Raw genomic sequence first — 54,913 nt, 5'->3', positions numbered from 1 at the left:
GCGACCCCGGAACGCCGTACCCGATGACGGTGTAGCGCCGGTTGAACGGCTGGTAGCGGATCAGGGAGCCGAGCGGGTAACGCCGCCGCATCTCCATGTAGGCCAGCTGGCCGGCGATGTGGTGCAGCTGGTCGGCGAGCTTCGCGACGGCCCCGGACGACAGGCGTTCGCCGTCGGGGCCCACCACCGTGTCGTCGTGCACCTCGTAAGCGACCACAAGGCCTCCTTCAGCGGACGCCGCGGGGCACCGGGTACCCGCCGGGCAGCTGTTCGCGTAGGCACCGCTGCACGAGCAGCTTCGGGTCGAGCTGCTCGACCATGTCCGCGGTGACTCGGGTGAGGAGCAACGCCTTCTCCCGCTGAGGGTCGGGCTGCTCCGTGCGGTGCACGGCCACCAGCCGCCCGGTGGCCTCCCGGGTGATCAGCCAGTCCGGGTAACGCGACCGAAGCGTCTGCAGGTCGTCAGCCATCCGACGCCTCCTGCTCCCGCAGCCGCTCCTGGGCGTCGAGCAGCCGACCGAGCTCGTCGACCGTGTCCGCGGTCAGGGTCGAGCGCAGGCCTCGCGTCTGCTGCCGGGGGGTCAGGAACTCGGAGCGCTGCGCCATCCATGGGCCGTGCGTGCCGTCCTGCCCCCGGGATCTCCAGATCATCCAGTCGGGGTGGCTGGCTTCGAGATCCTCTGCTCCGGTCGGCCATGGTCCCAGCAGGTCCAGGCGCTGGAGTTCGCGCTCGCTCGGCTCCGTCATGTCTCACCTCACGGCGGGTCGATTCGGTGACTCGGTGAGATGGACGTTACGAAACGTCGTCGAACACTCCCAGTGACGAAGAGCCCCCGTTCTGGACGAGGGCTCTCCGTTCGGGTACGGAACGTACCCACGCCGCTGGTCAGCGGTTATGGGGTGACAGCGAGGAAGTCGGCGAGATCGCGTTGCTGTTCGGAGGGCATACGCTTGGCGGCGGCCAGCAGGTCCTCGGTGATCTCGCGTGCGGTCTGCTGGTAGCGCAGCCAGACGGGCGCCTGCACGCGCAGGCGGGTGAGGATCTCGGTGGCGCGGTCGGTGTCGCCGAGCTGCAGGTGGGCGTGGGCGCGGTCCAGCAGGTGGCGGTGCCAGTCCGACGGCATGGTGCGGCCCACCCCGACGGGCAGCTGCTCGGTCAGGGCCAGCGCCTGGTCGGGCGCCCCCATCACGAGTTCATGCTCGGGGCCCTTCAACGCCACGGTGAGCGGCCCCCAGGCACGCCAGCCGACGGTGTGCTCATGCTCGCGGCCCAGCGGCGCGGCTGCGGCTACAGCGACCCGATGGTATTCGCGTGCCTCGGCCGGGCGGTTGTTGCGTGCTGCGGCGGCTGCGGCACGCAGCATCAGCCATCCCCACGCCGAGAGCTGGTCCGGCGTGGCCTTGGAGATCTGCGGCTCCACTCGGTCAGCCGCGGCGACGCACAGGTCCTCGACCTCCCGGAACCGCCCTTGGCGCATGAGAGCCCACGCCTGGCTGCTGATCGCAGCCGCGGCCAAGGACTTGTCCTCGATGGCGAGCGCGTCGGCGAGGCTGTCGCGCAGCGCCATCAGCGCCAGGTCGTGCTCGCGGATCTGGATGAGGTAGCGGCCGATCGCGCCGAGCGCGTCGGAGCGCAGCCGCCGTGCCTCGGCCTGCTGGTCGCCGTCGAGGGCGGCGACGTGCTGGTGGGCGGACCGCACCACGGCGGGCGCGAGCTCGGCCACCGTGTCGTAGCGGTCACCGTGGTAGGCCAGCGCGACGGTGCGGACGGCATCGCGCAGCATGCCCAGGTCCGGCTCGGCATCGCCGTTGAACTTGAACAGGGGCTGTCCGTCGATGCCCGTGGGCGGGTTGATGGCCGAGCGGATCTCGGCCAGGGCGGCGTCGTTGTGGGCTGCGGGCACCGGCTCTGGGGACCGCGGGGCCGCGAACGTGAGCGTGACCACGCCGAGTGCGCGAGCGATGGCGTGGTAGGTGGACATGCGCGCTGCCGCCGCTCTCGATCTTCTTGATGACGTCGCGTGACAGGCCGGCCTTGGCCGCCAGGTCCTCCTGGGTGAGACCGCGACGGCGGCGCAGGTCTCGGATCTGGGCGCCTATGGTGCTATCGTCCTTCATGAGTAATCCCCGTCCTGCTGGTCATACCGTCGACGCCAGCATAGGACGGGGATTTCTGCGTGTCAGGAGTGTGAGGAGACGTTACTCAGCGGTGACGTCGTCCAGCCCGCCACCGGTGTCCTCGGTGGGGGCGTCCCAGCACATCATCGTCCCGTCGGGGTTGAGGTAGGCCAGGTGGCCGCCCGGCTCGCCGATGTCGGACTGTTCGACGCCGCGGGTCGGTTCCTCGCCGGGCAGCAGGACCACGGTGCTGTCGAACGACGGCAATACCCCGATCCACGGCGCGCTCGTGGCGTTGCCGTCGATGCCGGTGATGGTCTGCCGCGTGGCGGCCTGGACGGCGATGTCGGGGCGCAGCAGGCCGCGGGCAAGTCAGCGCGCAGCCCGTGGTGGATGCTGCCGACGACGCTCTTGGCCACGCGCCCGGCGTAGACGCTCAGCACGATGAGGGTGTCCACCGCGGCGGCGATGGCGTGGGAGCGCCAGCCGGTCTCACCGCCCTGGGTCCGTTGTCGTGTTCGGGCACGAGGTGTCCGGCGACTGGCGGACACCGGTCACGGAAATCGTCGGCAGCCGGTGAGGAAACCAGTGAGGAAAAGCGGGCTGGCGGTCAGATCGGCTGTCAGGAGTCGCCTGGGAGCGGGACCGGCTGCATACCAGGTGGCGGCGGGTAGGCCGGGCGGGACTCGAACCCGCGACCCAGGGATTATGAGTCCCCTGCTCTGACCAGCTGAGCTACCGGCCCGCGCGAAAAACCGGGCCCGGAAGGGTGGGCTCCGCACACCAGACCGGTCACGGACCGGCCAGGACGTCCGCGATTCTAGCAGGGGGGCCGTCGGGCCGAAGGCGCGGAAATCCCGCCCCGCCACCGCGACCGGGCTCCCCGGGGAGGCGGAAGATCCCACTTCAGCACCCCTGTGCCCGCCGGGACGCCACCGTGGGCGATGTCAAAGGCATTCGACATCGTGTCCGGTATTTTTTACATTCCCGGCGTCGGCTCCGTACTCGTCCGGGAGGGAACATGGCACGGGAGGACCAACGCGCGCGGCCCGCGGCCGCGCCCGGTGCGGCAGTGCGGACCGCCGCCCGCCGCCGGGGGCTGCGGCCGTGGTGAGACCGGTCCGCATCACCAACCGCATCCGCGCCCTGCGCTTCGCGCACGGGGAGATGACCCAGGCGGAACTGGCGAGGCGTGTGGGGGTGACCCGCCAGACCGTCATCGCCGTCGAGCAGGGCCGCCACTCCCCCTCCCTGGAGGTGGCCTTCCGGATCGCCCGGGTGTTCGGGGTGCCGGTCGACGCCGTGTTCTCCTGCGCCGAGGAGGCGGAAGCCACCCCGTGAGGACCGCCGCCCCCGCGTCCGGCGCGGCCCCTCTTCGCGTCGGACGGAGCGATCGGGTGCGGAAAGCGGGCAGTATGGAGGGGTGAGCCTCATCGATCATCTCCCCAAGGGCACCGCCGACCCCGACACCCTGTTCGACGCCTTCGCGCTGTGGGCCGAGGAACGGGGGCTCACCCTCTACCCCCACCAGGAGGAAGCCCTCATCGAGGTGGTGTCGGGGTCCAACGTCATCCTCAACACCCCCACCGGCTCCGGCAAGAGCCTGGTGGCCACCGGCGCGATCTTCGCCGCACTGGCCCGCGACGAGTGCAGCTTCTACACCGCGCCGATCAAGGCCCTGGTGTCGGAGAAGTTCTTCGACCTGTGCGAGGTCTTCGGGACCGAGAACGTCGGCATGATGACCGGCGACGCCAGCGTCAACGCCGACGCGCCCATCGTGTGCTGCACCGCCGAGGTGCTGGCCAACATCGCGCTGCGCGACGGCGCCGACGCCGACATCGGCACCGTCATCATGGACGAGTTCCACTTCTACGCCGACCCCGACCGGGGCTGGGCCTGGCAGGTGCCGCTGCTGGAACTGCCGCAGGCGCAGTTCCTGCTCATGTCGGCCACGCTCGGCGACGTCACCCGCTTCGAGGAGGACCTGACCCGCCGCACCGGCCGCGCCACCAGCGTGGTCTCCTCGGCCGAGCGCCCGGTCCCGCTGTTCTACTCCTACCGGACCACCCCGCTGCACGAGACGCTGGAGGAACTGCTGGAGGCCCGCGAGGCCCCCATCTACATCGTGCACTTCACGCAGGCCGCCGCGGTGGAGCGCGCCCAGTCGCTGATGAGCATCAACATGTGCTCCAAGGCGGAGAAGGAGGCCATCGCCGCGGAGATCGGCAACTTCCGCTTCACCACCCGGTTCGGCCGCAACCTGTCCCGCTACGTGCGGCACGGCATCGGCGTGCACCACGCGGGCATGCTGCCCAAGTACCGGCGGCTGGTGGAGCGGCTGGCGCAGCGGGGCCTGCTCAAGGTCATCTGCGGCACCGACACCCTGGGGGTGGGCGTCAACGTGCCCATCCGCACCGTGCTGTTCACCGCGCTGTCCAAGTACGACGGCTCCCGGGTGCGCCGCCTCAGCGCCCGCGAGTTCCACCAGATCGCGGGCCGCGCGGGACGGGCCGGGTTCGACACGGTCGGCAACGTGGTGGCGCAGGCCCCCGAGCACGTGGTGGAGAACGAGAAGGCGCTGGCCAAGGCGGGCGACGACCCGAAGAAGCGGCGCAAGGTGGTGCGCAAGAAGCCGCCGGAGGGGTTCGTCGGCTGGGACGAGGCGGTCTTCGAGAAGCTGATCAACGCCCAGCCCGAGCCGCTGACCTCCCGGTTCAAGGTGAGCAACGCGATGCTGCTGAGCGTCATCGCCCGCCCCGGGGACTGCTTCGCGGCCATGCGGCACCTGCTCACCGACAACCACGACGACCGCAAAACCCAGCGCCGCCACATCCGCGAGGCCATCGCGATCTACCGGTCCCTGCTGGACGGCGGGATCGTGGAGAAGCTGGAGGAGCCCGACGCCGAGGGCCGCACCGCGCGGCTCACCGTCGACCTGCAGCCGGACTTCGCGCTCAACCAGCCGCTGTCCACGTTCGCGCTGGCCGCCTTCGAGCTGCTGGACCCCGCCTCGCCCAGCTACGCGCTGGACGTGGTGAGCGTGGTCGAGGCCACCCTCGACGACCCCCGGCAGATCCTCGCCGCCCAGCTCAACAAGGCGCGCGGCGAGGCGGTGCAGCAGATGAAGGCCGACGGGATCGAGTACGAGGAGCGGATGGCGCGGCTGGAGGAGATCACCTACCCCAAGCCGCTGGAGGAGCTGCTGGAGCACGCCTACGAGACCTACCGGCGCGGCCACCCCTGGGTGGGGGACCACCCGCTGCAGCTCAAGTCGGTGGTGCGCGACATGTACGAGCGCGCGATGACCTTCACCGACTACATCGGCCACTACGAGCTGGCCCGCTCCGAGGGGCTGGTGCTGCGCTACCTGGCCAGCGCCTACAAGGCGCTGACCCAGACGGTTCCCGAGGACGCCAAGACCGAGGAGCTGCGCGACCTGATCGAGTGGCTGGGCGAGCTGGTGCGCCAGGTCGACTCCAGCCTGCTGGACGAGTGGGAGCAGCTCACCAACCCGGCCGAGGAGCTGCCCGAGGACGCTCCCGTGGAGACCAAGCCCAAGCCGGTCACCGCCAACCAGCGCGCCTTCCGGGTGCTGGTGCGCAACGAGCTGTTCCGCCGGGTGGAGCTGGCCGCGCTGCGCCGCTACCGGGAGCTGGGCGAGCTGGACGGCGAGGACGGCTGGGACGCCGAGGCGTGGGAGGAGGCCATGTCCGCCTACCACGCCGAGCACGAGACGCTGGGCACCGGCCCCGACGCGCGCGGCCCGCACCTGCTGCTCATCGAGGAGCGGGAGGACTCCTGGGAGGTCCGGCAGGTCTTCGACGACCCGGAGGGCAACCACGACTGGGGGATCAGCGCCCGGGTGGACCTGGCCGCCTCCGACGCGGAGGGCCGTGCGGTCGTGCACGTGACGGCGGTGGACCGCAAGGACTCCTTCTGACCCTCCGCCGCCCGGCCGCCGCCGTCGGCCGTCACGCCCCCGGCGCCCCGAAGCGGCCGGGGGCGTGCTCACCGCCGGTCGAGCAGGTGGGCGTTGACCCGGCGCACCAGCGGGGCCAGTTCGGGGACCTCCACGACCTCGCGCCCGGCCGCCCGCAGCAGTTCGGCGCCCTCGCAGTCCACGAACAGGTCGGGCTCCCGCCAGGCGAACACCACCCGGGGGATCGGGGTGTCCAGGATGAGGGCCGTGCACGAGCGGGACCGGGAGGCGCGGGTGCTGCACGGCTCCAGCGAACTGTAGAGGGTGGCCGTGGCCAGGCGCGGGTCGTCGGCGGCCAGGGCCCGCAGCGCCGCCTCCTCGGCGTGGTCGTGCGGGTCGTCGCGGCGGGAGTAGCCGTCGGCGAGGACCGTGCCGTCGGCGGCGGCGACGAGCGCGCCGACGGAGAACGCGGTGCGCGACGGCGGGCAGGAGCGGGACAGCTCCACGGTCCGGCGCAGCAGGCGCAGGTCCTGGTCGGTCGGCCGGGTCACCGCTCCTCCCCCGCCGCGTAGTGCAGCACCGCCGTGCCGCCCGCGTTCCGGACCGAGACCAGCCGCAGGGGCCGTTCGGGGCGGTGCGGGAACACCCCCGGGTGGACGAAGCGGGGCGCCTGCTCGTCGCCGACGAAGAACGGCGCGACCGCCAGGCGCAGCTCGTCGACGAGGTCGTGGGTGAGGAACGCGGTGTGCACCGCCGTCCCGCCCTCCACCAGGAGCCGGCGCACCCCGCGGCGGGCCAGGTCGGCCAGGACCCCGGCGAGCCGCACCGGCTGCCCCGCCGCGACCGCCTCCACGCCGTCGAGGCCGGCGAGGCGCCGCCGGGCGGCGGGCAGCGCGTCGTCGGCGACGTACACCAGGCATCCGGCGTCGCCGGTGGTGAAGATCCGTGCCGCGGGGTCGAGGTCGCCGCTGCTGCTCAGCACCACCTTGCGCAGGTGGGCGGTGCGGCCCTCGGCGAGCCGGCGCCGCTGCCGCTCGGGGGAGCGCACCAGCAGCCGCGGGTTGTCGGCGCGCACGGTCCCCGCGCCCACCAGGATCGCGTCGCAGGACGCGCGCAGTTCGTCGACCTCGTCGAAGTCGGCCTCGCTGGACAGCCGCAGCCGTTCGGGGGAGGCGTCGTCGATGCGGCCGTCCAGCGACACGGCGCAGCTGAGGATGACACGGGGGCGTTCGGCGGTCATGCCGCCCAGGCTAGCGGGCGCGCCCGGCCCTCCCGGCGCTGCGGCGCGTCGCGGCCGGTTCCGGTCCGCGCGGTTCCCCGACGGGTCCCCCGGAGGAGCCGCACTCGCCTCACCTCGCAAACTGACTGGACGGTATGTTACTGACCGTCCCCAGTCGACGGCGAGTCAGGAGTGACCCCATGACCGACGTGTACATCCTCGACGCGGTCCGCACCCCCTTCGGCCGCTACGGCGGCGCCCTGTCCGGCATCCGCCCCGACGACCTGGCCGCGCACGTGCTGCGCGCGCTCGCCGAACGCTCCCCCGGCCTGGACCCCGCCACCGTGGACGACGTCTACTTCGGCGACGCCAACGGCGCCGGCGAGGACAACCGCAACGTGGCCCGCATGGCGGCACTGCTCGCGGGCTGGCCCACCTCGGTCCCGGGGGCGACCCTCAACCGGCTGTGCGGTTCCGGCATGGAGGCCGCGATCGCCGCCAACCGCGCGATCGCGGTGGGCGACGCCTCCCTGGCGGTGGCGGGAGGCGTGGAGTCGATGAGCCGGGCGCCGTGGGTGCTGCCCAAGCCCGCCCGGGCCTTCCCGTCGGGGCACGAGACCCTGCACTCCACCACCCTGGGCTGGCGCATGGTCAACCCGGCCATGCCCGAGCGGTGGACCGTCTCCCTGGGGGAGAGCACCGAGCAGGTCGCCGCCCGGTACGGCGTCGACCGCGCCCAGCAGGACGCCTTCGCGCTGCGCAGCCACGAACGCGCCGCCCGCGCGTGGGCCGAGGGGACCTTCGCCGCCGAGATCACCCAGGTGCCCGGCGCGGAGCTGGACCGGGACGAGAGCATCCGGGAGACCTCGGCGGAGAAGCTGGCCTCCCTCAAACCCGCGTTCCGCCCCGACGGCACCATCACCGCGGGCAACGCCTCCCCCCTCAACGACGGCGCGGCCGCCCTGCTCATCGGGGACGCCGCCGCGGCCGAACGGGTCGGCCGCGAACCGCTGGCCCGCATCGTCAGCCGCGGGGTGGCCGCCGTGGACCCGGACGTCTTCGGCATCGGCCCCGTCGAGGCCGCCGAGACCGCCCTGCGCCGCGCCGGAATCGGCTGGGGCGACCTGTCCGTGGTGGAGCTCAACGAGGCGTTCGCCGCCCAGTCGCTGGCCTGCCTGAAGCTGTGGCCGGACCTGGACCCCGAGATCGTCAACCCCAACGGCGGCGCCATCGCCATCGGCCACCCCCTGGGCGCCTCCGGTGCCCGCATCCTCGGCACGCTCGCGCACGAGCTGCGCCGCCGCGGCGGCGGCTGGGGGCTGGCCGCCATCTGCATCGGCGTGGGCCAGGGGCTGGCCGTGGTGCTGCACGCCTGACCCCGGGCGAAGGCGCGCGGGCGCCCGGAGCGCCGTCCGGCCGCCCCGGCGCCTCCGCGCGGCCCGCCGGGTGCCGCGCGGGAGGACGCGGCGGCCGGATCAGCCGTCCCGCTCCGCCAGGAACTCCACGAGCGCGGCCGTGAGCTGGGCGGGCGCGTCCTGCTGCACCAGGTGCCCGGCGCCGCGCAGTATCCGCAGCCGCGCCCCGGGGATGAGGGCGGCCAGCTCGCGGCCCCGCTCCGGCGGAATCCAGGCGTCCTGCTCCCCCCCAGCAGACCAGGACCGGCAGGTCGAGTTCCGGGTAGCGCGGCCGCACCTGTTCGGTGTGGCGCTGGTCGGCCTGGGCGATCTGCCGGTAGAACGCGGCCTGCCCGCGTTCCCCGAGCCACGGCGCGACCAGCGCGTCCAGCACCGGCGGGGGCAGCGCACCGCGGGCGGCCGAGGACACGTAGGCGCGCACCAGGGCCTCGTGCAGGGGCGCGGGCAGCGCCTCGAACACCGGCGTGTGCTCCCCCACCAGGCGGAAGAACGGGGAGCCCCACGGGGCGAGCGCCACCGCGTCCACCAGGGCCAGCCTCCGGTAGGCGGCGCCGCGCAGCAGGTGCGTCCGCAGCGCCACCGCGCCGCCGACGTCGTGCGCCACCACCGCGGGCGCGGGCAGGTCCCACAGGTCCAGCAGGTCGGCGAAGACGTCCGTCTGCGCGGCCAGCGAGACGTCCTGGCCGTCGCGCTGTTCGGAGATTCCGTACCCGAGCATGTCCCATACGTACACCTCGTGGGTAGCGGCGAGGGCGCGGGCGACATCCCGCCAGACGTAGGAGGAGAACGGCGTCCCGTGCAGCAGCACCACGGGGTCGCCGGAGCCGAATCGGTCCCAGCGCACGGTGCCGCGGGCGGTCGTGTGGGTGCGGTGCAGCGTCCAGTGGGTCATGATCGTCACCAACACGCGGCCGCGCCGGCTGATTCCGCTCCGTCCCGGCCGACAGACGTGAGGAGATGACAAGACGATGAGTGTCGACGTGCACTACACCGTGGACGGTCCCGAGGACGCGCCGGTGGTGGTGCTCAGCGGTGCGCTGGGCAGCCGCCTCGACATGTGGGACCCGCAGATGGCGGGGCTGACCGGGCAGTTCCGGGTGGTCCGCCACGACATCCGCGGGCACGGCGGGTCCCCGGTCCCGCCCGCGCCCTACTCCATAGCCGACCTGGGGTCCGACGTGCTGCGCCTGCTCGACCGGCTGAAAGTGGAACGCGCGCACTTCGCGGGCCTGTCGCTGGGCGGCATGACCGGCATGTGGCTGGCGGCGCACGCCCCCGAGCGGATCGACCGGCTGGCGCTGCTGGGCACCTCGCCGAAGCCGCCGGGCACCCGGGAGGGGTGGGCCGAACGCATCCACACGGTGCGCACCGAGGGCATGGCCGCGCTGGCCCCGACCGTGGTGAGCCGCTGGTTCACCCCCGCCTACGCCGAACGCGAGCCGCAGACCGTGGCGCTGTTCGTCGACATGGTCGCGAACACCCCCGCCGAGGGGTACGCGGGCTGCTGCGCCGCCATCCAGCACATGGACCTGCGGCCGGGGCTGCCCTCGATCAGCGCGCCCACCCTCGTCGTGGTGGGCAAGCAGGACCCCTCCACCCCGCCGGAGCTGTCCGAGCTGATCGCCTCGGCGATCCCCGACGCCCGCCTGGAGATCGTCCCCGACGCCGCCCACCTGGTGTCGTGGGAGCAGGCGACCATCGTCAACGAGCTGCTCGTCGAGCACTTCGGCAAGTAGTCCCCTGTCCCCCGCGGCGGACTCCCCGGCCCGGGCGCGCGGCCCGACCCGCGCCGGGGTCCTCCCGGCCCCCGTGCACCGGAGTGCACCGGGGCCGGGGTCACCTCGGTCCCCTCCCCTCGGCGCTGACCCGGTCGAGCGGCTGCCCCTCCTGCGCCGGGCGGTGCCGCTCCGGGAACATCCCGTTGCGGTGCAGCATGGCCAGGGCCGCGTCGATGGCCTCGGGCGTGGTGGCGAAGACGCAGCCCTCCTCCCGCAGCCGGGGCAGGGTGCCCAGCGACTCCAGCGGGCGCAGCTGGCCGGGGCGCAGACCGGACACCATGACGGTGATGCCGCGCGCCCGGAGCCGGTCCACGACGTCGCCGAGGACCCGCGCCCCGGTGGCGTCGATCGTGCTGACCCGGGCCATGCGCAGGATGACCACCTGCACGTCGGCGACCTCGCTGAGTTGCAGCAGGAACCGGTGGGCGGCGGCGAAGAACAGCGGGCCGTCGAGCCGGTAGGCGACGATGTGCTCGGCCAGCAGCGCGCGCTCGGCCTCGGTGTGGTCGCCCGGGGGCAGGTGCCGCGCCAGCTCCTCCTGGTCGAGGCTGGCGTTGCGGGCCAGCGCGACCAGGGCGAGGGTGCCCGCGACGAGCATGCCGACCAGGACCGCGACCACCAGGTCCACGGCGAGGGTGGCCACCGCGGTGAGCACCAGCACGAAGGCGTCGGACCGGGTGGCGCGGAGCATGGCCCGCACCGAGCCGACCTCGACCATGCGCACCGCCGTGGCCAGCAGCACCCCGGCCAGCGCGGCCAGCGGAATGCGCTCCACCAGGGGCGCGGCCGCGTACACGATTCCGGCGAGGATCAGGGCGTGGGTGAGCGCCGCCAGCCGGGAGCTCGCCCCGGAGCGCACGTTGACGGCGGTGCGGGCGATGGCCGCGGTCGCCGGGACTCCGCCGAACAGCGGGGAGGCGATGTTGGCCAGTCCTTGGCCGAACAGTTCCCGGTCGGGGTCGTGGCGCTGGTTGACGCTCATGCCGTCGGCGACCGTGGCCGACAGCAGCGACTCCAGCGCGGCCAGGGCCGCCACCGCCGCGGCGGGCGCCACCAGCGCGCTCACCTGGGACAGGTCGAGGAAGCCGAGGGAGGGGGCGGGCAGTCCCGCCGGGAGGTCGCCGATCCGCTCCGCCTCCAGGGGCGTGACCTCCACGAGCAGGGTGGCCGCCGCGACGGCCAGCAGCGAGAACGGGACCGTGGGCCGCCACCGGGCGCCGACCAGCATCACCGCGGCCACGCCGACGGCGATCCCCAGCGCCGTCCAGTGCGGGTGGGCGGCGAACTCGCGCACCGCCTCCCACGCCACCAGGAGCACCTTCTCCCCCTCCGGGGTGGGCACGCCGAGCGCGGCGGGCACCTGCTGCAGGGCGATGACCGCGGCGATGCCGACGGTGAAGCCCTCCACCACCGAGGCGGGGATGTAGCGGACGTAGCGGCCCGCGCGCAGCACGGCCAGCAGGACGAGCATCACGCCCGCGATGAGGCCGACGGTGAGCACCCCGGAGGCGCCGTGCTGGGCGACGATGGGCACCAGCACCACCGTCATCGCGCCGGTGGGGCCCGACACCTGGAGGTTGGAGCCGCCGAAGAACGCGGCGATCGCGCCCGCGACGATCGCGGTGACCAGCCCGGCCTGCGCCCCCAGGCCGGAGGAGATGCCGAAGCCCAGGGCGAGCGGGAGCGCGACGACGGCGACGGTCAGCCCCGCCAGCAGGTTGCGTCCGGGGGCGTGCCGCATGCGGGCCAGGTCCGCGCGGGCCGGGAGCAGCCCGGTGACGCGGCCCAGGGCGGCGCGCAGGGCGGCGCCGCGCGGGGAGGGAGTTTTCACCGCTGCTCCTCCCGCTGGGCCTCGCGCAGTTCGGCCAGCAGTTCACCCTGGTCGGCGAGCATGCTGGTGAGGATGGTGCGGGCAGCCCGCAGCAGGTCCACCACCTGCGGGGTGCTCAGCTCGTAGCGCACGACGCTGCCCTCGCGCCGGGAGACCACCAGACCGGTGCGGCGCAGCACCGCCAACTGCTGGGAGAGGTTGGACGCCTCCACCCCGATGTCGGCGAGCAGTTCGTGGACGGGTCGCGGACCGTCCTGGAGCAGTTCCAGGACCCGGATGCGAACGGGGTGGCCGAGCGTCCGAAAAAAATCCGCTTTGGCCTGATAGAGCGGTACCGGCACGATCGACCTTCTTCCAACTTTTGAGGTGTTATGGGGGGATTGCCTGCCTAAGAATGTCTGAAAATGAAGAATTCTTCAAATCACGAAGAGCGATCGTGACCACTCTCACCACGCCCGCCCCGGCGCGGGGAGGCGGCAGCGCGGCCCCGGCGGGAGGGCGCGCGGAACGGAAACGGGTGCGTCCGGCACTCCCGGTGGAGCGCACACGAAGCAGGCCCCTCCCGCACCGGGAGGGGCCTCGGCATCCGCTGCTCAGCTCACCCGAGCAGTTTCTTCTCCCGGGCCCACGACTCGGATCCGCCCCGGGGAAAAGGGAGCCGCATCCCCGTGGCGTGGAGGTCGTCCACGAGCACCGAGGCGTTCGTGACCGTGCACCTTCCCCGCCGGCACGCGTCGGCGACCAGCCCGGCGGCGCGCCCCGGACGGCCAGGCCGCGCCGCCGCGCGACCCTGCGGGCCGCCCGGTCGTCCAGCACCAGCGTGCCGCCGTTGACCTCGGCACAGGCGCACAGTGCGGTCGTCGGTCGGTCTCCTGCGCCCGCTCCACACTCCGTAGGCGGCGAGCAGTTCCAGCGAGTCGCCATGGACCACCGAGATCCACGGGGCACTGACGACCGCTGTCCGCGCGTCCGCGTCGTGACGGCCGATCTCGTCGATCACGGCCCTGGTCGTCAGCGCGACGAATCCGCTGAGCAGATCCCCGAGAACGTCGAGACGGTCCGCCTTGGCGGAGTGCAGCAGCGGGGAAGCATGGAACAGCAGTGGGGCGGAGGGATTCCATCAGCTGCTTCCTCAGTGAGTTCTTCGATCGGGACCTGGCCGCGCATCATCTCCACGGCGCGTGCGGGGGGGATCCGCTCCGCACGCGGGGCCGCCATCACCGCTGAGGCGTAGCGGGGAGAAACCCGCACCGAGGCGAGGTCCGGCTGGGGCTTCCACCCCACCGCGTCCCGGAATTCGGCGTCCGTGGGCCGTCGGGTCCGCAGCGCACGCAACTCCTCGGCGTCCACCAGCCCGGTACGTCTGAGGTGGGCGACGGCAAGACTCCAGGAGACCCGGTAGACCGCCGCCAAGCGCACCAGAGCCTGGCGGCGCGCCGACGCGTCGTCTTCCCCCGCGACCGCCCGCACCCTGGTCCGGGGGAGCAGGAACTCGGCGGTGAACGCCTCCACCGCCTGCTCGCGCTCCTCCCGAAAGGCAGGCACTCCGAGGTCACTGGCCCGGACGGGTGACGGACCCGCCCGCGGCACCACGGCGGGCCTGGGCTGGGAGAACGCTTGGGGATTCGGTACGCCGAAAAGCGCCCGGCCGGCGGTGGCGGCGGCGCTGCGGGGAGCCGGAAAAACAAGACAGGCCCTTTCCGTACCGGAAAGGACCTGCTCCAGGAACTCTGCCGAAGCCCCACCGGACCGGCTTCACGAGCGGATTCCGATGGCGCCTGCGTGGCTCCCGCGATTGGACTCGAACCAATAACCTGCCGGTTAACAGCCGGCTGCTCTGCCAATTGAGCTACGCGGGATCGCGTTCGCCGCGTCCGGGGGTGTTCCCCGCAGCGACATGAATAGGTTAGCGCACTCGGCGCAGTGGTCGTGACAGGTTTTCCTCCGGCACGGTGGGAGGGCGCCGCCGTCGCCTCCCGTCGTGCGGCGACCGCTGCGGGTAGCGTTGAGCACGGCACAGACCCATCACCTCGGGAGGACCGCATGCGCTATCGGATCGCCTTCGTTGCCGGGCTCGCCGTCGGGTACGTCCTCGGAGCCAAGGCCGGACGGGAGCGCTACGAGCAGATCGCCCGGTTCGCACGCGGCGTCGCCGAGCACCCGGCCGTGCAGGAGACCGCCGGCCTGGTGCGGGACCAGGTGACCAGCGCCGGGAGGACCGCCTACGCCAAGCTCTCCGAGAAGGTCCCGGTCGCCTCGGTGCGCGACTTCCTCGCCCGGCCCACCCCGGAGGAGGAGGCCGAACTGGACCGGGTCGAAGCCGCCGCGGCCGCGCCCGACAGCGCGGTGCGGGACTGAGCGGCCCCGTCCGCACCGTCCCCGGACGCGGACTACGGTGGGGGCCATGCTGCGATGGCTGCGCCGGCACGCCCTGCCCCCCGAGATCCGCGCCCGACTCGTCCTCGCCCCGGGAGAACGGGTGATCGCCCACGCCCTGACCGGGGACCGGGCGGCGGCGGTGGTGGCCACCACCGCCGCCCTGCACCTGCCCGACGGGCGGCGGGTGCCGTGGGAGCGCGTCGACCGCGCCGGTTGGAACGACGTCGGCCTGGCGCTCACCGTGGAGGGCGAACCCGAGCAGACCGTCCCCCTGCCCGCCCCCGGCCGGCTGGCCCAGGCCGTCTACGAGCGGGTCACCGCCACCATCGTGGTCTCCCGGCACGTGCCGCTGCTGTCGGAGGAGGAGGGCTCCCCCGGCGTGCGGCTCACCGCGCGCCGCGCCCCCGGCGGCACCGAGATCGCCTGGCGGCTCCGCTACGACGAGGGCGTGGACCCCGACTCCCCCGAGGTCCGCAGGCGCTGCGCGCAGGCCCTGGCACGCCTGCGGGAGCAGATGGGCGTCTGAGACCGCCGACGCCGTCCTACCTGACAGAGGATGTCAGGAAAGACGGGGACACTCCCTCCCATGACGAACTGGGAATCCTTCGCGGCCGAGGCGCCGCGGCTCGCTTCGGCGGTCCGCGCCCGCTTCGAGGCCCACCAGCACCACGTCCTGGCCACCCTCCGCGCCGACGGCTCGCCCCGGGTCAGCGGCACCGAGGTGGCCTTCTACGGCCCCGACCTCGTGCTCGGGTCGATGCCCGGCGCGGTCAAGGCCCTGGACCTGCGGCGCGACGGACGGTTCGCGCTGCACGCCAACCCCGGCGACGCCGCGATGACGGGCGGTGACGCCAAGGTGTCGGGGGTCGCCGTGGAGGTGACCGACCCCGACGTGATCGAGGACTTCCGCCGGACCGGCGTCCCGCCCGGGCCGTTCCACCTGTTCCGGCTGGACCTCCGCGACGCCGTGCTGACCTCGGTGGACGGCGACACCCTGGTCATCGACCTGTGGCAATCGGGCGCGGGGCTCCGCCGGTTCACGCGGAAGTGACGGCGCGGACGCTCAGCGCAGCGCCTCCGCCATCGCGGCGACCAGTTCGCCCTCCGGGTCCATGTCCAGGTTCCACAGCACGAGGCCGCGCAGTCCGCGGTCGATGGCGTACTCGCCTTTGAGACGGACCACCTCGGGGGTGTCGTAGGACCACCACTCGTCGCCGTCGTAGACCCACTGGGTGCCGGTCGCGCGGTCGAAGAAGCGTTCACCGGTGAGCTGTTCCAGGGTCTCGTAGGCGTCGGTCGCCTCGCCGTAGTCGCCGTCGGCGCCCTGCTCGGCCCGGACGGACCACCCGTCGGCGTCCGGGCCGGGGGGCACCCCGCTCCAGCCGCGGCCGTAGCCGGGGATCCCCAGCACCAGCTTGTCCGCGGGCAGCCCGTATTCGAGGTACTGCCGCACCGCCCGGTCCACGCTGGGCTGGTCGGGGTCGTCCGAGGGCGCGTACAGCTGCGCGTGGTGGCCGGTGGTCTCCTTCCACGACCCGGTGAAGTCGTACCCCTGCACCGTCGCGAAGTCCAGGTAGGCGAATATCTCGGGCTCGTAGCTGTCCCGCATGATCGTCGGGTCGTGGCTCAGCGACGCCGACAGGGTGTACTCCCGGCCGGTCTCGACCTCCAGGGCGTCCAGCTGCCTGCGGAACTCCCGCACCACGAGGGTGAAGTTCCGCTTGTCGTCGGGGTGCTCCACGTTGTCGGGGTGCCCGTTGCCGCCCGGCCACTCCCAGTCCAGGTCGACGCCGTCGAAGAGGCCCGCGGCGACCCCCTCGCCGCCCTGCGGCTCCCCCTCCAGCCGCGGCAGGTCGCCGCGCAGCCACAGGTCGATGCAGGAGGCGACGAAGCGCTCACGCGACTCCTCGGTGCGCACCGCCTCGGAGAAGTGCGTCGACCAGTTCCACCCGCCCAGCGAGATGCTGGCCCGCAGGTGGGGGTGCTTCTCCTGGAGTTTGCGCAACTGGTTGAGGCTGCCGGCGAGCGGCTGCTCGTAGGTGTCGGCCTGGCCGTCCACGCTCTCCTCCGCCTCGTAGCGGCGCTGGAAGAGCTGCCACGGCTGGTCGGTGTCGGTGGGGACGTGGCACTCCCCCTCCTCGTTGACGTCCCCGAACGCCCAGATCAACCGGTCCAGGAGCGCGGCGGCGCCGCTGTCGTCGACGTCCTTGATGGTGTAGCCGCGGTTGGCGGTGTTCCAGTCCGCGAAGTAGGCCATGCGCTCCCTGGCCGACGCGTCGCGCGAGCCCGACAACTGTCCCGCGAGCGTGACCGCGACGATCCCGCCGAGCAGGACTACCACGCTGCCGGCCACCAGCAGGACCAGCGACGTGAACGCGGTTGGACGCTGCCGTGTGAGGAGAATCCGGTGGCGACCCGTCATGCCCCCAACGTATCCGCTCGGTGACGGAACGACTCCGCAGAAAACGCCGTCAGATGTGTTTTTGGTGTGGCCGCAACCCAACCGCCCGCCATTGCGGACGGCTCATCCCAGATAGTCGCGGAGTATCTGGGCCCGGGAGGGCTGCCGCAGTTTGGCGAGCGTTTTGGACTCGATCTGCCGGATGCGTTCGCGGGTGACCCCGAACTTCCGCCCCACCTCCTCCAGGGTGCGCGGCCTGCCGTCGGCCAGGCCGTAGCGGAGCGTGATGACCCGCTGCTCGCGTTCGGAGAGTCCGCCCAGCACCTCGGCCAACTGGTCCTGGAGCAGGACGAACGCCGCGGCCTCCACCGGCGGCACCGCGTCGGAGTCCTCGATGAAGTCGCCGAACGCGGACTCCTCCTCGCCGACCGGCGTGTACAGGGAGATCGGCTCCTGGGAGACGCGCTGGATCTCCACGACGCGCTCGTTGTCGAGGTTCAGTTCGCGGGAGAGCTCCTCCAGCGTCGGCTCGCGGCCCCACTCCTGGTGCAGGCGGCGGCGGGTGCGGGCCAGCTTGTTGATGCTCTCCACCATGTGCACCGGGACGCGGATGGTGCGGGCCTGGTCGGCGATGGCGCGGGTGATCGCCTGGCGGATCCACCAGGTGGCGTAGGTGGAGAACTTGTACCCGCGGGCGTAGTCGAACTTCTCCACCGCGCGGATCAGCCCCAGGTTGCCCTCCTGGACCAGGTCGAGCAGGGCCAGGCCGCGCCCCAGGTAGCGCTTGGCGATGGAGACCACCAGGCGCAGGTTGGCCTCGATGAGCCGCCGTTTGGCGATCTCGCCCTCGCGGACCAGTTCGCCCAGGTCGGCGAACCAGTCGGGGTCGTACTGCGGGGGGACCGGGCCGGTGCGTGCGGCACGCAGCTTCTGCTCGGCGTACAGTCCGGCCTCGATGGCCTTGGCGAGCTCCACCTCCTCCGCGGCCGTGAGCAGCGGGACCCGGCCGATCTCGCGCAGGTAGACGCGGACGAGGTCGCCGGGGGAGGCGCGCTGCCCGAGCCGCTCCGCGATGTCGTCGCGGTACTGCTCCGGGCCCTCCGCCGTCAGGTCGACCGCCTCGACCGGGACGCCGTCGCGGTCCAGGGTGGTCGTGGAGCCGGCCGGCGGTCCGCCTCCCGCGTCCGCGGCCGGGGCCGCCGTGCCCCGCACCGGCGGCGTTCTGTTGGGTAGCACCGAGAAAGCCACCCTTACAGTGTGCCCCCGTTTTTCAAGGAAAGAGGGATTGAATTTTGTCACCTTTGTGTCACACGGCTCCCCCAAAACGCTCCCGCATCATGCGTTTACGCTGTTCAACAGCCATGAGTTCGGCAAAAACCCGCTGGTATTCATCGGCTTCGGCCATCGGATCGAGCCGGCCCAGGCGCGATTTGAGGTTTGTGATCCGACGGTTGATGGAATGAATTCTGATTGTGCCGATGATCTCCTGGGCCCGCTGTTCGTCGAGTTCCCCGTAGACCTCGATCGGTTCCACCGCCAGCTGGGTGAGGAAGGCGCGCTGCGCGTCGGTGCGGGCGGCCTCGCGCAACTGTCCGGCCCACCGCGCCGGGTCCTGCACCCCGGCGGTCCCGCCCTGCTGCCGGATGAGGTCGAACACCTCGCGGTGCCGCTCGACGGTGAACACCTCCGCGTCGAGCTGGTCGAAGCCGGTGCACAGCAGGGGGTGCTGCACCGCGAGCTTGAGGGCCAGCCGCTCCCGCTGCACCGAGGGGTCGCGCGGGTCGTAGTCGGGAGCGGGCGCCGCCTGGGCCGGGCGCCGCTCGGGCCTGCCTCCGGAGCGGGCGCGCCGCATGTGCTCGCGGACCCGCCTGCTGACGAACTCCTCGTCCATGATGCCCAGCCAGCGGTCCAGGCTGACCCCGTAGAGTTTGCGCACCCCGGCGTTGCGGATGCTCGCCACGATGGGGGCCGCCGCGTCCAGCGCGGCCAGCCGCCCCTCGGGGGTGTCGAGGTTGTGCCCCTCGAACTTGCTGCGGATCATGAACTCGTAGAGCGGCTGCTTGGCCGCGATCAGGTCGCGCACGGCCCCGTCGCCGCGCTGCACGCGCAGGTCGCACGGGTCGAGCCCGTCGGGCTGCACGGCGACGAAGGTCTCCGAGGCGAACCCGTGCTCCTCGGCGAAGGCGCGCAGGGCCGCGTTGCGTCCGGCCTTGTCCCCGTCGAAGGTGAAGACGACCTCGCCGCCGAACTCCGAGCGGCCCAGCAGCAGCCGGCGCAGGATCTTCAGGTGCTCCTCGCCGAAGGAGGTGCCGCAGGTGGCGATGGCGGTGGTGACCCCGGCCAGGTGGCAGGCCATCACGTCGGTGTAGCCCTCCACGACCACGGCCTGCCGCTGCCGGGCGATCTCCTTCTTGGCCAGGTCCAGCCCGTACAGCAGGCTGCCCTTCTTGAACAGCGGGGTCTCGGGGGTGTTGAGGTACTTGGGGCCGTTGTCGTCGGGGTCGAGCTTGCGCGCGCCGAAGCCGACGACCTCCCCGGTGACGTCGCGCACCGGCCACACCAGGCGGCCGCGGAACCGGTCGTAGGGGCCGCGCCGTCCCTGGCTGGCCAGTCCGCCGAGCACGATCTCGGCGTCGGTGAAGCCCTTCTTGCGCAGGTGGGTGGTGAGCGCCTCCCAGCCGGGGGGAGCGTAGCCGACCCCGAAGCGTTCGGCGTCGGCGCGGGTGAACCCGCGTTCGGCGAGGAAGCGGCGGCCCGCCTGCGCCTGCGGGCTCAGCAGCTGCTCGGCGTAGAACTCCGCGGCGGCCCGGTGCGCCTCGACCAGCCGCTGGCGCTGCCCCTGCTCGTTGCGGGGCACGTAGCCGCCCTGCTCGTAGCGGAGCTGGATGCCCGCCGCGCGCGCCAGGTGCTCGACGGCCTCCGCGAACCCCAGGTGCTCGATCCGCTGGATGAAGGAGATGACGTCCCCGCCCTCCCCGCAGCCGAAGCAGTACCAGAGGTTGCGGGCCGGGGTGACGTTGAACGAGGGGGTCTTCTCGTCGTGGAAGGGGCACAGGCCCTTCAGGGAGCCGCCCCCGGCGTTGCGGAGCTGGAGGTACTCGCCGACCACGTCGGCGATGGGGGAGCGCTCCCTGACCAGGGCGACGTCTTCGTCTCTGATTCGACCTGCCACAGGAGTTCAGGGTAGTCGTCCCGCCGGACGGGGCCGCGGGGGCGGCGGCCCCGCGGAGCGCGGGGGGCTTCGGGCGGCTCCCGCCCGGCGGTCGGTCCGGCCGCGCCCGGCCGCCTCCCCGCCGCCCGCGGGCTGCTCAGCACAGCCGGGCGTGCCAGGCCCGGGCGGAGGTGTCGGTGAGCGAGGCCACCTGGTCGATCACCACCCGCAGCGCGGCGGCGTCGTCGCGGGCCGCCGCGTAGTCCGCCCGGAACGGCGGCTCCAGGGTGCGGGGCGCGCCCGCGGCGACCGCCTCGACCAGTTCGGTGACCACCTTCCGCTCCTGCTCGTAGCGGCGGCTGTCGTCCCCGGGGAACACGTAGTGCGCGGTCACCGCCTTGAGCAGCGCGCACTCCAGCCGCTGGCGGCGCGGCACCACCAGTTCGGCGGTGTAGCGGACCAGCGGCGCCGTCCCGTAGGCCTCCCGGGTGGCCCGCTCCGCGGCACGGCAGAACCGGCCGATCAGCTCGCTGGTGAGGTTCTTCAGCGCCGCCAGCGAGGGCAGGTCGCCGGTGAGCGAGCCGGGCCAGAAGTCCTGGGCCAGGAGCCGCTCGAAGACCTCCTCCAGTTCCGCCGTCCCGGCGTCGCAGTAGCGCGCGGCCGCGATCGCGCACACCCGGCCGCGCTCGACCGGGCTGCGCAGCGCCGCCAGCCGGATCTGCCCGGAGTACAGCCCGTCCTCCAGGTCGTGCACCGAGTAGGCCACGTCGTCGGCCCAGTCCATGACCTGCGCCTCGAAGCAGGTGCGCCCCTCGGGGGCGCCCCGGCGCACCCAGTCGAGGACGTCGCCGTCCTCGGCGTAGGCGTTGAACTTCCGGAACCGTTCCCCCTCGCCGCGCCGCCAGGGGTACTTGAGGGTGGCGTCCAGGGTCGCCCGGGTCAGGTTGAGTCCGGCGCTGCGTCCGTCGGGCGCGCTGACCTTGGCCTCCAGCCGGGTGAGCAGCCGCAGGCTCTGCGCGTTGCCCTCGAAGCCCCCGCAGGGGCGCGCGGCCGCGTCCAGGGCGGCCTCCCCGTTGTGCCCGAACGGCGGATGCCCCAGGTCGTGGGCCAGGCAGGCCGCTTCCACCAGGTCCGGGTCGCAGCCGAGAGCGCCGCCGAGCTCCCGCCCGATCTGGGCGCACTCCAGCGAGTGGGTGAGCCGGGTGCGCGGGAAGTCGCTGACCCCCGGCTGGGCCACCTGGGTCTTGGCGGCGAGCCTGCGCAGCGCGAAGCTGTGCAGGACGCGGGCGCGGTCCCGTTCGAAATCGCCTCGGGACCGCCTCTTGGGCGGCTCCGCGACCCACCTGCTCCGGTCGTGGTCGCCGTAGCCGCGGTCCGGGATGTCGACCATGCGTGTCCCCACGGCGCTTCGGTGTCCTCCGCCCCACTCTAGGGACGTCCGGGCCGGAAGTCCGCTCTTTCCCGGGCGCGCCGCGGCCGGCTCACAGCGCGTCGACGCGGACCGTGGCGCTCTCCCCGAAGACCCAGTAGTGCCACAGCGAGGCGGTCTCCCGGGTGATGTACCACAGCTGGGTCTCGCGTTCGAGCACGGCGGGCCCCGACCGGGCTGGGGAGGTGGCCGCCTCGATGCCGAAGTCCTCGGCCATCTCCCGGGAGCGCAGCGAGTGCCAGGGGTCGCTGACGATCACGGCGGTGCGCCAGCCCCGCTCCTCGAAGGTCCGGGCCACCAGTTCCAGGCTCTCCAGGGTGTCGGCGCCCTCCCCGATGGGGACGACGCTGTCCTCGGGCAGGCCCTGCTCGACCAGCCAGCGGGCGCCGCTGCCCCCCTCGGTGAAGTTGTCGCCCGGCTGGTTGCCGCCGACGGTGACCACGACGGGCGCCACCCCCTCGGTGTACAGGTCGGCGGCGTGCCGCAGCCGGGCCTCGAAGACGGGGGAGGGGCGGCCGTTGTACTGGCTGGCGCCCAGCACCACGATCGCGTCGGAGGGGGGACGCTCGTCCTGGCGCGCGGTGTACCAGACCCAGCCCCAGGTGGCGAAGGGCAGCATGACCACGACGAGCACGATCAGCGCGAGGGTGCGCAGCAGGATCCGGCCCAGGCTGCGCGGCCGCCTCCGGCGGCGTCTCTTCCGCCGCGGGGGGCGGCTCTGTCCGGCGTCCTCGTCCGGATCGTCGGAGGCGGCCCGGCGGAGCGGCTCCCCGGTGGCGGGGACGTCCTCCCGGACGAACGGCCGGGTGGCCTGGTCGGCGGGCGGCGGGGCGGCGGCCCCGAAGCCCCCGGCGGGCCGGACGAACGTGCGGGCCCGGTCGTCGTCGGGGCGCTCGTCCCCGTCGCCGCGGACGAACCGGGCGGTCTCCTCGAAGGCCGGAGGGGTCCGGGCGAACACCCGGGTGGCCTCGTCGTGCCCGTCCCGCTGCCCCTTCTCGGGTCCGTCACCGGTCGTGCGCACCTTCACCCCCTGGCTGATCGAGCACGGTCGCGCGGTACCCGCTCCCCGGGTCGTGCGGGCGGCGCCGGGCGGCCCTCGGGCGTCTGCGGGGACGGACGGCCACGGCGCGCACCGTGCGGTTGGACGCCCGACCGGGGTCGCGAAGCCGGGACCTGCCCGGGACACCCGCTTCCCGGCACCAATGCTACGAGAAGGTCACAACCAAAACACCCGAATGTCCAGCATCAGCCATATGCGGCCTTCGCGCCCCGGGCGGCGAACCCGGGGCGCGTTCGGAGCGTCTAAGGGGGCGTCAGCAGGTCCTACCTGGCCGCGGCCCGTCCCGCCTCCAGTCGGGCGACGGGGACCCGGAACGGGGAGCAGGAGACGTAGTCCAGCCCCACCTCGTGGAAGAAGTGCACCGAGACCGGGTCGCCGCCGTGCTCGCCGCAGACGCCGAGCTTGAGGCCGGGGCGGGTGGCGCGGCCCTCCTCCGCGGCGATGCGGACCAGCCGTCCCACGCCGTCGACGTCCAGCGACTCGAACGGGGAGACGCCGAACACGCCCTTCTCCAGGTAGTTGGAGAAGAAGGACGCCTCCACGTCGTCCCGGGAGAAGCCCCACGTGGTCTGGGTGAGGTCGTTGGTGCCGAAGGAGAAGAACTCGGCGCTCTCCGCGATCTGCCCGGCGGTCAGCGCCGCGCGGGGCAGCTCGATCATGGTGCCGATCGGGAAGTCGAGTTCGACCCCGTGCTCCGCGGCGACCTCGCGCACGACCCGTACCGCCTCGTCGCGGATGATCTCCAGCTCCTGGACGGTGCCGACCAGCGGGATCATGATCTCGGGACGGGGGCGGCCGCCCTGCTTGACCCGTTCGGCGGCGGCCTCCGCGATCGCGCGGACCTGCATGGTGAACAGGCCGGGCACCACCAGGCCGAGGCGGACGCCGCGCAGGCCCAGCATCGGGTTCTGCTCGTGCAGCCGGTGCACGGCCTGGAGCAGCCGCAGGTCGCCCTCGTGCTCCTCGCCGCGCGCCTCGGCCACCGCCACGCGCACCGACAGCTCGGTGATGTCGGGCAGGAACTCGTGCAGCGGCGGGTCGAGCAGGCGCACGGTGACGGGCAGCCCGTCCATGGCCTCGAAGATGCCGGTGAAGTCCTCGCGCTGCAGCGGCAGCAGGGCGGCCAGGGACTCCTCGCGCTCCTTGTCGGTGTCGGCGAGGATGAGCCGCTCGACCAGGGGGCGGCGGTCGCCGAGGAACATGTGCTCGGTGCGGCACAGGCCGATGCCCTGGGCACCCATGCGGCGGGCGCGGGCGGCGTCGGCGGGGGTGTCGGCGTTGGCCCGCACGTCCATGCGGCGCGCGGCGTCGGCGTACCGCATGAACCGGTGCACCGCGCGGACCAGCTCGTCGGCCTCGGCGGAGGCGGGGTCGAGCTCGCCCTCGAAGTAGCGCACGACCGGGGAGGCCACGACCGGGACCTCGCCGAGGAACACCTCTCCGCTGGTGCCGTCGATGGAGATGACGTCGCCCTCCTCGACGACCCGGCCGTCGGCGGCGACCATGCGGCGGTTCTTGGTGTCGATGTCGAGCTCCTCGGCGCCGCACACGCAGGTCTTGCCCATGCCGCGGGCGACCACGGCGGCGTGCGAGGTCTTCCCGCCGCGGCTGGTGAGGATGCCGCGCGCGGCGATCATGCCCTCCAGATCGTCGGGGTTGGTCTCCCGGCGGCACAGGATGACCTGCTCGCCGCTGCGGGACCACTTGATGGCGGTGTAGGAGTCGAACACCGCGCGTCCCACGGCCGCGCCCGGGGAGGCGTTCATGCCCCGGCCCAGCCGGTCGCGGTCGGCCTTCTCGTCGAAGCGGGGGAACATCAGCTGGGCGAGCTGCTCGCCGGTGACCCGGCCGACCGCCTCCTCCAGGGTGATCAGCCCCTGGTCGACGAGCTGGTTGGCGATGCGGAAGGCCGCCGCGGCGGTGCGCTTGCCGACGCGGGTCTGCAGCATCCACAGCTTGCCGCGCTCGATGGTGAACTCGATGTCGCACAGGTCCCGGTAGTGCGTTTCGAGCTTCTCCATGATGTCGAGGAGTTCGGCGTAGCTCTTGGGGTCGATCCGCTCCAGCTCGGAGAGCGGAACGGTGTTGCGGATGCCCGCGACGACGTCCTCGCCCTGCGCGTTCTGCAGGTAGTCGCCATAGACGCCCTGCTGGCCGGTGGCGGGGTCGCGGGTGAAGGCGACGCCGGTGCCCGAGTCCATGCCGAGGTTGCCGAAGACCATGGAGCAGACGTTGACGGCGGTGCCCAGGTCGCCGGGGATGCGCTCCTGGCGGCGGTAGAGGACGGCGCGGGGCGCGTTCCAGGACTGGAAGACGGCCTCGATGGCCAGGCGCATCTGCTCGCGCGGGTCGGCGGGGAACTCCGCGCCGGTCGCCTCGCACACGATGTCCTTGAAGGTCACGACGAGTCCGGCGAGGTCGTCGGCGTTGAGGTCGAGGTCGTCGGTGACCCCCTTGCCCGCCTTGAGCACGTCGATGGCGTCCTCGAACAGTTCGCCGTCGATGCCCAGCACGGTCTTGCCGAACATCTGGATGAGGCGGCGGTAGGAGTCCCAGGCGAACCGCTCGTTGCCGGACTGGGCGGCCAGGCCCCTGACCGACTCGTCGTTGAGGCCGATGTTGAGGACGGTCTCCATCATGCCGGGCATGGAGAACTTGGCGCCGGACCGCACGCTCACCAGCAGCGGGTCGTCGGGCTGGCCCAGGCGCTTGCCCATCGTCGTCTCCAGCGCGGCCAGCTTCTCCTCGATCTGGGCGTCCAGCCCGGGGGGCATCGCCCTGTGGACCAGGTAGTGCCGGCACGCCTCGGTGGTGATGGTGAACCCCGGCGGTACCGGTAGGCCGAGGTTGGTCATCTCCGCGAGGTTCGCACCCTTGCCTCCGAGGAGGTCTTTGAGGTCCTTGTTCCCCTCGGCGAATTCGTAGACGTACTTGGGCACGGGAACTCCTTTTCACGGCCGGGCGACCTGAGATGGCGCGACTCTACCCGAAGCCGTCCAGCAACTTTGTTCAGCACACCCCTTATTCTGGTGTTTCCGCAGGTCAAAGAGGTTCGAGTGGTTTAAACCAATGGTCCACTCGTTTTGTCCGGTTTCAGACCCCAAAATCCCCGGAAAGCCGCTCCACAGATCCAGCAAAACCAAAGGTCAGAGCCTGTTTAGACCACTCACCCTCACCGCTGCCCAGAAAGCTGGCCCACAATCAGGGGGAACCAGCCCGGAGTGTGCCCAGCGCCACATCCGTACCGCCAAGTAACCTACGTCGGCGTAAGTTACTCTCCAGAGCAAGGAGCCCACGGGCGACCACGGAGCAGAGGCGGCGAAGAAGAGCGTGACCGTGCAGTCTGAGGACCGATCCCGAGCAGAGAACCCGCACGTCTCCCCCGACCCCTCCGAGGGGCCGCTCGACCGGGTCGAGGCGGCCGCCTCCGACCTGCTGGACGCGGCCAAGCCCCGGCTGCGCGGCTGGCTGCACCTGGGCACGGCCCCCCTGGCCCTGGCCGCGGGCATCGTCCTGGTGTGCCTGGCGCCCACCGCCGCGGCCCGGTTCGCCAGCGCGGTCTACGCCCTCAGCGCGGTCCTGCTGTTCAGCACCTCGGCGACCTACCACGTGGGCCGCTGGTCACCGCGGACCGCGGCCGTCCTGCGCCGGATGGACCACTCCAACATCTACCTGATCATCGCGGGGACCTACACGCCGTTCGTGCTGCTCGTGCTGGAGGGCACGCTGCGCACCGCGATGCTCGCGCTGATCTGGGGCTGCGCCGCGGCCGGCGTGCTGTTCAAACTGCTGTGGCTGAACGCCCCGCGCTGGCTGTCCACCGCGCTGTACCTGGCGCTGGGCTGGGTCGCGCTGCTGTTCCTGCCCGACCTGGTGCGCGGCATCGAGGCCGCCCCCCTCGTCCTGGTCCTCGTCGGCGGCGTCCTCTACAGCCTGGGCGCGCTGGTCTACGCCCTGAAACGCCCCGACCCGGCGCCCCGCTGGTTCGGCTTCCACGAGATCTTCCACGTGCTGACCATCGCGGCCTTCGTCTGCCAGTACATCGCGGTGTTCTTCGTCGTCCGCTCCGCCCTGTGAGGGGGCGGACAGCGCACGGGGCCCCGGACCGGTACCGGTCCGGGGCCCCGTCACCGGGAGGCGGGCCGGGTCAGCACCCGGGCAGCCGCTCCCACAGGTACTGCTCGACCTGGTCGATCGAGATGCGCTCCTGGGCCATGGAGTCGCGCTCGCGGACGGTCACCGCGTTGTCCTCCAGGGTGTCGAAGTCGACCGTGACGCAGAACGGGGTGCCGATCTCGTCCTGCCGGCGGTAGCGGCGGCCGATCGCCCCGGCGTCGTCGAACTCCACGTTCCACCGCTTGCGCAGCGTCGCGGCGAGGTCGCGGGCCTTCGGCGAGAGGTCGGCGTTGCGCGACAGCGGCAGCACCGCGGCCTTGACCGGGGACAGCCGCGGGTCGAGCCGCATGACGACGCGCTTCTCCATCTTGCCCTTGGCGTTGGGGGCCTCGTCCTCGGTGTAGGCGTCCAGCATGAAGGTGAGCATCGTCCGGTCGACCCCCGCCGAGGGTTCGATCACGTAGGGGATGTACCGCTCGTTGCTCTCCTGGTCGAAGTAGGACAGGTCGGTGCCCGACTTCTCCGAGTGCGTGGACAGGTCGTAGTCGGTGCGGTTGGCGATGCCCTCCAGCTCGCCCCACTCACTGCCGGCGAAGTTGAACCGGTACTCGATGTCGACGGTGCGCTTGGAGTAGTGGGACAGCTTCTCCTTCGGGTGCTCGTACAGCCGCAGGTTGTCCTTGTTGATGCCCAGGTCGACGTACCACTGCAGGCGGGTGTCGATCCAGTACTGGTGCCACTCCTCGTCGGTGCCGGGCTTGACGAAGAACTCCACCTCCATCTGCTCGAACTCGCGGGTGCGGAAGATGAAGTTGCCCGGGGTGATCTCGTTGCGGAACGACTTGCCGATCTGGCCGACGCCGAAGGGGATCTTGCGGCGCGCCGACTGCTCGACGTTCTTGTAGTTGATGAAGATGCCCTGCGCGGTCTCGGGGCGCAGGAAGGCCAGGCCGGTCTCGTCCTGCACCGGTCCCAGGTAGGTGCGCAGCAGGCCGTTGAACATCCGCGGCTCGGTGAAGGCGCCCTTGGCCCCGCAGTTGGGGCAGTTGAGGTCGGCCAGGCCGTTGGCGGGCTCCCGGCCGTGCTTGGCCTCGTAGGCCTCGACGAGGTGGTCGGCGCGGAAGCGCTTGTGGCAGGACTGGCACTCGGTGAGCGGGTCGACGAAGGCGCTGACGTGGCCGGACGCCTCCCAGACCTCGCGGGCGAGGATGACGCTGGAGTCGAGGCCGACGATGTCCTCGCGCTCCTGGACCATGCTGCGCCACCACTGGCGCTTGACGTTGTTCTTCAGCTCCACGCCCAGGGGGCCGTAGTCCCACGAGGCGCGCAGGCCCCCGTAGATCTCGCTGGAGGGGTAGACCAGTCCCCGGCGCTTGGCGAGACTGACCAGGGTGTCCATTGCCTCTGACTTGGCGGCCATAGTGTCTGATCTCCATCCATCCGGCTGGCGGTCGGCGGATCGCGGAAAGGCGCGACGCTCGAACGGGTTACGGGCCACCAGCCTATTGGACCCGTCGACGACTTCACGCAACCCGGCGACATGTCCGTTTCCTCCGCCCGTCGTGTCGGAGGCCCCCGCTGCTCAGTCCGCCGCGGGGCCCTGGACGGCCAGGACCTCGAAGGCGCTGGCCTCGTCGTGGGCGGTGGACAGCAGCGGCACCGCGGAGACCTTGACGTCGAAGTCGGACAGCGCCCGGCGGTAGGCGCCCGGGCCGTCCCACTCGGTGACGAGCGTCCACAGCGCGGGGTCGTCCGCTGCGCGGGCCAGCGACCCCCTGCGGTAGCCGGGGCGGCGGGACAGGACCTCCAGCGCGGCCGCGGCGCGCGCGGCGAAGTCCTCGGAATCCTCGGGGGCGACGGTGTGCCTGGTGATGACGATCACGCGGCCATGGTGCCACAGCGGTCCGCGGGCCCGGGCGGGGCGGTGGACCGTCCGGGCCGGGAGGAGGGCTCCGGAATCAGTACGCTAAGTCCGTCGCCCCGAACACCGTGGAGGAGAGCCGGGTGTCCCCCGAACAGCGCCGCCCCGAGCCCGCCGACCGCCGCTCCCCCGACGGGGAGCCGTCCGCCGCTCCCCGCGCCTCCCGCCTGCGCCGCACGGTCGAGGAGCGCAGCGCGGTTCCGCTGGTGCTGCTGCACAACGCGCCCTCCTGGGTGCTGCCCGTCGCCGTGGTCGGGGTGTTCTTCTCCGGTCTGCTGCTGCCCGGGATCGCCGGCGCGCTGCTCCTGGTGCTGCTGGCCGCGTTCTTCGGCTGGCTGGGCTACCTGGCCTGGCCCCGGCTGTCGGGGGCCGAGCGGGCCATGCGGTGCGCGGTGGTGGCCGTCCTGCTCGGACTCGGAGTACTGCAATCCGGGATATTTTGACAATCGTTTTCATTTTCGCCACACTGGAGAAGTGTCGTCTGCCACCTCGTCCGCCGAAACCGCCGTTCCCGCCTTCGCCGCGCGCGACGTCGTCGTGTCCTACGACCGCAGGCCCGTGGTGCGCGGCGTCTCCTTCGAGATCGCCCGGGGCGAGACCGTCGCCGTCATGGGCCCCAACGGGTCGGGCAAGTCCACCCTGACCCGCGCCCTCCTCGGCCTGGTGCCGCTCACCTCCGGGCAGGTCTCGGTCTGCGGTGTCCCGCTGCGCCGCTTCCGCGACTGGGCGCGCATCGGCTACGTGCCGCAGCGGCTGTCCGTGGGCGGCGGGGTCCCGGCGACCGTGCGCGAGATCGTGGCCTCCGGCCGGATCAACCGGCGCCGCCGGTTCCGCCCCGCCTCGGCGCACGACCGCGCGGCCGTCACCGCGGCCCTGACCGCGGTGGGACTGCTCGACCGGGCCGACGACTCCGTGCACGAGCTCTCCGGCGGCCAGCAGCAGCGCGTGCTCATCGCGCGCGCCCTGGCCGGCGAACCCGACCTCTTCGTCATGGACGAGCCCATGGCGGGCGTGGACGCGGCCAACCAGCAGGCGCTGGCCGACACCATCGGGGCGCTGTCGGACCGGGGCGCCACCGTCCTGCTGGTCCTGCACGAACTCGGCCCCCTGGAACCGCTGATCGACCGCGCCCTCACCCTGGCCGGCGGCACCCTGGTCGGCGACGGCGCCCCGGTCCCTCCCGAGGGGGCCTGCGCCCGCCCCGGACACGACCACGTCCACCCGCACGCCGACAGCGACCCGACCCCGCCGGCCGTCCCCCTCATCGAGGTCTCCCGCCGTGCCTGACATGCTCCAACTCGACTTCATGGTCCGCGCCCTCGTCGCGTCCGCACTGGTGGGCCTGACCGCCCCGGTCATCGGGGTCTTCCTGGTCCAGCGCCGCCTGGCCCTGCTGGGCGACGGCATCGGGCACGTCGCACTGACCGGCGTGGGCCTCGGGTTCCTCACCCACCACTCCCCGGTGCTGACCGCGCTGGCCGTCTCCGTCGTCGGGGCGGTCCTCATCGAACTGGTGCGCACCCACACCCGCACCAGCGGGGACCTCGCCCTGGCCCTGCTGTTCTACGGCGGGATCGCCGGAGGCGTGTTCCTGACCGGGCTGGCCCCCGGGGTCAACAACGCCGACCTCACCTCCTTCCTGTTCGGCTCGGTCAGCACCGTGAGCGCGGAGGACGTGGCCCTGGTCGCGGTGCTGGCCGTGGCCGTCCTCGCGGTCATGGGCTACTTCGGCCAGGAGCTGTTCGTCCTCTGCCAGGACGAGGAGGTGGCCCGCGCGCACGGGCTCCCGGTGCGCCTGCTGGGCACGGTGATCGCGGTCGTCGCGGCGGTCACCGTGGTCCTCGCCATGCGGGTCGTGGGCGTGCTGCTGGTCAGCGCGCTGATGGTGGTGCCGGTGGCCGCGGCCCAGCAGCTCACCCGCAGCTTCCGGGCGACCGTGGGCCTGTCCGTGCTCCTCGGCGTGCTCGCCGCCCTGACCGGCCTGTCCACCGCGTTCTACACCGACACCGCCCCGGGCGCCGCCATCGTGCTGGTCGCGATCACGCTGTTCGTCGCGGCGGCCGGAGGTGGGATCCTGCTGCGTGGCAGACGATCCCGGACCACCCCCGAGGGAACCTCCCCTACGGTGGTGGGTACCATTTCCGGGACCGATCCGGGGAGCGTTTCGTCATGAGCACACGTCGCGAGACCGTCCGCCAGGCACTGCACCGGAGCAGCGGCTTCCGCAGCGCCCAGGACCTCTACGCGTCCCTGCGGGCCGACGGAGCCAAGATCGGCCTGACCACCGTCTACCGCGCCCTGCAGGCCCTGACCGACGCGGGCGAGGTGGACGTCCTGATGACCAACGAGGGTGAGGCCGTCTACCGGGCCTGCGCCACCCGCACCCACCACCACCACCTGGTCTGCCGTTCCTGCGGCAAGGCCGTGGAGATCGAGGGACCGGCGGTGGAGGACTGGGCGGACGAACTGGCCGCCCGGCACGGCTTCGTCGACCTCACCCACACCCTGGAGCTGTTCGGCACCTGCTCCGACTGCGTGGCGCAGGCCCGCACCTGACCCCGCGGGGCCTCACCGCCGGACGAGCGGTTCCAGGTGGGGGCGCTTGGGCGCCAGCCCGTCGCCCGAGGAGCGGCCGGTCAGCCGCCGGCCGATCCACGGCACCAGGTGCTCCCTCGCCCACCGCAGGTCCTCCTGCCGGGCCTGCCGCCAGGGCGACGGCGGCAGCTGCGGCCAGGGCTCGTCCCAGTCCCCCTCGGCGGGCACGCCCAGCACCTCGCACACCCGCAGCGCCAGCCTGCGGTGCCCCTCGGCGGACAGGTGCAGCCGGTCGGCGCTCCAGGCCCGGCGGTCCTGGAAGATCTTCATGCTCCACAGGTCCACCACCGCGCAGCCGTGGCGGTCGGCGATGGCGCGCAGGTGCATGTTGTAGGTCGCGACCTTGCCGCGCAGGTGCTTCATGACCGGTTGGAACCCGGTGTCGAACCCGGTGAAGACGACCACGTCCGCTCCGGTGTCGCGGAGCCTGCGGACCCCGCTCTCGAAGGCGTCGGCGAGCGCGTCCGGGTCGGAGCCGGGACGGAGGATGTCGTTGCCGCCCGCGCAGAGGGTGACCAGGTCCGGGCTCAGCTCCACGGCCCGGGGCAGCTGCTCGGTGAGGATCTGGCGCAGCAGCTTGCCGCGCACGGCGAGGTTGGCGTAGCGCAGTTCGCCCACGTGCCGGGCCAGGTGCTCGGCGAAGCGGTCCGCCCAGCCCCGGTAGCGGCCCGAGGGAAAGTCCGCGCTGTCCGGATAGGGGTCGTCGAGTCCTTCGGTGAAGCTGTCACCGACAGCCACGTAGGAGAGGATGTCCTTTCCGATCTGAAAGCCGCTCATGGTAGACGATGATGCATCGTAAAGCCACGGTTACGCGACAGTAGGTTTCGGGGTCGCCGGTTTTTGTCACGCCTCTCACAGCACGCCCGACGGCCCCGGCCCCCCACGTCCCGCCGTCCCGGCTCAGCCGCTGCGTCCGACCGCCGTCACGGGCGGGTACTCCTCCAGATCGGGGCGCTTGGCGGTGACGGAGTCCCCGGAGGAGCGGCCGGTCAGCCGCCGGCCGATCCACGGCACCAGGTGCTCCCTGGCCCAGTTCACGTCCTCGCGCAGCGCCCGGCTCCGGGGCACCGGCTCGGTCTCGGGCCAGGGCTCGTCCCAGTCCCCTTCGGCGGGCACGCCCAGCACCTCGCACACCCGCAGCGCCAGCCTGCGGTGCCCCTCGGCGGACAGGTGCAGCCGGTCGGCGTCCCAGGCGCGCGGATCGGTCAGCACCGGCATGGACCACTGGTCGACCAGGTGGCAGCCGTGCCGGTCGGCGACGGCGCGGATGTTGAGGTAGTAGCGGGCGAACCGGCCGATGAGCCCCCGCATGTACCCGGTGGCGATGTTGACCCCGGTGAACAGCACCACCTCGGCGCCGACCGCACGCAGCCTGCGCACCCCGACCTCCAGGACGCGCGCCAGCCGGTCAGGGTCGCTCCCCGGCCGCAGCAGGTCGTTGCCGCCCGCGCTGAACGTCGCCAGGGTGGGCCGCAGCTCCAGCGCGCGGGGCAGCTGCTCCTCCATCACCTGCCGTATCAGCTTGCCGCGCACGGCGAGGTTGGCGTAGCGCACCCGTCCGGCGTGTCCGGCCAGGTGCTCGGCGAAGCGGTCCGCCCAGCCGCGCGGCGTGCCGTCGGGGTACCAGTCGCCCACGCCCTCGGTGAAGCTGTCGCCGACGGCCACGTAGTCGACCGGGGCTCCGGGGTCGATCACTCCCATCAGCGCGGCCCCTCCGCGTCGGCGGACGACGGAGGCGGCTCCACCGGGTTGGGTTCGGCTCCCCCGTAGCGGCGGTCCCGGCTGGCGTAGATCTCGCAGGCGTGCCAGAAGTGCCGCCGGTCGAAGTCGGGCCAGAGCGTGTCGAGGAACACGAACTCGGCGTAGGAGGACTGCCAGAGCAGGAAGTTGGAGAACCGCTGCTCGCCGGAGGAGCGCACGAACAGGTCCACCTCCGGGATGTCCGGCTGGTACAGGTAGCGGGCGAGCGTGGCCTCGTCGACCCGGTTCGGGTTGACCCGGCCCGCGGCGACGTCGCGCGCCAGCGCCGCGGCGGCGTCCGCGATCTCCGCGCGCCCCCCGTAGTTCACGCAGAACTGGAGGGTGAGCCTGGTGTTGTGCTTGGTCAGCTCCTCGGCGTCGGCGAGCTCCTTGAGGACGCTCTTCCACAGCCGCCCCTGCCGTCCCGCCCAGCGCACCCGGACCCCGCGCGCGTGCAGCTCGTCGCGGCGGCGGCGGATCACGTCGCGGTTGAAGCCCATGAGGAAGCGCACCTCCTCGGGCGAGCGCTTCCAGTTCTCGGTGGAGAAGGCGTAGGCGGACAGGTAGGGCACGCCCAGTTCCAGCGCTCCCTCGATCACGTCGAACAGGGAGGCCTCCCCGGCCTTGTGCCCCTCCGTGCGGGGCAGCCCGCGCTGCTTGGCCCAGCGGCCGTTGCCGTCCATGACGATGGCCACGTGGCGGGGGACGAGTTCCCGGGGGAGTTCGGGCGGACGGGCGCCGCTGGGGTGCGGCCGCGGCGGGACCGGCTCCGGTTGGGCGGTCCTGGGCGAGAAGACGGTGTTGGGACTCACGCACGCTCCACAAGGCGCAAAGATCGGATTCCGTTCTCCAGGTGCCACTGGAGGTAGGCGGCGACCAGGCCGCTGCACTCGGTACGGTCGCGCTCGGCACTGGCGTCGGCACTCTCCCAGTCGCCGCGCAGCAGCGCGGCCATCAGCGCCACCGCGGCGGGGGACGGCCGGACCGAGCCCGCGGGACGGCACAGCGAGCACACCATACCTCCGGCGTGCACCGCGAACTCCCGGTGCGGGCCCTGCGCACCGCAACGGGCACATTCTTCCAAAGCCGGGGCGTACCCGGCGACGGCGAGGGAGCGCAGCAGGTAGGCGTCGAGGACCAGACGGGGGTCGTGGGAGCCCTCGGCGAGCGTGCGCAGTCCGCCCCACAGCAGCAGGAACTGCCGCAGCGCCGGGTCCTTCTCCACGCTCACGATCTTCTCCGCGGTCTCCAGCATCGCGGTCCCGGCGGTGTAGCGCGGATAGTCGGTGACCAGGGTGCTGCCGTAGGCGTGCAGGGTGTCGGCCTGGGTGACCACGTCGAGGCTTCTGCCGGTGTGGAGCTGCAGGTCGACATGGCTGAACGGCTCCAGCCGAGCGCCGAAACGGGACCGGGTGCGGCGGACTCCCTTGCCGACCGCGCGGACCAGCCCGGTGCGTCGGGTCAGCAGGGTCACGATGCGGTCGGCCTCTCCCAGCTTCTGGGTGCGAAGGACGATGCCCTCGTCGCGGTAGAGGCTCACTCCCCCATTGTCGCCGACGCCTCCCCCCGGGACGAACCCGGACTGCTTCCCCGCTTCGGGCCTGTGCAATCCTGGGGCACATCTCGGCTGAATAACACTTTGGGTCCCGTTTTCGTCTACGATCGTCCCCCACGGGGGGAATCCGACTTCCCCGTCCCCCATGCACCCGCACGAACGGAGGCAGGCGAATGTCCGAGGACGAGCATCCACCGCTCGGCTCCCGGTCGCACCGGCGCCGCCGCGCCCGCTCCCGGGCACGGCGCTCCACCCGTCCGCGACGCCGCTGGCGGGGCCCGCTGCTCGCCGCCCTGCTGTCCGTACCGGCGGGGCTGGCCCTGGCCGCCGTGCTGCTGCTCGGGTCGACGGCGCTGCCCGACGGCGATCCGGCCGCCTACGCGCCCGACGCCCTGCTTCCCGACGACGCCTCGCTGCCCACCGCGTTCTTCCCCAGTCCCGAGCCGGGGGCGGAGGCCGCCGAGCCCTCCGCCGCCCCCTCCCCCGTCCCCCAGGCCGAGCAGCGGCTCGACGGCGTGGAGACCCGGGCGGAGGAGAGCGGCTCCGACGACGGGGGCTCCTCCTCCGGCGGCGGTGGCGGCGGCAGCGGGGGAGGCTCCCGGGGCGGGAGCGGAGGCGGCGGAGGGTCGTCCTCCGGCGGTGGCGGCCGGTCCGCCGGCACCATGAACACGTTGAGCGCCCAGGTCTTCGCCCTGGTCAACGAGGAACGCTCGGCGGCGGGCTGCCCTCCGGTCCACGCGGACGACCGGCTGACCGCCGCCGCCCAGCTCCACAGCGAGGACATGGACCGCAACAACTACATGTCGCACACCAGCCTCGACGGCCGCTCCCCGGCGGACCGCGCCCGCGCGCAGGGCTACCACGCGTGGTCCGGGGAGAACGTCGCCAAGGGGCAGCGCACCGCCGAGCAGGTCATGCGCGACTGGATGAACAGTCCCGGCCACCGGCAGAACATCCTCAACTGCGAGAACCGCGCCCTGGGGGTGGGCGAGGCCAACGGCGCCTGGACCCAGATGTTCGGCCGGGAGTGACGGCAGCGCGGTCCGGACGCGACGGAGCCCCGCCCTCCCGGCTACGCAGGGGGCGGGGCTCCGTCGCGTCCGCGAACCACGCGGCACAGTACTCGGGCGCGGCGCGGGGACGACCCGCGCCGCGCCCGGTCACCGCCGTCGGGCTCAGTGCTGCACGCGGTTGACCGCGCTGCACACCGCCTTCAGCGAGGCGGTGGTGATGTTGCTGTTGATCCCCACGCCCCACAGGACCTGGCCGTCCACGTCGGCCTCGACGTAGGCGGCGGCCCGGGCGTCGCCGCCCTCGCTCAGGGCGTGCTCGCTGTAGTCCAGGACCCGGACCTTGATGCCCACCCCGGCCAGCGCGTCCACGAAAGCGGAGATCGGACCGTTGCCGGTGCCGGTGATCTCCCTGATCTCGCCGCGCAGCCGGACGTCGGCGCTGATGCGGTACTCGCCGCCCGCGGTGGTCTGGGAGCGGTGCGCCATGACGCCGACCGCCCCCTCGGACAGGTAGGTGTCGGTGAAGATCTCCCAGATGCGCTCGCCGCTGAACTCGCCGCCCTCGGCGTCGGTGAACTCCTGCACGACCCGGGAGAACTCGATCTGCAGCCGGCGCGGCAGGTCGATGGAGTAGTCGCGCTGCAGGACGTAGGAGACCCCGCCCTTGCCGGACTGGCTGTTGACCCGGATGACGGCCTCGTAGTTGCGGCCCACGTCCTTGGGGTCGATCGGCAGGTACGGGACGTTCCACCGGTACTCGTCCACCGGGACGCCCGCCGCGGCGGCGTCGGCCTCCAGCGCGTGGAAGCCCTTCTTGATGGCGTCCTGGTGGGACCCGGAGAACGCGGTGTACACCAGGTCTCCGCCGTAGGGGTGGCGGGGGTTGACCGGCAGCTGGGTGCAGTGCTCGACGACCCGGCGGATCTCGTCGATGTCGGAGAAGTCGATCATCGGGTCGACGCCCTGGCTGAACAGGTTCAGGCCGAGGGTCACCAGGCACACGTTGCCGGTGCGCTCCCCGTGTCCGAACAGGCAGCCCTCGACGCGGTCCGCGCCCGCCATCACGGCCAGCTCGGCCGAGGCCACCGCGGTGCCGCGGTCGTTGTGCGGGTGCACCGACAGGCACACGTACTCGCGGCGGGACAGGTTCCGGCTCATCCACTCGATCTGGTCGGCGTAGACGTTGGGGGTGGCGCGCTCGACCGTGGCGGGCAGGTTGAGGATGATCTCGCGGTCGGGACCGGGCTGGTAGACGTCCATGACGGCCTCGCACACCTCCAGTGCGAAGTCCAGCTCGGTGTCGATGAAGATCTCCGGCGAGTACTCGTAGCCGAAGTACTCGGTGTCGCCCAGGTACTGCTCGGCGAACTTCAGCACGTGCCGGGTGCCCTCCACCGCGATGGCCTTGCACTCCTCGCGGTCGACGCCGAACACCACCCGCCGGAACTCCGGGGCGGTGGCGTTGTACAGGTGCACGGTGGCCCGCTTGGCTCCGACCAGGCTCTGCACGGTGCGTTCGATCAGCTCCTCGCGCGCCTGCGTCAGCACCGAGATCTGCACGTCGTCGGGGATGCGGTCCTCTTCGACCAGGTAGCGCACGAAGTCGTAGTCGGTCTGGCTGGCCGCGGGGAAGCCGACCTCGATCTCCTTGTAGCCCATGCGGACCAGCAGGTCGAAGATCTCGCGCTTGCGCTCGGGGTCCATGGGCTCGATCAGCGCCTGGTTGCCGTCGCGCAGGTCGGTGGAGAGCCACCGGGGAGCCTTGGTGATGGTCTTGGAGGGCCAGGTCCGGTCGGGCAGGTCAACCGGTTTGAACGGCTGATAGCGATGGACGGGCATGCCACTGGGCTGTTGCTGCGGAATCATGGAACGAGCTCCCGAAAGATCTTCTTGCGGTCGTGCGGCCGACAGCGGACAGGACGAACCTCCGCGGCGAGGGAGCCGGCCTATCGGCCCCCGCCGCGGCCGCTAAGCAGGAGCAGCTCGCGCAGCATGACGGAACCAACGTTAGCAGACCGTTGCCCCACGGCGTGGCGGAGCACCTCGTCCCGAGGCTACGCAACACCTCCGCCGTCTCCCGACGTCACAGGGGGATTGCGGGGAATGTCACGGACACCACCCACCCGGGGCGCCGTCGCCCGCCCCTCCCTGCCCCGCGGGCGGCCTTCCCGCACAGCCCGGTGCGCGGGGCGCGTGTCCCCTCCGGCCGTCCGGCGACGACCGGACGGACCGCCCCTCCCGGGCCGCGGTCTCCACGGGTCTGCCCGCGTCCGGGAGGAGCCGACCGGACTACAGCAGGTTCGGCAGGCTGGTGAACCCCACGACCGCACCGAGGACCAGCAGCAGGACACCGCAGTACTGCATGGGGATGAAGAACAGCGTGTGCCGGTTCTTGTACAGCACCGGCTGCCCGGTCTGGGGGTGGTAGCCCTGGACGGGGGCGTTGAGCCGCTGCCCGACCAGGAACGAGGCGACACCGCCCACGACGATCCCGATGCCCGCGCCGAGCTGCGCCATGTCCTCGCCCAGCAGCGCCTGCGCCGCGAAGGCGCCCAGCCCCGCCGGGAGCCCTGTCATGAGGAGAACGAGGATTCCCCAGCCGCGCCAGATGATCAACTCAACTCACTCCTCGGGGGTAGGGGGACACGATCGCGAGAGCATCCTAGGGCACCGTTTCCCCCTGGTGAGCGCTGTTCCCCCGGCCTCCCCTCCACCACGGGGCGCCGGGGTTTCCCACCTGGGGACTTCCGAAACCTCCGGGGGCGTGCTGACCGGAAACGGCCACCGGGGCACCGGGCGGGCGCCGCGCCCACCAGCTGTTCCGCCCCACCACTTCCACATGACGGATGTCAACTTCTACACTTCGGAAGAGTGGACGACGCGCAGCCTTCGCCCCGTGGACCGGACCGCCGTGCCCGGTACGGTGCGGGCGGCGGCTTTGATCCGCGCAACACGGGCGCCGTGCCCGCGGACGCGGCTCCGTGTGCCGCAGAATGAGGGTCCCGAGAACTCATGTGGCCGTCAGCTCGGTCGGTCACGGCGATGGGAGCTGATTCCTTTGACGACGTCACAGACAGCGACCGGTGACGCCGGACTCGACGGTGTGAACGGGGCCGCCGTCACTGCGGGCAAGCGGGAACGCTCCGGCGGGGTGCAGTCGCTGGACCGCGCGTTCACCCTGTTGGAGATCATGGCCGAAGCGGGCGGGGAGACCTCGCTCAGCGAACTCGCGCACTCCTCGGGACTGCCGCTGCCCACGATCCACCGCATCGTCCGCTCCCTGGTCGGCAACGGCTACGTGCGGCAGCTGCCGTCGCGCCGCTACGCCCTGGGGCCGCGCCTGATCGGCCTGGGCGAGAGCGCCTCACGCCTGCTGGGCGCCTGGGCCCGCCCGCACCTGGCGCACCTGGTGGACGAACTCGGCGAGACCGCCAACCTGGCCATGCTCGACGGCGACCAGGTGGTCTACGTGGCCCAGGTCCCGTCGGCCCACGCGATGCGCATGTTCACCGAGGTCGGCCGGAGGGTGCTGCCGCACTCGGCGGGCGTGGGCAAGGCGCTGCTGGCCCAGCTGCCCGAGGACGAGGCGCTGGCCGTGGTCCGCCGCACCGGGATGCCCGCGGCCACCGACCGCACGATCACCACCCCGGAGGCGTTCGCCGCCGAACTGGCCCGGGTGCGCAGTCGCGGCTACGCCGTCGACGACGGGGAGCAGGAGGTCGGCGTGCGCTGCCTGGCCGTGCCGATCCTGGGCGGCCCGGCGATGATGGCCGTCTCCATCTCCGGCCCCGAATCCAGGATGACCTGGGACTTCGTGGCCAAGGCCGCGCCCGTGGTGCGCCAGGCGGCCCGTGACCTGGCCGATGACCTCAACAACCAGGCCGCCCGGCCCCGGTGACGGCCGCACGGCCGCCGCGCCGGGCGCGGGACACGGCCCCGCTCCCCCGGCGTCGCGGTCCGGTTCTCACGGCGGTCCGCCGCCGGTCGCCGGTGCCGGGCCGGACACTCGGGCGGACCGCCGCCCCCTCCTCCGCCTCCCCGGAGGAAATCCGCGCACCCCGCGTCCCCGCCGCCGTCAGACCTGCTGGTCGAAGCCCAGCCGGCGCAGCTGCTTGGGGTCGCGCTGCCAGTCCTTGGCGACCTTCACCCGCAGGTCGAGGTAGACGCGGCTGCCCAGCAGCGCTTCGATCTGCCGGCGTGCCCGGGTGCCGACCTCGCGCAGCCGGGCGCCCTTCGTGCCGATGACGATCGCCTTCTGGCTGGGGCGCTCCACGTACAGCGAGGCGTGGATGTCGATGAGGTCCCGGCCCGCGCGCGGCGCCATCTCGTCGACCACCACCGCGATGGAGTGCGGCAGCTCGTCGTGCACCCCCTCCAGGGCGGCCTCCCGGACCAGTTCCGCCACCAGCATCTCGTCGGGCTCGTCGGTGAGGTCGCCGTCCGGATACAGCGGCGGCCCCTCCGGGAGGTGGCCGCACAGCACGTCGGTGAGCTCTCCCAGCTGGAAGCCGCTCTCTGCGGAGACCGGGACGATGTCGGCCCACTCCCCCAGCCGGGAGACCGCCACCAGCTGCTCGGCGATCCGCCGGCGGTCGGCCTTGTCGGTCTTGGTGACGATCGCGACGACCGGGGTCTCCTTCTGCTGGGCGAGCTCCCGGGCGATGTAGGTGTCACCGCGTCCGATCGGCTCGTCGGCGGGGAGGCAGAAGCCGATCACGTCGACCTCCACCAGGGTGGAGCGCACCAGGCTGTCCAGCCGCTCCCCCAGCAGGGTGCGCGGCTTGTGCAGACCCGGCGTGTCCACGATGATCAGCTGCGCGTCCTCGCGGTGCACGATGCCGCGCACCGTGCGCCGCGTGGTCTGCGGCCGGTTGCTGGTGATCGCCACCTTCTGGCCGACGAGGGCGTTCATCAGCGTCGACTTGCCCACGTTGGGGCGTCCGACGAAACAGACGAAGCCGCTGCGGTAGCCCTCCCGGTGCGCGGCCATCGGCAGCGGCGGGAGCGGCGTGGTGCTGTCGAGGTCGTCCATGCTTTCCAGTCTCACCGGTTCCCGTGACCGCTCAGGTCCGCTCCACGCGGACCGGGGTGCCGTCGGGCGCGGCCAGCACCAGGGTCGCCGCGCCGAGGTCGGCCGCCGCCGCGCGGTCGGCCTCGGCCCACTCCGCGTCCTGGCTCACCACCACGACCGCTTCCAGGCGCTGCGCACCGCTGGAGACCGCGGCGGCCACCGCGGCCTGCACGGCGCTCAGGCGCAGCGACGGCAGGGCGACGGTCGTGGCCACGTAGGTGCGGCCCGTCTCGTCGCGCACCGCCGCACCCTCCGCGGCGCCGTTGCGGGCCCGCGAGGAACGGGCCAGGGTGATCAGCTTGACGTCCTCGGGGTCCTGGACGTCATAGGTGGTGTTGCTCACGGAAAACCGCCTCCCTGCGGTCAGGTCTGGTCTGGGTCCGCCGACTCCGCGGCCCCGGTCAGCCGCTCCACCAGGACCGTGGCGGTCTTGCGGCGGCGGCGCGCGGGGTCCTCCGCCACGAGCCGCAGCCCCGCGTACTCGGTCGTGGAGCCGGGGACCGGGACCCGGCCGAGCGCGTAGGCGAGCAGACCGCCGACGGTGTCCACGTCGGGCGCGTCGATCTCCACGTCGAACAGTTCGGCGAGTTCGCCCACCGGAAGCCGCGCGGTGACCCGGGCGCGGCCCTCGCCCAGCGGTTCGATCGGCGGGACCTCGTCATCGTACTCGTCGGTGATCTCCCCGACGATCTCCTCCACGATGTCCTCGATCGTGACGATTCCGGCGGTGCCGCCGTACTCGTCGATCACCACCGCCAGGTGGATGCGCTGCTGCTGCATCTCCCGCAGCAGCTCGTCGACGGGTTTGGAGTCGGGCACGTAGGTGGCCTCGCGCATGAGCTCGCGGACCGTGCGCCCGTGGCCGAAAGCCCCGCCGCCGTCCCGCCAGACGTCGTACATCCGCGCCACGACGTCCTTGAGGTAGACGATGCCGACGACGTCGTCGAGGCTCTCCCCGATCACCGGGATGCGGGAGTAGCCGCTGCTCAGCGCTTTCTCCAGGGCCTCCTCGACGGAGACGTCGCCGTCCAGGAAGACGATGTCGGTGCGCGGGATCATCACCTCGCGCACCGTGGTGTCGTCGAGCTGGAACACCGAGTGGATCATCTGGCGTTCCTCGGGGTCGATGACGTGCCCCCGCTCGGCCAGGTCGACCAGGTGGCGCAGCTCCTCCTCACTGGAGAACGGCCCCTCGCGCTCGGCGCCGCCGCGCGGCACGAGCAGCTGCCCGAGCGCCACCAGGAGCCGGGCCAACGGCCCCAGCACCGTCGTCGCCGGACCGATCACGGCGGCGCCGATCTCCGCCGTCGGGGCGGGGAACTGCCGCGCCAGGACCCTCGGGACCACTCCGACCAGCACGTAGTCGACCAGCACCGCCACCGCCCCGGTCAGGACGACCGCGAACCAGGTCAGCCCCCACCAGCCGAGGAAGCCGACCGCGAGCGCCAGGACGGCCGCCACCTCGCAGCCGACCCGCAGCAGCAGCACCGTGTTGAGGCGGGGGACGGGGTCGGCGGCGATCCGCGCCAGGCGGCGCGCGGCCGGACGGTCCCGGTCGGGCGCCTCCGTGCCCAGCCGCATGACCCGGCTGAGCGCGGTCTCGGCGGCGACGCAGAAGGCCGCGCCGCAGACGAACAGGACCGCCAGGCCGAAGGCGATCCCCGTGCCGGCGGTCCCGCTCACCGTGCCTCGTCCAGACTTCGGCGCCAGCCCGCCAGCAGTTCGTTCTGGAGGCCGAACATCTCGCGGTGCTCGTCGGGTTCGGCGTGGTCGTAGCCCAGCAGGTGCAGGATCCCGTGGGTGCACAGCAGGTCGATCTCGTCCTGTGTGCTGTGCCCGGCCTGCTTCGCCTGGCGGGCGGCGACCTGCGGGCAGATGATCACATCCCCCAGGATTCCCGGCTCGGAGGTCCGTCCGGGCGCGCCGGGGCGCAGTTCGTCCATGGGGAAGGAGAGCACGTCGGTCGGTCCCGGCTCGTTCATCCACCGGACGTGCAGGTCCGTCATCGGCTCCTCGTCGACGAGGAGCACCGACAGCTCCGCGAGGGGGTGCACCCGCATGGCGTCCAGGACGTACCTCGCCAGTCGGGCCAGCCGCTCCTCGTCCGCGGGCACGCCGGACTCGTTCGCGACGTCGATACTCATAGCTGTTACCGGCCTATTCCATTGGGTGTCGGGAGGAGGCTCCACCGTGCGGTCCGCGCCGCGGGTCAGCTGGTGCCGGGTACCGTCCCGTTGGAGCGGTCGGCCCTGCGTCCCGCGGAACCGTTGCCCTGCCGCTGACGCTGCTCGGCCTCGTGCCGGCCGTAGGCGTCCACGATCTTCCCGACCAGCTTGTGCCGGACCACGTCGTTGCTGGTGAGACGGCAGAAGCTGATGTCCTCGATGCCGTCGAGGATGGTCTCGACCGTCCACAGCCCGCTCGACTGCCCGTTGGGCAGGTCGACCTGGGTGACGTCGCCGGTGACCACGATCTTGGATCCGAAACCGAGCCGGGTGAGGAACATCTTCATCTGCTCCGGCGAGGTGTTCTGCGCCTCGTCCAGGATGATGAAGGCGTCGTTGAGGGTGCGCCCCCGCATGTAGGCCAGCGGCGCGACCTCGATCGTCCCCGCCGACATCAGCTTGGGGATGGAGTCGGGGTCGAGCATGTCGTGCAGCGCGTCGTAGAGCGGGCGCAGGTAGGGGTCGATCTTCTCGTAGAGGGTGCCCGGCAGGAAGCCCAGCCGCTCGCCCGCCTCGACCGCGGGGCGGGTGAGGATGATCCGGTTGACCTCCTTGGCCTGCAGCGCCTTGACGGCCTTGGCCATGGCCAGATAGGTCTTGCCGGTTCCCGCCGGTCCGATCCCGAAGACGACGGTGTGCCTGTCGATCGCGTCGACGTAACGCTTCTGGTTGAGCGTCTTGGGCCGGATGGTGCGTCCGCGCGCCGACAGGATGTTCATCGTCAGCACGTCGGCGGGGCGCTCGGTTCCGGGGGAGTGGAGCATGCCCAGGACCCGCTCGATCGTGTCGGGGGTGATCTGGGTCCCGTTCTCCACGAACCGCAGGAGTTCCTCGATGAGCCGGACCACCAGGGCGTTGTCCTCGGGCCGTCCGCTGATGGTGATCTCGTTGCCCCGGACGTGGATGTCGCTGTCGAAGGAGTTCTCGACCACGCGGAGCAGCTCGTCTCCGGATCCCAGCAGATGGACCATCATCTGCTCTTCGGGGACGACGACCTTGACCCGGGTGTGTGCGTACGTTGACTCGACCATGATGTGGCCTTGCGGCCGTCTCGCCCCTGCCTTTCGCGTGTCCGGAGGCCGTGTCACAGCTGCCCCTGCGGCCTCACTGCCTCGCCTGCGATTCTACCAACCGGCGCCGACCCCCCGAAGGGGTTTCCCGCCCCGGTCGGGGCCGCCGAGCCGACGCCTCCGACCGGGCGGGAACCGTCCCGGCTCACCCGGGGGGCCACTCCATGCCGCGGCCGCCCAGCAGGTGGCCGTGCAGGTGGAAGACGGTCTGCCCGGCCGCGGGACCGGTGTTGAAGACCATCCGGTACCCGCTCTCGGCGATCCCCTCGGCGCGGGCGATCTCCCCGGCCTCCCGGGCGATCTCGTCGAGGAGGCCGACCCCGGCGGCCCCGGCGCTGACCATGTCGGGGTAGTGCTCACGCGGAATGATCAGCACGTGCGTGGGCGCCTGCGGGTTGATGTCGCGGAAGGCGACCGTGCGCTCGCCCTCGCGGACGATCTCGGCGGGCACCTCCCCCGTGACGATCTTGCAGAACAAGCAGTCGGACCGGCTGTCGGTCACCGCTCCTCACCTTCCTCGGAAGAACTCGGGACGCTTCCCGGGCCCCCATCATGCCGGACCCCGCGGCCGGTCGGCCGCGGAGGGCGGAGGCCGGCCCCGCGCGACCGCACCGGCGGCGGCGCCGTCGCCACTATCCTGGTTCTTCGTGCCGCCCGTCCCCCCGCCCGCCCCGGCGGAACCCGGCACACCGACCACGCTCCGAGCACCGAAGGAGGTCATGGACGCCTTCTCCGGCAAGCAGCAGTCTCCGACCAAGCGAGAAGAACGGCATGGCCTTTCGTAAACCCGGCGAGAAGGGGCCGCGTCCTAACCACGTGACTGAAACCATGGTGGCGGGAGCGCCCGCAGCAACGGTGTCGGTCGGGTGGGACGCCGACCAGGCGGTGACGCAGCTCTATTCGGCCCACTACCGTCCCCTGGTGCGGCTCGCCGCCCTCCTCGTCCGTGACATCGCCACCGCCGAAGAGGTCGTGCAGGACGCGTTCGTCGCCATGCACGGGGCCTGGCGGCGGCTGCGCGACCCCAACAAGGCGCTCTCCTATCTGCGCCAGTCGGTGGTCAACAAGGCCCGGTCCGTCCTGCGCCCCTGGTGCGGCTCGCCGCCCTCCTCGTCCGTGACATCGCCACCGCCGAAGAGGTCGTGCAGGACGCGTTCGTCGCCATGCACGGGGCCTGGCGGCGGCTGCGCGACCCCAACAAGGCGCTCTCCTATCTGCGCCAGTCGGTGGTCAACAAGGCCCGGTCCGTCCTGCGTCACCGGGCCGTCGTCGAGAAGCACGCCCCCAAGGCGCTTCCCGACGCCCCCAGCGCCGAGCACGGCGCCCTCGGGGAACTGGAGCGCGCCGAAGTGGTCAACGCCCTGCGCGCCCTGCCGACGCGGCAGCGGGAGGCCATCGTCCTGCGGTACTACGGGGACCTCTCCGAGGCCCAGATCGCCGACGCCATGGGCATCAGCCGTGGCGCGGTCAAGAGCCACACGGCACGCGGCATCTCCACGCTCCGCAAGCTCCTGGAGCAAACGACATGACCGAAGAATTCGACGACTTCGAACGACGGCTCAGGGCCGCCCTGCGCGCCGAGGCCGACGACATTCCCGTCTCCCACGACGCGCTGGAACGCATCCGGGCCCGCACCGAACGCAGGGGCCTGTTGCCCTCCTGGTTCGGGCTGGTGTGGTTCCGTCCCGTCGTCGCCGTCGGCGCCGCGGTGCTGATCGCCGGGTCGGTTCTGCTGGGCACCCCGCAGATCCGCGACCACGTGCTGCCAGGATCGTTCGTCTCCGCCTCGGACACCCAGCGGGCCTCGGAGAGTCCGCCGAGCCCGGCGCACGCGCCCGCCGACCGGGACGGTGCGGTGGTCCCCCCGACCGGGGACGCGTCTCCTCCGCCCTCCCCGCCCCTTCCCGGGGCCTCTCCGTCCGCTCCGGAGTCCACGGACTCCCCGGCGGAGTCCGAGCAGCCCGCCTGCGCCTCCGCCGATCCCGGGGAGCGGGACGACGCCGCCGAGGAGGACGGCGACCGCTCCGGTGCGCGGTCCTGCCCGTCGGAGTCGCCCTCTGCCGAACCCGAGCCCGGGGCGTCCTCCCCGCCGGTGGACGACGCCCCGGAGGAGGGGGCCTCCCCGACCCCGGGACCCCCCGGTTCCGCGGAGACCCCCTCCTCCCCGCTCCCGCCGCCCTCCGGGGACGACAGCACCGGCCAGTGACACCGTCCGTCGGACCGTCTGCGGATCGCGGCGTCCGCTGACGCCGCGATCGTCCCGCTACCAGCGGCCGCACCGGGCCTGGAGGACGGCGAGCGCGGCCACCCCCGCCGTGGAGGTGCGCAGTACGGTCGGCCCGAGCAGCGCCCGCACCGCCCCGGCCTCCTCGAAGGCCGCCAGTTCGGCGTCGCCGAAACCGCCCTCGGGTCCGACGACCAGCACGACGTGTCCGCCGGGGCGGGCCACCGCGTCGGGCAGCGGCAGTTCCGACAGCCGCACCGCGCCCTCCTCGTGCAGCACGACGCCCAGTGACGCGGCCGCGAGCAGCGCCGCGACCTCCGCCCGCCCGACCGGTTCGGCGACCTGCGGAACCCTGCTGCGCCGGGCCTGCTTGGCCGCGGCGCGGGCCGCCGAACGCCACTTGGCCAGCGACTTGGCCGCACGGTCCCCCCGCCACCGGGCGACACAGCGCTCCGCCTGCCAGGGCACCAGGGCGTCGACGCCCGCCTCGGTCATGAGCTCCACGGCCAACTCCCCGCGGTCCCCCTTGGGCAGCGCCTGGACCACGGTGATGCGGGGCGCCGGCTCGGCCTCGTGCACGCGTTCGCGCACCGCGCAGGTGACCGTGTCCCTGCCGACCGCGGTGACCACGCAGCGCGCCCGGGTCCCCGCGCCGTCGACGAGGTCGACGGCCTCGCCCACGCCGATCCTGCGCACGGTGGCGGCGTGCCGGCCCTCGGCTCCCGTCACCACCACGGGGTCGGCGTCCAGCGCCGCGGGGTCGACCAGGAAGACCGGGGCCGTCACCGCGCGCCGAACGCGTCGCGGATCCGGGAGAAGAGGTTGCCGTGCCCGGGGCTGAACTTGCCCGGGGGACGGTCCTCACCGCGCAGCTCGGCGAGTTTGCGCAGCAGCGCCTCCTGCTCCTCGTCCAGCTTGCTGGGCGTCTCCACCGTGACGTGGATCAGCAGGTCGCCGCGGCCCGGCGCGTTGAGGTGGTGGCATCCCCTGGAGTTGAGGGTGATGACCTGTCCGGAGTTGGTCCCGGGACGCAGGTCGATCTCCTCGGGGCCGTCGAGGGTGTCGATGGTCAGCGACGCGCCCAGCGCCGCCGCCGTCATCGGCACGGTGACCGTGCAGTGCAGGTCGTCGCCGCGCCGCTCGAAGATCGGGTGCGGGCGCTGCACGATCTCCAGGAAGATGTCGCCGCGCGGCCCGCCGTTCGGACCGACCTCGCCCTCGCCCGCCAGCTGGATCTGGGTGCCGTCCTCGACCCCCGCGGGGATCTGGACCTTGCGGGTGACGCGTTCGCGCACCCGCCCCTCGCCGGCGCAGTCGGGGCAGGGGTTGCGGATGACGGTGCCCTGTCCCGAGCACTGCGGACACGGCCGGGTGGTCATGACCTGGCCGAGGAAGGAGCGGGTGACCTGGGAGACCTCGCCCCGGCCGCCGCACATGTCGCAGGTCTCGCGGTGGCTCCCGCGCGCCGTGCCCTCCCCCTGGCAGGTGTCGCACACGACCGCCGTGGGGAAGGTGATGTCCTTGGTCACGCCGAACGCGGTCTCGGCGAGGTCCAGTTCGACGCGCACCTTGATGCTGCGCCCCCGCCGCATCCGGTCGCGTGCCGTGCGGGTGCCTCCCGCGGCGCCCCCGAAGAACGCGTTCATCAGGTCGTCGAACGGGAAGCCCGCCCCGCCGAAGCCGCCCGCTCCGCCGCCCGCGGCGCCGCCGCGCGCGAAGGGGTCGACGCCCATGTCGAACATGCGGCGCTTCTCCGGGTTGGAGAGCACCTCGTAGGCCTGGGCGACCTCCTTGAACCGCTCCTGCGTCTCCGGGTCGGGGTTGACGTCCGGGTGCAGTTCACGCGCGAGCCGGCGATATGCCTTCTTGATCTCGTCCTGGGTCGCGTCCCGGCGAACGCCGAGGATCTCGTAATAGTCTCTGGCCACTTACTGCCCCGCCAAGATCTGACCGACGTACCTTGCCACTGCGCGTACCGCTCCCATCGTTCCTGGGTAGTCCATCCGGGTCGGGCCGACGACCCCGAGCTTGGCCAGTGTCTGATCGCCGATCCCGTACCCCGCGGCAACGATCGACGTGGCCTGCAGGCCCTCGTGAGCGTTCTCCGCGCCGATGCGTACCGTCAGCATCGAGGCGTCGCCCATCTCACCCAGCAAACGGATGAGCACGACGTTTTCTTCCAGGGCTTCGAGGACGTCCCGGAGCCCGGCCGAGAACCCCATCGCGGCGAGGTTCGCGGTGCCCCCGAAGACGATCTTCTCCTCGTGCTTCTCGACGAGACTCTCCATCAGCACCGACAGCACCGACTCCGCCATCGGGCGGTCGTCTGCCGGAAGCTGGGCGGTGACCGTCGAGAGTGCCTGGGGCGCCTCGGTCAGCCACTTGCCGACGAGGGCCCGGTTGAGCGCCCCGCGCAGGTTCTCGACCACGTCGTCGGAGACCTCCGCGAGGCCGTCGATGACGCGCTGCTCGACCCGGCCGGTGTTGGTGATCAGCACCATCATGACACGCTGCGGACCGAGCGGCACGAGTTCGATGTGCTGCACGCACGACCGGGTCAGCGACGGGTACTGCATGATCGCCACCTGACGGGTCAGGTGCGACAGCAGCCGTACCGTGCGGGAGACGATCTCGTCGAGGTCGACCGCCCCGCCCAGGAACGTCTCGATGGCCCGCCGCTCGGCCCTGGACAGCGGTTTGACCGTGGAGAGCCGGTCCACGAAGAGCCGGTACCCCTTGTCCGTGGGGACCCTTCCCGCGCTGGTGTGCGGCTGGGCGATGTACCCCTGCTCCTCCAACGCCACCATGTCGTTGCGGATCGTCGCCGGGGAGACCCCCAGCTTGTGCCGCTCGACCAGTGCTTTGGACCCCACGGGCTCGTTCGTGGACACGTAGTCTTCGACGATGGCACGCAGCACCGCGAGTTTACGGTCGTCGAGCACGCGCTCACCTCCTGGCACTCCGTGGTCTCAAGTGCTAATTCTATGCGGCGGCACCGAGCAGCGTTATGTCCGCCCAGGCACGGTATCAACCGATACCTGCCCGGCTTTGCCTCCGCGCTCACCCCGTCAGGGGATTCTCCCGCGCTTCCGGCCCCGCCGACGCCGCCTGAAAGCCTCCCACGCCCCGGCGGCCACAGCCACTACACTCCGCCCCATGCCTCCCCACTCCAGGCGATACGGCGACGACGTCCTCTCCGGCGACTGGCGCCGCCCGAAACGGCGGAGCGTCCCGGCCGTCCCCGCCGAACGCGGACTGGTCGTCGAGACCGCCGACGGGGGGTTCTGCGGCGCGGTGGTGGCCTGGGACCGCGCCACCGTCACCCTGGAGGACCGGCACGGCCGGCGGCGGGTGTTCGAGACGGCCCCCGCGGCCTTCCTCCTCGACGGCCGACCGGTGACCCTGGTGCGCCCCGCACCGGAGAGGACCGGCCCCCCGCGCAGCGCCTCGGGTTCGATCCTGGTGGCGGACCACCGGGCGCGGACCGCCCGGCCGAGCCGGATCCTCGTCGAGGGGGTCCAGGACGCCGAGCTCGTGGAGCGGATCTGGGGACACGACCTGCGCGTGGCAGGCGTCGTCGTGGAGTGCCTGGAGGGGGTGGACCGGCTGGCACAGGCCGTCGCGGAGTTCGCGCCCTCCCCCCTGCGGCGGCTCGGCGTGCTCCTGGACCACCTCGTCCCCGGCTCCAAGGAGAGCCGGATCGCCGAACAGGTCGCCTCCCAGCACGTCCTGGTCGTGGGCCACCCCTACGTCGACATCTGGCAGGCGGTGCGCCCCTCGGTCCTGGGCCTGTCCGCCTGGCCCCGGGTACCGCACGGGACGCCCTGGAAGGAGGGGGTGCTGGCGGCGCTCGGCTGGCGGACCGACCCGGCCCAGGCGTGGCGGCGCATCCTGGGCTCGGTGCGCTCCTACGCCGACCTGGAGCCGGAACTGCTGGGTCGTGTCGAAGAACTGATCGATTTCGTGACCGCCCCGTACTCTTCCCCGCACTAGGCTGCGCGGTGCGGACCCGAGGCCCGGGTCAGCGACATCGGCACAGGCAAGGGAAGACATGAGCGAGACACCGCCCGATCCCCCTCCCCACGACCGGTCCCAGGGCCCCTCGGGCCCGCAGCCGGGACTCGGCCCCGGGGGCGCCGACGGCCCGTCCGGCCCCCAGCCGCCGGTTCCGCCCGTCCCGCAGTTCGCTCCGCCGGCCCCTCCGCCCGCGGGCCCGTACTCCGCGCCCCCTGCGGGGTTCCCCCCGCCCGGCAGTGCCCAGCCCCCGGTCGTCCCCGGCCCCCACGGGTACGCCCCCGGGGGCGGCCAGGGGCCTGCGGCGGTCCCGCCGCCCCCTGACGGGAGCACCGGGGCGATGGTCGCGCACCTGGTCGGCGTGGTGTTCGCGTGCGTCGGCTGGCTGCCGGCGCTCATCGTCTACCTGACGCTGAAGGACCGCTCGCCGTTCGCCCGGCACCACGCGGCCGAGGCGCTGAACCTCCAGCTGACCCTGTTCGTCCCGTACGTCGTCGGCGCCGGGCTCTTCGCCGGGTACGGGTTCTTCTCCCCCGACCTGGCCTGGATCGGGTCGGCGGTGGTCGTCGCCGTGTGGCTGGTCTCCCTCGTCTTCGGGGTGCTGGCCGCCACGGCGGCGGCCCGGGACGCCTGGTACCGCTACCCGATCGCCGTTCATCTGGTCAAATAACGGGAACCACCCCTACGGTGGGTCCGTCGGAGTAACCAGACGGCCCGCCGCCCGCCAGGACGGGGACTGTTCGCGGCCCCGGACCGGAACGGCGTCGGACCGCCACGGCGCTGCCGCACCGCGGCCGCCCTGCACCGCACCTCCCCTACCGACAAGCACGAGGACGAGCATGAGCAACCCCTACCCGCCCCACGGCCCCGAAGACTACGGTCAGGGCGGCTACAGTCCCGACCCCTCCGCGATGGGGGGCCAGCCGGGCTACGGCGCCCCCACCCCTCCCCCCGGCTACGGTCCGCAGCCGGGTTACGGGCAGCAGCCGGGCTACGGTCCGCAGCCCGGCTACGGTCCGCAGCCGGGCCACGGCAGCAGCGACGACACCACGTTCGCGATGCTCACCCACCTGCTCGGCATCATCACCGGGTTCGTCGGCCCGCTCATCATGTACCTGGTGAAGAAGGACGAATCCTCCCCCTTCCTGCGGCACCACCTGCTGGAGGCGCTGAACTTCCAGCTCACGGTCACCATCGCCTACGTGGTGTCCTGGGTGCTGATGTTCATCTTCATCGGCACGCTCACCTGGATGGCCGCCGGTATCTGCGCGCTCATCTTCGGCATCCTCGCCGGCATGGCCGCCAGCAAGGGCGAGTGGTACCGCTACCCGGTCAGCATCCGCATGGTCAAGTAGTCCGCGTCCGCGGTCGGGGGCCCGGTCTCCGGGCCCCCTTCGCGTTGCGCCCCTCAGGCGAGGTCGAGGACCAGCGCGTCGGCGAGCAGCCTCCCCCGCAGGGTGAGCACCGCGCGTCCGCGGGCGTGGGCGTCGGCGTCCAGCAGCCCGTCCGCGACGGCGCGGGCCGCCGCGGCGCGTCCGGCCCCGTCGAGCAGGTCCAGCGGGCACCCCTGGACGATCCGCAGCTCCAGCAGGATGCGTTCGAAGCGGCGGTCCTCGGCGGAGAGGACCTCGCGGGCCTGCGCCGGGGTGCGCCCCGCGGCCAGGCGCGCGGCGTAGGCGGCGGGGTGCTTGACGTTCCACCAGCGCACCCCGCCGACGTGGCTGTGCGCGCCGGGCCCGATCCCCCACCAGTCGCCGCCGGTCCAGTACAGCAGGTTGTGCGCGCTGCGCGCGGAGGCGTCGGCCGCCCAGTTGGACACCTCGTACCAGTGCAGTCCCGCGGCGGAGAGCACCTCGTCGGCCAGCAGGTAGCGGTCGGCCATGACGTCGTCGTCGGGCGGGGCCAGTTCGCCGCGGCGCACCCGGGCGGCCAGCCGGGTGCCCTCCTCCACGATGAGCGAGTAGGCGGAGACGTGGTCGGGGCCGGCCGCGACCGCGGCGGTGAGGGACTCCTTCCAGTCGGCCTCGCTCTCCCCGGGCGTGCCGTAGATGAGGTCCAGGTTGACGTGGTCGAACCCGGCCCGGCGGGCCCAGGCCACGCACTGCTCGGGCCGTCCGGGGGTGTGCGTGCGCTCCAGGACCGCCAGCACGTGCTCCCGGGCGCTCTGCATGCCGAAGGAGACGCGGGTGAATCCGGCCTCCCGCAGCCGCAGCAGCACGTCGAGGTCCACGGTCTCGGGGTTGGCCTCGGTGGTGACCTCGGCGTCGGGGGCCAGTCCGAACCGCTCGTCGATCGCCGTGAGGATCCGTGCCAGCTCCTCGGGGGCGAGCAGGGTGGGGGTGCCGCCGCCGACGAAGACGGTGCGCACCGGGAGGTCGCGGTCGCCCAGCACCCGCCGGGCCAGGTCCACCTCCGCGACGGCCTGCTCGGCGTAGGTCCGCGGGGAGGCGACCGCCGAGCCGTCCCGGGAGCGCAGCTCCGCGGCGGTGTAGGTGTTGAAGTCGCAGTAGCCGCAGCGGGTGGCGCAGAACGGCACGTGCACGTAGACCCCGAACGGCCGGGTGCCGAGTTCCGCCAGCGCGGAGTCGGGCAGGGAGCCGTCGGCGGGAACGGGACTGCCGTCGAGTGGGACTGAGGGCATGTCTCCAGTGTCGGCGATGTCCGGTGGTGGCCGCGCCCGGCCGGGGTGCGTCCCGGTCAGGACCGCTGTTCGGCGGCGGCCAGCCGCAGCCGCCACTCCTCGGCGCTGCCGGGCAGGCCCGCGACGCGGCGCAGCAGGGCGACGTCGCGTTCGCGGCGGGCGCGGAAGGCCGTGGCGAGGTCGATGCCGTGGTCGGGGCGGTGCTCCACGACCACCGCGTCGCCGGCGGCGACCTCCCCCTCCTCGACCACCCTCAGGTAGGCGCCGGTGCGCCCCTCCTCGGTGAAGCGCCTGACCCAGCCGCGTTCGCCCAGCCAGTTCTGGAAGGTGCCGCACGGGACGCGCGGCAGCGTCACCTCCAGCAGCGCGGTGCCGACCCGCCACCGCTCCCCGACGAGCGCCCGGCTGACCTCGACGCCGCGCGTGGTGAGGTTCTCACCGAACATCCCGTCGCGCAGCGGCCTGCCCAACCGCTCCTGCCACAGGTCCAGCTCCTCCCTGGCGTAGGCGTAGACCGCCTGGTCGCGGCCGCCGTGGTGGACCGTGTCCGCCTGGGCGTCGCCGGCCAGGCCCAGGGAGCGGACGGCCACCCGCCCGGCGACGGGGCGCTTGTCGATGGCGGTGCGCTTGAGCCGGCCCGCCCACTCGGCGGGGACGGGCAGTCCGACGTTGACCGACAGCACGGTCCCGGTGTCCATGGAGCGCACCCTACCGCCCGGTCGGGGCGGCCCGCTCGTCCAGGGAGGCCCGGTGGACCCCGGTCGAGCCGCGGACGACGAGCTCCGGTTCGAACACGTACTCGGTGCGGGCCGGAGCGTGCCCGGCGATCTCGTCGCACAGGGCCCGGACCGCGGCCAGCGCCATGGCCTGGACCGGCTGGCGCACGGTGGTCAGCGGCGGGTCGGTGAACGCGATGAGCTGGGAGTCGTCGTAGCCGACCACGGACAGGTCCCCGGGCACCGACAGGCCCCGCTGGCGGGCCGCGCGGACCGCGCCCAGCGCCATCAGGTCGGAGCCGCACACGATGGCGGTGACGCCGCGGTCGAGCAGTCTGCTGGCCGCCGCGTGGCCGCCCTCGACCCCGAACAGGGAGAGTTCGACGAGGTCGTCGTGGTGGTCCAGGCCGTGGTCGGCCATCGCGGCCCGGAACCCCGCCAGCTTGCGCTGCACCGGGACGTAGCGGTAGGGGCCGCTGGCGAATCCGATGCGGGTGTGGCCCAGCGCCGCCAGGTGGTTGACCGCGAGCCGGGCCGCAGCCCGGTCGTCGGGGGAGATGAACGACGCGGGGAGCCCCTCGACGTAGCCGTTGACCAGGACGATGGGCAGGCGGCGGGCCAGCAGGGCGCGGTAGCGGTCGTGGTTGGCGGTGGTGTCGGCGTGCAGTCCGGAGACGAAGATGATGCCGGAGACGTTGCGTTCCAGCAGCATCTCCACGTACTCGTCCTCCACGATCCCGCCGGGCGTCTGGGTGCACAGCACCGGGGTGTAACCGTGCTGGGCCAGCACCCCCTCGGCGGCCTGGGCGAACATCGGGAATATCGGGTTCTCCAACTCCGGGACGACCATGCCGACCAGTCCCGCCGAGCGTTGCCTCAGGCGGGCCGGACGTTCGTAGCCGAGCACGTCCAACGCGGTCAGCACGGCCTTGCGCGTGTCCGGACCGACCCCCGGCTTGTCGTTGAGCACCCGGGAAACCGTCGCCTCGCTCACGCCCGCGTGGCGGGCGATGTCGGCCAATCGTGGTGCACCCATGCCAGCACTCTAATCCAAAACCCCCTTCCGCGGCTGCAAGAAGTCGGTAATCTTGCGCAAGTAGTTGCAGCCCTGCTTCCCACCGTGTGACGGAGACACAACCATGCAGCAGACTCCCGACAACGCCACCCTCACGGCGCCGACCTCGCACGCCAGCTGGTGGCGGCACGCGGTCATCTACCAGGTCTACGTCCGCAGCTTCGCCGACTCCAACGGCGACGGCGACGGCGACCTGAACGGCATCCGCGAACGCCTGCCCGCGCTGTCCTCCCTCGG

At 72.5% G+C, this 54,913-nt stretch carries 55 protein-coding genes, 2 tRNA genes and 4 pseudogenes (2 of these 61 running past the window's edge); 21 read left to right on the top strand and 40 right to left on the bottom strand.

What is annotated here, in order from left to right; all coding sequences use genetic code 11:
- From FOF52_RS01000 to FOF52_RS00970, 7 genes and pseudogenes are all read right to left on the bottom strand, one after another.
- Positions 1–217: the 5' portion of a hypothetical protein gene (locus FOF52_RS01000; RefSeq protein ID WP_248591943.1), read on the bottom strand. The gene continues 119 nt to the left of window position 1, outside the view; the window shows 217 of its 336 coding nt (coding positions 1–217); it begins with the start codon at positions 215–217; its stop codon lies off the left edge, out of view.
- A 10-nt stretch (positions 218–227) separates the two neighbouring features.
- On the bottom strand, positions 228–470 hold the full coding sequence (locus tag FOF52_RS00995; protein ID WP_248591942.1) for a hypothetical protein: 243 nt from the start codon (positions 468–470) through the stop codon (positions 228–230).
- On the bottom strand, positions 463–606 hold the full coding sequence (locus FOF52_RS00990) for a hypothetical protein (protein WP_248591941.1): 144 nt from the start codon (positions 604–606) through the stop codon (positions 463–465). Before FOF52_RS00990 ends, FOF52_RS00995 begins: the two co-directional genes overlap by 8 nt.
- Positions 607–893: 287 nt before the next feature.
- Positions 894–1,982 (bottom strand): hypothetical protein, encoded by a 1,089-nt coding sequence (locus FOF52_RS00985; RefSeq protein ID WP_248593984.1) that lies wholly within the window; start codon positions 1,980–1,982, stop codon positions 894–896.
- A gap of 52 nt (positions 1,983–2,034) precedes the next feature.
- A pseudogene (locus FOF52_RS00980) lies at positions 2,035–2,118 on the bottom strand (hypothetical protein); the annotation flags it as partial.
- 81 nt (positions 2,119–2,199) lie between these two features.
- The gene (locus FOF52_RS00975; protein ID WP_248591940.1) at positions 2,200–2,385 is read right to left on the bottom strand and encodes a hypothetical protein; all 186 of its coding nucleotides are present in this window, start codon (positions 2,383–2,385) and stop codon (positions 2,200–2,202) included.
- Between the two features lie 404 nt (positions 2,386–2,789).
- A tRNA-Ile gene (locus tag FOF52_RS00970) sits at positions 2,790–2,863 on the bottom strand.
- A 362-nt stretch (positions 2,864–3,225) separates the two neighbouring features.
- Between FOF52_RS00970 and FOF52_RS00965 the strand changes: the two genes are divergently transcribed.
- Entirely contained in the window at positions 3,226–3,459 is a 234-nt protein-coding gene (locus FOF52_RS00965; RefSeq protein WP_248591939.1) for a helix-turn-helix transcriptional regulator, read from the top strand.
- A gap of 82 nt (positions 3,460–3,541) precedes the next feature.
- Positions 3,542–6,058: a DEAD/DEAH box helicase gene (locus tag FOF52_RS00960; RefSeq protein ID WP_248591938.1), complete on the top strand. Its 2,517-nt coding sequence runs from the start codon at positions 3,542–3,544 to the stop codon at positions 6,056–6,058.
- 68 nt (positions 6,059–6,126) lie between these two features.
- Here the strand turns inward: FOF52_RS00960 and FOF52_RS00955 are convergent, their stop codons facing one another.
- Positions 6,127–6,588 (bottom strand): cytidine/deoxycytidylate deaminase family protein, encoded by a 462-nt coding sequence (locus tag FOF52_RS00955; RefSeq protein ID WP_248591937.1) that lies wholly within the window; start codon positions 6,586–6,588, stop codon positions 6,127–6,129.
- A complete protein-coding gene (locus FOF52_RS00950) occupies positions 6,585–7,277 on the bottom strand; it encodes a RibD family protein (RefSeq protein ID WP_248591936.1) in 693 nt (230 codons plus the stop codon). The genes FOF52_RS00955 and FOF52_RS00950 overlap by 4 nt, the downstream gene beginning before the upstream one ends.
- Positions 7,278–7,456: 179 nt before the next feature.
- On the opposite strand from FOF52_RS00950, the gene FOF52_RS00945 reads away from it, so the two are divergent.
- On the top strand, positions 7,457–8,632 hold the full coding sequence (locus FOF52_RS00945) for a thiolase family protein (RefSeq protein ID WP_248591935.1): 1,176 nt from the start codon (positions 7,457–7,459) through the stop codon (positions 8,630–8,632).
- Positions 8,633–8,731: 99 nt separating this feature from the next.
- Here the strand turns inward: FOF52_RS00945 and FOF52_RS00940 are convergent.
- Positions 8,732–9,563 (bottom strand): annotated as a pseudogene (locus FOF52_RS00940) (alpha/beta fold hydrolase).
- A gap of 76 nt (positions 9,564–9,639) precedes the next feature.
- On the opposite strand from FOF52_RS00940, the gene pcaD reads away from it, so the two are divergent.
- A complete protein-coding gene (gene pcaD / locus FOF52_RS00935) occupies positions 9,640–10,407 on the top strand; it encodes a 3-oxoadipate enol-lactonase (RefSeq protein ID WP_248591934.1) in 768 nt (255 codons plus the stop codon).
- A 100-nt stretch (positions 10,408–10,507) separates the two neighbouring features.
- Here pcaD and FOF52_RS00930 read toward each other — a convergent pair whose 3' ends face one another.
- The 4 genes from FOF52_RS00930 to FOF52_RS00915 form a co-directional block, all read right to left on the bottom strand.
- On the bottom strand, positions 10,508–12,190 hold the full coding sequence (locus tag FOF52_RS00930; RefSeq protein WP_248593706.1) for a SulP family inorganic anion transporter: 1,683 nt from the start codon (positions 12,188–12,190) through the stop codon (positions 10,508–10,510).
- Between the two features lie 86 nt (positions 12,191–12,276).
- On the bottom strand, positions 12,277–12,621 hold the full coding sequence (locus tag FOF52_RS00925; protein ID WP_248591933.1) for an ArsR/SmtB family transcription factor: 345 nt from the start codon (positions 12,619–12,621) through the stop codon (positions 12,277–12,279).
- Between the two features lie 670 nt (positions 12,622–13,291).
- On the bottom strand, positions 13,292–13,825 hold the full coding sequence (locus FOF52_RS00920) for an ImmA/IrrE family metallo-endopeptidase (protein ID WP_248591932.1): 534 nt from the start codon (positions 13,823–13,825) through the stop codon (positions 13,292–13,294).
- 238 nt (positions 13,826–14,063) lie between these two features.
- Positions 14,064–14,139 (bottom strand) — tRNA-Asn (locus tag FOF52_RS00915).
- Between the two features lie 184 nt (positions 14,140–14,323).
- Here FOF52_RS00915 and FOF52_RS00910 point away from each other — a divergent pair.
- Genes FOF52_RS00910 through FOF52_RS00900 form a run of 3 tightly spaced genes read left to right on the top strand, consistent with a single transcriptional unit; the run spans position 14,324 to position 15,710 of the window.
- Positions 14,324–14,638: a hypothetical protein gene (locus FOF52_RS00910; RefSeq protein ID WP_248591931.1), complete on the top strand. Its 315-nt coding sequence runs from the start codon at positions 14,324–14,326 to the stop codon at positions 14,636–14,638.
- 46 nt (positions 14,639–14,684) lie between these two features.
- Entirely contained in the window at positions 14,685–15,185 is a 501-nt protein-coding gene (locus FOF52_RS00905; RefSeq protein ID WP_248591930.1) for a hypothetical protein, read from the top strand.
- Positions 15,186–15,245: 60 nt separating this feature from the next.
- Positions 15,246–15,710, top strand: a complete 465-nt coding sequence (locus FOF52_RS00900) for a pyridoxamine 5'-phosphate oxidase family protein (protein WP_248591929.1) — start codon at positions 15,246–15,248, stop codon at positions 15,708–15,710.
- Between the two features lie 12 nt (positions 15,711–15,722).
- Here the strand turns inward: FOF52_RS00900 and FOF52_RS00895 are convergent, their stop codons facing one another.
- From FOF52_RS00895 to ppdK, 6 genes are all read right to left on the bottom strand, one after another.
- Positions 15,723–17,081 carry a glycoside hydrolase family 18 protein gene (locus FOF52_RS00895; RefSeq protein ID WP_248591928.1) on the bottom strand — a complete coding sequence of 453 codons (1,359 nt, stop codon included), beginning with the start codon at positions 17,079–17,081 and terminating at the stop codon, positions 15,723–15,725.
- 102 nt (positions 17,082–17,183) lie between these two features.
- Positions 17,184–18,296 carry an RNA polymerase sigma factor RpoD gene (gene rpoD, locus FOF52_RS00890; RefSeq protein ID WP_425265539.1) on the bottom strand — a complete coding sequence of 371 codons (1,113 nt, stop codon included), beginning with the start codon at positions 18,294–18,296 and terminating at the stop codon, positions 17,184–17,186.
- A gap of 70 nt (positions 18,297–18,366) precedes the next feature.
- A complete protein-coding gene (dnaG, locus tag FOF52_RS00885; RefSeq protein WP_248591927.1) occupies positions 18,367–20,232 on the bottom strand; it encodes a DNA primase in 1,866 nt (621 codons plus the stop codon).
- A 136-nt stretch (positions 20,233–20,368) separates the two neighbouring features.
- On the bottom strand, positions 20,369–21,601 hold the full coding sequence (locus FOF52_RS00880; RefSeq protein WP_248591926.1) for a deoxyguanosinetriphosphate triphosphohydrolase: 1,233 nt from the start codon (positions 21,599–21,601) through the stop codon (positions 20,369–20,371).
- Positions 21,602–21,692: 91 nt separating this feature from the next.
- On the bottom strand, positions 21,693–22,667 hold the full coding sequence (locus FOF52_RS00875; RefSeq protein WP_425265512.1) for a YdcF family protein: 975 nt from the start codon (positions 22,665–22,667) through the stop codon (positions 21,693–21,695).
- 296 nt (positions 22,668–22,963) lie between these two features.
- On the bottom strand, positions 22,964–25,639 hold the full coding sequence (gene ppdK, locus FOF52_RS00870; RefSeq protein ID WP_248591924.1) for a pyruvate, phosphate dikinase: 2,676 nt from the start codon (positions 25,637–25,639) through the stop codon (positions 22,964–22,966).
- Between the two features lie 391 nt (positions 25,640–26,030).
- Between ppdK and trhA the strand changes: the two genes are divergently transcribed.
- Entirely contained in the window at positions 26,031–26,777 is a 747-nt protein-coding gene (gene trhA, locus FOF52_RS00865; RefSeq protein WP_425265511.1) for a PAQR family membrane homeostasis protein TrhA, read from the top strand.
- Positions 26,778–26,847: 70 nt separating this feature from the next.
- Here trhA and FOF52_RS00860 read toward each other — a convergent pair whose 3' ends face one another.
- Both FOF52_RS00860 and FOF52_RS00855 read right to left on the bottom strand, forming a co-directional pair.
- Positions 26,848–28,236 (bottom strand): glycine--tRNA ligase, encoded by a 1,389-nt coding sequence (locus FOF52_RS00860; RefSeq protein ID WP_248591923.1) that lies wholly within the window; start codon positions 28,234–28,236, stop codon positions 26,848–26,850.
- A 162-nt stretch (positions 28,237–28,398) separates the two neighbouring features.
- Positions 28,399–28,698 carry an antibiotic biosynthesis monooxygenase family protein gene (locus FOF52_RS00855; protein ID WP_248591922.1) on the bottom strand — a complete coding sequence of 100 codons (300 nt, stop codon included), beginning with the start codon at positions 28,696–28,698 and terminating at the stop codon, positions 28,399–28,401.
- Positions 28,699–28,820: 122 nt separating this feature from the next.
- Here FOF52_RS00855 and FOF52_RS00850 point away from each other — a divergent pair, with 122 nt between their 5' ends.
- Genes FOF52_RS00850 through FOF52_RS00835 form a run of 4 tightly spaced genes read left to right on the top strand, consistent with a single transcriptional unit; the run spans position 28,821 to position 31,293 of the window.
- Positions 28,821–29,180, top strand: coding sequence for a DUF6703 family protein (locus tag FOF52_RS00850; protein WP_248591921.1), 360 nt, complete (start codon positions 28,821–28,823; stop codon positions 29,178–29,180).
- Between the two features lie 31 nt (positions 29,181–29,211).
- Positions 29,212–30,024, top strand: coding sequence for a metal ABC transporter ATP-binding protein (locus FOF52_RS00845; protein WP_248591920.1), 813 nt, complete (start codon positions 29,212–29,214; stop codon positions 30,022–30,024).
- Positions 30,017–30,910, top strand: a complete 894-nt coding sequence (locus FOF52_RS00840; protein WP_248591919.1) for a metal ABC transporter permease — start codon at positions 30,017–30,019, stop codon at positions 30,908–30,910. The genes FOF52_RS00845 and FOF52_RS00840 overlap by 8 nt, the downstream gene beginning before the upstream one ends.
- Positions 30,907–31,293: a Fur family transcriptional regulator gene (locus tag FOF52_RS00835; RefSeq protein WP_248591918.1), complete on the top strand. Its 387-nt coding sequence runs from the start codon at positions 30,907–30,909 to the stop codon at positions 31,291–31,293. The genes FOF52_RS00840 and FOF52_RS00835 overlap by 4 nt, the downstream gene beginning before the upstream one ends.
- Before the next feature lie 12 nt (positions 31,294–31,305).
- On the opposite strand, the gene FOF52_RS00830 is transcribed toward FOF52_RS00835, so the two are convergent.
- The 4 genes from FOF52_RS00830 to recO form a co-directional block, all read right to left on the bottom strand.
- The gene (locus tag FOF52_RS00830; RefSeq protein ID WP_248591917.1) at positions 31,306–32,109 is read right to left on the bottom strand and encodes an SGNH/GDSL hydrolase family protein; all 804 of its coding nucleotides are present in this window, start codon (positions 32,107–32,109) and stop codon (positions 31,306–31,308) included.
- A gap of 123 nt (positions 32,110–32,232) precedes the next feature.
- Positions 32,233–33,033, bottom strand: coding sequence for an SGNH/GDSL hydrolase family protein (locus FOF52_RS00825; protein ID WP_248591916.1), 801 nt, complete (start codon positions 33,031–33,033; stop codon positions 32,233–32,235).
- The gene (locus FOF52_RS00820; protein WP_248591915.1) at positions 33,033–33,884 is read right to left on the bottom strand and encodes an isoprenyl transferase; all 852 of its coding nucleotides are present in this window, start codon (positions 33,882–33,884) and stop codon (positions 33,033–33,035) included. The genes FOF52_RS00825 and FOF52_RS00820 overlap by 1 nt, the downstream gene beginning before the upstream one ends.
- Positions 33,881–34,612 carry a DNA repair protein RecO gene (gene recO / locus FOF52_RS00815; RefSeq protein ID WP_248591914.1) on the bottom strand — a complete coding sequence of 244 codons (732 nt, stop codon included), beginning with the start codon at positions 34,610–34,612 and terminating at the stop codon, positions 33,881–33,883. The genes FOF52_RS00820 and recO overlap by 4 nt, the downstream gene beginning before the upstream one ends.
- Positions 34,613–34,800: 188 nt before the next feature.
- On the opposite strand from recO, the gene FOF52_RS00810 reads away from it, so the two are divergent.
- A complete protein-coding gene (locus FOF52_RS00810; RefSeq protein WP_248591913.1) occupies positions 34,801–35,658 on the top strand; it encodes a CAP domain-containing protein in 858 nt (285 codons plus the stop codon).
- 144 nt (positions 35,659–35,802) lie between these two features.
- Here the strand turns inward: FOF52_RS00810 and leuA are convergent, their stop codons facing one another.
- Both leuA and FOF52_RS00800 read right to left on the bottom strand, forming a co-directional pair.
- The gene (leuA, locus tag FOF52_RS00805; protein ID WP_248591912.1) at positions 35,803–37,506 is read right to left on the bottom strand and encodes a 2-isopropylmalate synthase; all 1,704 of its coding nucleotides are present in this window, start codon (positions 37,504–37,506) and stop codon (positions 35,803–35,805) included.
- Positions 37,507–37,929: 423 nt separating this feature from the next.
- Positions 37,930–38,217, bottom strand: coding sequence for a hypothetical protein (locus FOF52_RS00800; RefSeq protein ID WP_248591911.1), 288 nt, complete (start codon positions 38,215–38,217; stop codon positions 37,930–37,932).
- 574 nt (positions 38,218–38,791) lie between these two features.
- Here FOF52_RS00800 and FOF52_RS00795 point away from each other — a divergent pair.
- Positions 38,792–39,538 (top strand): IclR family transcriptional regulator, encoded by a 747-nt coding sequence (locus FOF52_RS00795; protein ID WP_282574035.1) that lies wholly within the window; start codon positions 38,792–38,794, stop codon positions 39,536–39,538.
- 177 nt (positions 39,539–39,715) lie between these two features.
- On the opposite strand, the gene era is transcribed toward FOF52_RS00795, so the two are convergent.
- From era to FOF52_RS00765, 6 genes are all read right to left on the bottom strand, one after another.
- Complete coding sequence (gene era, locus FOF52_RS00790; RefSeq protein WP_248591910.1) at positions 39,716–40,672, bottom strand: GTPase Era; 957 nt, start codon at positions 40,670–40,672, stop codon at positions 39,716–39,718.
- Between the two features lie 31 nt (positions 40,673–40,703).
- Entirely contained in the window at positions 40,704–41,054 is a 351-nt protein-coding gene (locus tag FOF52_RS00785; RefSeq protein WP_248591909.1) for a cytidine deaminase, read from the bottom strand.
- Positions 41,055–41,074: 20 nt separating this feature from the next.
- A complete protein-coding gene (locus tag FOF52_RS00780) occupies positions 41,075–42,394 on the bottom strand; it encodes a hemolysin family protein (RefSeq protein ID WP_248591908.1) in 1,320 nt (439 codons plus the stop codon).
- A complete protein-coding gene (gene ybeY, locus FOF52_RS00775) occupies positions 42,391–42,855 on the bottom strand; it encodes an rRNA maturation RNase YbeY (protein WP_248591907.1) in 465 nt (154 codons plus the stop codon). The genes FOF52_RS00780 and ybeY overlap by 4 nt, the downstream gene beginning before the upstream one ends.
- A gap of 65 nt (positions 42,856–42,920) precedes the next feature.
- Positions 42,921–43,967: a PhoH family protein gene (locus FOF52_RS00770; RefSeq protein ID WP_248591906.1), complete on the bottom strand. Its 1,047-nt coding sequence runs from the start codon at positions 43,965–43,967 to the stop codon at positions 42,921–42,923.
- 184 nt (positions 43,968–44,151) lie between these two features.
- Complete coding sequence (locus tag FOF52_RS00765; RefSeq protein ID WP_248591905.1) at positions 44,152–44,508, bottom strand: histidine triad nucleotide-binding protein; 357 nt, start codon at positions 44,506–44,508, stop codon at positions 44,152–44,154.
- A 326-nt stretch (positions 44,509–44,834) separates the two neighbouring features.
- On the opposite strand from FOF52_RS00765, the pseudogene FOF52_RS22075 reads away from it, so the two are divergent.
- The 3 genes and pseudogenes from FOF52_RS22075 to FOF52_RS00750 all read left to right on the top strand — a co-directional run.
- Positions 44,835–45,092: pseudogene (locus FOF52_RS22075) on the top strand (sigma factor); the annotation flags it as partial.
- Positions 45,092–45,535 (top strand): annotated as a pseudogene (locus FOF52_RS00755) (SigE family RNA polymerase sigma factor); the annotation flags it as partial. The pseudogenes FOF52_RS22075 and FOF52_RS00755, both read left to right, overlap by 1 nt.
- Positions 45,532–46,212, top strand: a complete 681-nt coding sequence (locus FOF52_RS00750) for a hypothetical protein (RefSeq protein ID WP_248591904.1) — start codon at positions 45,532–45,534, stop codon at positions 46,210–46,212. The pseudogene FOF52_RS00755 and the gene FOF52_RS00750, both read left to right, overlap by 4 nt.
- Positions 46,213–46,269: 57 nt before the next feature.
- Here the strand turns inward: FOF52_RS00750 and FOF52_RS00745 are convergent, their stop codons facing one another.
- The 3 genes from FOF52_RS00745 to hrcA are packed head-to-tail and all read right to left on the bottom strand — an operon-like array spanning position 46,270 to position 49,172.
- A complete protein-coding gene (locus FOF52_RS00745; RefSeq protein WP_248591903.1) occupies positions 46,270–47,016 on the bottom strand; it encodes a 16S rRNA (uracil(1498)-N(3))-methyltransferase in 747 nt (248 codons plus the stop codon).
- Positions 47,013–48,158, bottom strand: coding sequence for a molecular chaperone DnaJ (gene dnaJ / locus FOF52_RS00740; RefSeq protein WP_248591902.1), 1,146 nt, complete (start codon positions 48,156–48,158; stop codon positions 47,013–47,015). Before dnaJ ends, FOF52_RS00745 begins: the two co-directional genes overlap by 4 nt.
- Positions 48,159–49,172, bottom strand: a complete 1,014-nt coding sequence (hrcA, locus tag FOF52_RS00735) for a heat-inducible transcriptional repressor HrcA (RefSeq protein ID WP_248591901.1) — start codon at positions 49,170–49,172, stop codon at positions 48,159–48,161. It lies immediately after the preceding gene.
- A 214-nt stretch (positions 49,173–49,386) separates the two neighbouring features.
- Between hrcA and FOF52_RS00730 the strand changes: the two genes are divergently transcribed.
- From FOF52_RS00730 to FOF52_RS00720, 3 genes are all read left to right on the top strand, one after another.
- The gene (locus FOF52_RS00730; protein WP_248591900.1) at positions 49,387–50,223 is read left to right on the top strand and encodes a DUF3097 domain-containing protein; all 837 of its coding nucleotides are present in this window, start codon (positions 49,387–49,389) and stop codon (positions 50,221–50,223) included.
- Between the two features lie 361 nt (positions 50,224–50,584).
- Positions 50,585–50,914 carry a DUF4870 domain-containing protein gene (locus FOF52_RS00725; RefSeq protein ID WP_248591899.1) on the top strand — a complete coding sequence of 110 codons (330 nt, stop codon included), beginning with the start codon at positions 50,585–50,587 and terminating at the stop codon, positions 50,912–50,914.
- A gap of 169 nt (positions 50,915–51,083) precedes the next feature.
- On the top strand, positions 51,084–51,599 hold the full coding sequence (locus tag FOF52_RS00720) for a DUF4870 domain-containing protein (RefSeq protein WP_248591898.1): 516 nt from the start codon (positions 51,084–51,086) through the stop codon (positions 51,597–51,599).
- A gap of 53 nt (positions 51,600–51,652) precedes the next feature.
- Here FOF52_RS00720 and hemW read toward each other — a convergent pair whose 3' ends face one another.
- Genes hemW through FOF52_RS00705 form a run of 3 tightly spaced genes read right to left on the bottom strand, consistent with a single transcriptional unit; the run spans position 51,653 to position 54,637 of the window.
- Positions 51,653–52,885 carry a radical SAM family heme chaperone HemW gene (gene hemW / locus FOF52_RS00715; RefSeq protein WP_248591897.1) on the bottom strand — a complete coding sequence of 411 codons (1,233 nt, stop codon included), beginning with the start codon at positions 52,883–52,885 and terminating at the stop codon, positions 51,653–51,655.
- A 56-nt stretch (positions 52,886–52,941) separates the two neighbouring features.
- Positions 52,942–53,583 carry an MOSC domain-containing protein gene (locus tag FOF52_RS00710; RefSeq protein WP_248591896.1) on the bottom strand — a complete coding sequence of 214 codons (642 nt, stop codon included), beginning with the start codon at positions 53,581–53,583 and terminating at the stop codon, positions 52,942–52,944.
- A gap of 10 nt (positions 53,584–53,593) precedes the next feature.
- Entirely contained in the window at positions 53,594–54,637 is a 1,044-nt protein-coding gene (locus FOF52_RS00705; protein WP_248591895.1) for a LacI family DNA-binding transcriptional regulator, read from the bottom strand.
- A gap of 103 nt (positions 54,638–54,740) precedes the next feature.
- Here FOF52_RS00705 and FOF52_RS00700 point away from each other — a divergent pair, with 103 nt between their 5' ends.
- Positions 54,741–54,913, top strand: the start of a protein-coding gene (locus FOF52_RS00700; protein WP_248591894.1) for a glycoside hydrolase family 13 protein. It continues 1,462 nt past the right edge of the window; the window shows 173 of its 1,635 coding nt (coding positions 1–173); its start codon is at positions 54,741–54,743; the stop codon falls past the right edge of the window.

The sequence above is a fragment of the Thermobifida alba genome (assembly GCF_023208015.1).
GTDB classification, from domain to species: Bacteria; Actinomycetota; Actinomycetes; order Streptosporangiales; family Streptosporangiaceae; genus Thermobifida; species Thermobifida alba.
Note: the sequence above shows the minus strand (reverse complement) of the source record. Positions and strands in the feature narration are given on the sequence as shown.

Bases quoted from the DNA above. Each gene is read 5' to 3' on its own strand.
- FOF52_RS00995 (WP_248591942.1), bottom strand. From the start codon at position 470: ATGGCTGACGACCTGCAGACGCTTCGGTCGCGTTACCCGGACTGGCTG.
- FOF52_RS00990 (WP_248591941.1), bottom strand. From the start codon at position 606: ATGGCGCAGCGCTCCGAGTTCCTGACCCCCCGGCAGCAGACGCGAGGC.
- FOF52_RS00985 (WP_248593984.1), bottom strand. From the start codon at position 1,982: ATGTCCACCTACCACGCCATCGCTCGCGCACTCGGCGTGGTCACGCTC.
- FOF52_RS00950 (WP_248591936.1), bottom strand. From the start codon at position 7,277: ATGACCGCCGAACGCCCCCGTGTCATCCTCAGCTGCGCCGTGTCGCTG.
- FOF52_RS00945 (WP_248591935.1), top strand. From the start codon at position 7,457: ATGACCGACGTGTACATCCTCGACGCGGTCCGCACCCCCTTCGGCCGC.
- pcaD (WP_248591934.1), top strand. From the start codon at position 9,640: ATGAGTGTCGACGTGCACTACACCGTGGACGGTCCCGAGGACGCGCCG.
- FOF52_RS00930 (WP_248593706.1), bottom strand. From the start codon at position 12,190: ATGCGGCACGCCCCCGGACGCAACCTGCTGGCGGGGCTGACCGTCGCC.
- FOF52_RS00910 (WP_248591931.1), top strand. From the start codon at position 14,324: ATGCGCTATCGGATCGCCTTCGTTGCCGGGCTCGCCGTCGGGTACGTC.
- FOF52_RS00905 (WP_248591930.1), top strand. From the start codon at position 14,685: ATGCTGCGATGGCTGCGCCGGCACGCCCTGCCCCCCGAGATCCGCGCC.
- FOF52_RS00900 (WP_248591929.1), top strand. From the start codon at position 15,246: ATGACGAACTGGGAATCCTTCGCGGCCGAGGCGCCGCGGCTCGCTTCG.
- FOF52_RS00895 (WP_248591928.1), bottom strand. From the start codon at position 17,081: ATGACGGGTCGCCACCGGATTCTCCTCACACGGCAGCGTCCAACCGCG.
- FOF52_RS00880 (WP_248591926.1), bottom strand. From the start codon at position 21,601: ATGGTCGACATCCCGGACCGCGGCTACGGCGACCACGACCGGAGCAGG.
- FOF52_RS00860 (WP_248591923.1), bottom strand. From the start codon at position 28,236: ATGGCCGCCAAGTCAGAGGCAATGGACACCCTGGTCAGTCTCGCCAAG.
- FOF52_RS00835 (WP_248591918.1), top strand. From the start codon at position 30,907: ATGAGCACACGTCGCGAGACCGTCCGCCAGGCACTGCACCGGAGCAGC.
- FOF52_RS00830 (WP_248591917.1), bottom strand. From the start codon at position 32,109: ATGAGCGGCTTTCAGATCGGAAAGGACATCCTCTCCTACGTGGCTGTC.
- FOF52_RS00825 (WP_248591916.1), bottom strand. From the start codon at position 33,033: ATGGGAGTGATCGACCCCGGAGCCCCGGTCGACTACGTGGCCGTCGGC.
- FOF52_RS00810 (WP_248591913.1), top strand. From the start codon at position 34,801: ATGTCCGAGGACGAGCATCCACCGCTCGGCTCCCGGTCGCACCGGCGC.
- leuA (WP_248591912.1), bottom strand. From the start codon at position 37,506: ATGATTCCGCAGCAACAGCCCAGTGGCATGCCCGTCCATCGCTATCAG.
- FOF52_RS00800 (WP_248591911.1), bottom strand. From the start codon at position 38,217: ATGACAGGGCTCCCGGCGGGGCTGGGCGCCTTCGCGGCGCAGGCGCTG.
- era (WP_248591910.1), bottom strand. From the start codon at position 40,672: ATGGACGACCTCGACAGCACCACGCCGCTCCCGCCGCTGCCGATGGCC.
- ybeY (WP_248591907.1), bottom strand. From the start codon at position 42,855: ATGAGTATCGACGTCGCGAACGAGTCCGGCGTGCCCGCGGACGAGGAG.
- FOF52_RS00770 (WP_248591906.1), bottom strand. From the start codon at position 43,967: ATGGTCGAGTCAACGTACGCACACACCCGGGTCAAGGTCGTCGTCCCC.
- FOF52_RS00750 (WP_248591904.1), top strand. From the start codon at position 45,532: ATGACCGAAGAATTCGACGACTTCGAACGACGGCTCAGGGCCGCCCTG.
- FOF52_RS00730 (WP_248591900.1), top strand. From the start codon at position 49,387: ATGCCTCCCCACTCCAGGCGATACGGCGACGACGTCCTCTCCGGCGAC.
- FOF52_RS00725 (WP_248591899.1), top strand. From the start codon at position 50,585: ATGGTCGCGCACCTGGTCGGCGTGGTGTTCGCGTGCGTCGGCTGGCTG.
- FOF52_RS00720 (WP_248591898.1), top strand. From the start codon at position 51,084: ATGAGCAACCCCTACCCGCCCCACGGCCCCGAAGACTACGGTCAGGGC.
- hemW (WP_248591897.1), bottom strand. From the start codon at position 52,885: ATGCCCTCAGTCCCACTCGACGGCAGTCCCGTTCCCGCCGACGGCTCC.
- FOF52_RS00710 (WP_248591896.1), bottom strand. From the start codon at position 53,583: ATGGACACCGGGACCGTGCTGTCGGTCAACGTCGGACTGCCCGTCCCC.
- FOF52_RS00705 (WP_248591895.1), bottom strand. From the start codon at position 54,637: ATGGGTGCACCACGATTGGCCGACATCGCCCGCCACGCGGGCGTGAGC.